Genomic DNA, 57,213 nt, shown 5'->3' with positions numbered 1-57,213 from the left:
ACTGGCCCGACGGAAACGGCGGCTGGGAATCGCGATCATATGGAGGTACCCCTTAATGCAGAATCGGGTGGAGGCGTACTACCGCAAGGAGCACGCCGGGAATCGCCCCGTACTTGGTAGCGTTGAGGATATTGATGCGCTTATCAGGTCCCTTCTTGCCGCTCCGGCATTCCATAATATGGCAGAACTGCATTCATTGAATCGGCCACTTCTGCCTTCGGGCTTTCCCGACCATGAACTCTTGGTAGGAGTGGACAAAGATCGTCAAGTTGGCGTTCTGGAATTTATGGATGCCGAAGGCAATGTGGTGTCGCTAGGTGCACCGAATGGGCGAGGTGAGGTTTCCTATTTCATTGTGGGGAACCCGACCGAATTTCCGGATCGCTCGGAAATTCCCGTCGAACTCGTGTGTGAAGCGGTCAAGGAGTTTCTGACTTCTGAGGGGCGGCGCCCGAAGTGTGTTGAGTGGCAGGTGCCGGAATTCTGGTGAATTCTCCAAGTGGTTCAATGTGCGCCACGACATGTTGGACAAGGTCAGGGAAACATTTCGGTTGATCGATGGGTCATGACTGAGCTTCTTATCTTCCGAACACTTCAATGGGTTACGCAGTGCCCGGTGAACTCGCTTGATGAACGGGCAATAGAGTAGGCGCTTAGAAGGCGCTTGGCCGCGGTCCGCTCGCGGAGCTTCTGACCTGCATCGATGAGTAGATCTGTGGGGCTGGCAGATGTATTTCCCGCATTCTCGGGAAACGGATCGTAGGGAGCTCTCACGGACGGTGAACGCGGGGTGTCCGGCGTTGCTCCGACCGGTCATGGATTCGGGCTGCCCGGCCCGGCACCGATCCGTAGGGCGCCAGCAGAGGAGCGGCACCGTGGCTGCGTCCGCCGCCCACCCGGCCCGGGGTTCGGGCGCCCGCTACGAGTGCGGGGTGTTCGTGTTCGCAGGTGTCGTCGATGCCGTAGGTGTCCCAGGCGGGGAACGGGTCGACGGGAGGGAGGGTCTCGCCTTCGGCCATGAGGGAGTCGGTCAGTGCGGCGTGCAGTGTGTCCGGGCGCAGGTGCGTGCCGATGAAGACCAGTTCCTGGCCGTCGGGGCTGTCGGGGTTGCTAGCGGCGGAGGGTTCGAAGCGGGCGACGGAACCGGCCTGAGACCACAAGCCCGTCACCCGCGGCAGGCCCGCCAGGGTGAAGAAGCCCTTGGAGCGCAGGATCTGCCCGTATGCGCCGCTGTCGAGTTCCTCGGTCACGAACGTCCACAACCGGCCAGGGTGGAAGGGCAGTTCGGAACGGAAGACGGTCGAGGAGATGCCGTACTCCTCCGTCTCGGGGACGTGGTCGCCGTTGAGCTCCCGCACCCAGCCGGGGGCCTGTTGCGCGCGTTCCAGGTCGAAGAGTCCGGTGCCCAGTACGTCACCGACCTTCACGCGGCCGTGGACGGCCGGGACGATGCGCGCGGCAGGATTGAGGCGGGTGAGTGTCGCCCGCAGTCGGTCCGCCGACTCCTCGTCGACGAGGTCGAGTTTGTTGAGGACGATGACGTCGGCGAACTCGATCTGGTCCATGAGCAGGTCGCTGACGGTGCGTTCGTCGTCCTCGTACTGGTCCAGGCCGCGTTCGACGAGTTCGTCCCCACTGGTCAGTTCGGGCAGGAAGCCGGCGGCGTCGACGACCGTGACCATGGTGTCCAGGCGGGCGATCTCCCCGAGGGTGGCGCCGTCGTCGCGGGTGAAGGCGAAGGTCGCGGCCACCGGCATGGGTTCGGAGATGCCGGACGACTCGATGAGCAGGTAGTCGAAACGGCCCTCGCGGGCCAGCCGGTCGATCTCCTCCAGCAGGTCGTCGCGCAGGGTGCAGCAGATACAGCCGTTGGTCATCTCGACCAGGCGTTCCTCGGTGCGGGACAGGGCCGCCTCGCCGCCGCGCACGAGGGTGGCGTCGATGTTGACCTCGCTCATGTCGTTGACGATGACGGCGACGCGCAGTCCCTCGCGGTTGCCGAGGACGTGGTTGAGGAGGGTGGTCTTGCCCGCGCCGAGGAATCCGGACAGGACGGTGACGGGCAGTCGGTGGTGAGAGCCGTAGGGCATGGGCGGTCAGCCCTCGGGGCGCAGCAGCCCGCGCTCGTACGCCTTCGCCAGCCGCTGGGGCACCAGGTAGGGGACGCCGTCAATGGTGATCGGCACGAGCGTCGGCGTGGCCGCCTTCCACTGGGCACGTCGGTGACGGGTGTTGCTGCGGGACATCTTCCGCTTGGGAACGGCCATGGGGTCCTCCTGGACGACTGCGATGGATACCGGTGAGCTGCGGCAAAGCTACATGAAAATGAATCTCATTATGAAATTGCCCGGCACTGCGGGCAGAGGCCGGTGAGTTCGACGGTGTGCTCGACCTCCGCGAAGCCGGACGCGCGGGCGACGTGTTCGGCCCACGTCTCGACCGCCTCGGAGTCGACAGGGGCGCTCAACCCGCAGGCACGGCACAGCAGATAGTGGTGATGCTCGGGGAACGGGCGATGGCGGAAGAGGCGTTCACCACCCCGGTCGCGTACGACGTCGGCGCGGCCGGCGTCCACGAGGGCGGCCAGGGTGCGGTAGACGGTGTTGAGGCCCACGCGCGCGCCGCGAACCTTCAGCACGTCGTGCAGGGCGCGGGCGCCGACGAAGCCGCCGTGGTCGATCAACGCCGTGACGACGCTGGTGCGTTGGGCGGTACGGCGACCGATGAGGTCCAGGTCGTCGGCCGGTGCGCTCATCACGCCTCCGCGGGGCCGACGTGGGCGTGGGGTCGACGGACGGTGATGATGGCGGCGGCGTAGACGGTGGTGGCGACGGCCATGATGGCGAAGCTGGGCGGTAGTTGGGGGACGTAGTAGCTCAGGGCGAGTCCCGCCCACATCTCGGCCACCGCGAGTCCCGCGGACAGGGCCAGGGCGTGGTAGGGCCGGTCGGTGAGTCGCTGGGCCGCACCGGCGGGGGCGGCGAGCAGGCCGAGCAGCAGCAGTGAGCCGACCGCCTGGGTGGCCTCGGCCGCGCAGGCACCGACCAGGGTCAGGAAGGCGAGACCCAGCAGGCGTACGGGTACTCGGCGGGCCGCCGCCACGGCCTCGTCGACGGAGGCGAAGAGCAGGGGACGGGCGACCAGGAGCACGGCGAGGCAGATGATGCCCGCTACGACGGCCGCCAGTTCGGCCTGGCCTGTGGAGAGGCCGAAGATCGATCCGAAGAGGACGTTCACCCCGGCGGTGCCGTTCCCGGTGTTGCGGGATGTGGTGTAGAGGGTGAGGAAGAAGACGCCCAGACCCAGGATCCAGGAGAAGAGACTGCCGATGGCGACGTCGTCGGCGCGACTGCGTCGGCCCAGCAGGCCGAGCAGCACGGCGAACAGCACGGTCGCCGCGAACAGTCCCAGCCGCAGGTCGTAGCCGAGTGCGAGGGCGGCGAGCGCGCCGGTGAACGCCACGTGGCTGAGTGCGTCGCCGGTGAAGACCTGGGCGCGCAGCACCAGGAAGTACCCCACGAGACCGACTGCCAGGGCGATCGCGGTGCCGGCCAGCAGCGCGTGAACGAGGTAGGGGTGGGTGAAGGCGCTCATGCGAGGGCACCCGCTCCCACCATCCGGCGTCTGCCGACGGCCGCGGTGAGCGTGCGGCCGGTGCGGGCCAGGACGTAGACGGCGAAGGCGAAGGTCGTCACGTAGAAACCGATCGGGTACGGCGAGTAGTAGGCGGCGATCAGCCCGGTCCAGGTCACCGTGACCGCGATGAGCACCGACAGTGCCAGGCTCGCGGCGGGCCGCGCGGTGAGCTGTTGCGCGGACGCTGCGGGCATCACCAGCAGGGCGAACACCAGCAGCGTGCCGGTGATCTGACCGGCCTCGGCGGTCGCCGTCCCGAGGAGGACGAGGAAGACCACGGACAGGGCCCGCACCGGCACTCCGCGTCCGGTGGCGACGTTCTCGTCGACGGAGGCGAACAGCAACTGCCGCCCGATGACCGCCAGCACGCCGAGCGCGAGGGCCGCCACGATCGTCAGCACGACGACCTGGTCGGTGGTGATGCCCAGGAAGCTGCCGAACAGCAGGGAGTCGACCCCGCCGAGGAAGCCTTTGTAGAGGGCGACGAAGAGGAATCCGCAGGCCAGCAGGAACGCCTGGACGGTGCCGGTCAGCGCCGACTCCTGGCCACTGCCGCCACCCTGCCCGGCGCGTGGGATGGCAGCGATCACGAGGGCGCCGCCGATGCAGAACGCGAAGTAGCCGAAGCTCGCGCTGATGCCGAGGAGTGTCGCGCAGGCCGCGCCGGGAAAGCTGACGACGGACAGGGTGTGCCCGGCGAAGCTCTGCCGCCGCAGCACCATGAACCAACCCATCACGGCGGCCAGTACGGCCACGACGGTACCGGCTCTGAAGGCGTTGACCATGAAGGGGAACGCCCAGATCTGCTGGAGGTCGGTCACCGGGTTCCATGACCAACCGGCGCTCGCATCGGCCCAGTTCACGGCCTGCCTCCCTCGGCGTGCCGGTCGGCGTGGACGGCGGGTGCCTCGGGCTGGCCGACGACCACCAGCCGCCCGCCGCTGGTGCGCAGCACCTCCACCGGCACGCCGTACAGCCGCGACAGCGTCCCGGTGGTGATGACCTCCTGCGGGCGGCCCGCGACCGCACCGCCCTCGGCGATGTACACCACCCGGTCCAGCCAGGGCAGGATCGGGTTGACGTCGTGCGCGACCATGACGACGCTGACGCCGGCCTCCCGGCAGATCCGCCCGATCAACGCGGCGACCGCGCCCTGATGCGACAGGTCGAGACTGTCCAACGGCTCGTCCAGCAGCAGCAGTTCGGGGTCCCGCACGAGCGCCTGGGCGATCAGCAGCCGCTGCTGCTCGCCGCCGGAGCACTCGCCGATCGGCCGGTGTGCGTACGCGCTCGCGCCGACCAGGTCGACGACCTCGGCGATACGGTCCCGGGCCGCCCGCCGCCGGGCGCTGAACCGAGCCGGCACCGGCAAAGGTACGCCCCAGCGGTCGCCGTCCAGGCCGAGCCGCACGATGTCAGTGCCGCGGACGCGCAGGCTCGCGTCGAAGCTGCGGCGTTGCGGCAGGTAGCCGACGCGGTGGCCGGCTCTGCCGGGTGCTTCGCCCAGCACCCTGACCTCACCGGCCGCCGGAGGCAGGATGCCGAGCAGCATCTTGACCAGGGTCGACTTGCCGACCCCATTGGGACCGAGGACGGCCACGAACTCCCCGGCGCCGACCTCCAGATCGACCCCCGACCACAGGGTGCGGCCGCCGACGCGCACACCGGCGTCGCGCAGCGACACGGCGGGGGAGCGCGGCGGCTGTGGTGCGGCCGGTTGCGCGGGGACTCGGTGCCGGGCCGTGCCGCCCGGCCGGGTGGCCGGATTCACCGTGCTCACCTGCCCGTCGCCTGCCTCAGGGCCTTCTCGATGCCCTGCAACTGCCGTACCTGCCAGGCCTGGAAGGACGCCCCGGCCGGGGTGAGGGTCTCGGTCACGGTCGCGACCGGGATGCCCTCGGCCTTGGCGGCTTTCACCTGTGCCTGTACGTCCGGGGTGGCGTTCTGGCTGTTGTAGACGTAGACCTTGATCTGCTTCTCGCTGATCTGCCGGTCGATCGTCTGCTTGTCCTTGGCCGTCGGGTCGGTGCCCTCGCTGATGGCGTCCAGGAAGGACTCGGGCGTGAGCATCTTCAGCCCCAGCCCTTCGGCGAGCGGGGTCACGATGGACTCCGACGCGCCGACCGGGGTGTTGGCGTACCTGGCCTTGATGACGGCGATCAGCTTGTTGTAGGGCGCCAGGGTCTTCGTCTCGAAGGTCGTCTTCTGCGCGTCGAAGTAGGCGGCGTCGGCCGGGTCGAGCTTCTTGTAGTCGGCGGTGATCTTCTCGATGACCTGGTGGACGTTCTCCGGCGAGTACCAGCGGTGCGGATTGCCGCCCGGCTTGATGCCCACCAGGTCACCGACCTTGAGGTCCGTGCGGCCGCTCTCGGGGTTGGCGGACAGCAGTTTGTCCGCCCAGGCGTCGTAGCCGATGCCGTTGACGATCGTGTACCGGGCGCCGGCCACCAACCGGCCGTCGGCCGCGGTCGGTTCGTAGTCGTGCGGGTCGGCGTTCGGGTTGTTGATGATGCTCTGGACCTGCGCGTGGGTGCCGCCGAGCTGGGTGGCGATGCTGCCCCAGAAGTTCTCCGCCGCTACGACCTTGATGGTCTTGCTTCCTGTGGTCGACCCGGCGTCGGCGGTGTCGTCGGAAGAGGCGGTGGAGCAGCCGCTGATGGCGGTCAGCACCGCGAGGGCGGCCGAGCCCCCGATGGCGATGCGTGCGGGGCGGGATATGGAGGTGCCGGCAGTGCGCACGACGGAGTTCTCCTTGACGGGCTGAGGGACCTCACACGGGGGCAGGGCCTCGTGGAGCGGAACACCTCGGACCGTAGATGGAAACGATTGTCACCGCCATGGTCTGATTATCAATAATGAAAATCATTACCGATGCTTGACTCCGGCGTGCTGGGGTGCCCTGGGGGTCGGAGGGGGAGTCGTTGGGGCACCTCGGCGGCGAGCTCGCTCTGTCGGTGGTGCCGGCCCGGACCGCACGCGGGATCCGGCGCCAGGTGTCGTCCGCGGCTCAGTGCGGGTGACGTCCGTAGGCGGTCTTTCGGCTCACGGGGCGGTGGTCGTCACGTCGGCCGCCGTGTGGGCAGGGTGAAGGCGGATGCGGCTCCAGTCGCGCCACTCCGCCTTCGTCGGATCACCCCGTCCCATGTCGAGAATGACGAGCCGGCCGCTCGGCGGTCGCGTGATCCGCAGGGTGGAACCTGGCTCGCGAGGCGAAGTGCCCCCGGGCGGTGACTGCCTTCGGCGCCTGCCTGCCCAAGTGCTTGTCCGCCGTGCTGAACGGGGTGGTTCCCGGGGTGTGGGCGGGAGTTCTCTCTCTGGAAGCGGGCGAACGAATGCTGGTCGACGTCGGGCTCCCCGGCGGCGGTGACGCGTCGGAAGCGGGGTGCGTCGAGGCTCGCAGGCCTGCTGCTTCAGCTCCAGAAGCAGTCGGCCCAGTGGGGCCGGAGCCTTCATGTCGGGCCTGGCCTGTCTCGGGGCGAGGGTGCCTCAACTGCCTTATTTCATCCGAGAGTTGAGCATACGGGTAGCGGCGGACGGCGGTTCGTGTCGGTGCGGACGATCGGAATCGTGCGCGGCCGGCATGATCAACATCACAACAGGCGAGGGGGTTTTGGTCTCTTTTGCGGAAGATGTAAGGCGCCCCTGAAGCCTGTGACCCTCCTATGATCGGTCGGTCATTGCCAAGAATTGGCGATGACTTGACCATTTCAGGGGGGATAGTGCGAAGACGGTTTGCGGCGACGACAACCACGTCGCTGGCACTGTGCTTGGCGCTCGCAGTCCAGTCGGCAGCCGTGGCGTTGACCGGCGACGGAACGAACGGGGCTGACGGATCACGGTCGGCCGCCGGTACGGGCGATCCGATCACCGAGGCGGCGAACGAACAGGCGGCGAAGCTCGCCGCAGTCCTTCAGGGCCACCGGGTCGAGGTGCTGTCCGCACGTGCGGAGGACTCGACGACGTGGGCGAACCCGGACGGGACGATGACCACGGACCTCGCTTCGGGGCCGATCCGCGTCGAGGAGAACGGCCAATGGCGCAGGATCGACACCGATCTCGTCGACTCCGGCAGCAGGCTTGAGCCGAAGACGGCGGTCGCCGACGTGCGACTGTCCGACGGAGGCGCCGAGGACTTCGCCCAAGTCGCCGACGGGGAGCGGGCGTTCGGGCTGGACTGGGGAAGCAGCCTGCCGGCCCCGACGGTCGACGGAGACACCGCCGTCTACCGATCCGTGGTACCGAACGGCGACCTTCATGTCACCGCGCTGCCGCACGGATTCACGGAGTCACTGATCCTCAAGGAGCGTCCGGCCGAACCGGTGGAGCTCAGGCTCCCGGTGACGCTCAAGGGCATGACGCTGGAGAAGACCGCCGAGCGGCATCTACGACTTGAGGACGCCACCGGCACGCTCGTCGCCAGCGCCCCGGCACCCCGTATGTGGGGCACGGGCACGGATTCCCGCTCGGGTGATCCGGTCAAGAGCGCCGAGATAGCCACCACCGTCGAGGAGACGGCCGACGGCACGGTCCTGGTGCTCAAGCCGAGCCAGGAGTTCCTTGACGACCCGGCAGTGGCCTACCCGGTCACCATCGACCCGACCACCACACTCGCCGCCTCGACCGACACCTGGGTCGCCACCAACTACCCGGACTCGCAGCGGGGTTCGGCGGAACTGAAGGCCGGTACCTACGACGGGGGCACCACCAAGGCACGCTCCTACGTCAAGTTCGACGTGGCCAAGTACGCCGGCAAGCACATTCTCAGCGCGGAGCTGCGGCTGCACTCGTACTGGTCCTCCACCTGCGCCACGGATGGCTCCGGGGTCGAGGTGCGCCGGATCACGGGCAGTTGGGATCCGAGCGCGGTGACGTGGGGCGCGCAGCCCGCCACCACGACGACGGGCTCCGTCGTTTCCAAGGCCGCCTACGGATACAGCTCGGCCTGCCCGGCCAACTTCATGCGCTGGAACGTCAAGGACATCGCCCAGTCGTGGGCGAACGGCGAGTCCAACAACGGCCTGCAGATCCGGGCCGTCGACGAACAGGACTCGAAGAGCTGGCGCCGGTTCCGGTCGGCCAACTACGTCGACGGTTCCCAGGGTCCGACCGAGCCGGCCCTGTCGGTCACGTACAACACCAAGCCGGGCGCCGCGAGTGCGGTGAGCCCGGCTGCGGATGCCTTCACCGCCGACACCACGCCCACGCTCCAGGCCAAGGCCACGGACGCCGACGGCAACACCGTGCGCCTCGGCTTCGAGGTGTGGAACTGGGCCGGCACCACCAGGGTCGCCTCCGGCACCTCGGCCTACGTCGCCTCCGGCACCACCGGCAGCTGGACGGCCCCCACCCTGGCGTCCGGCACCTACAAGTGGCGGGCCAACGTGTACGCCGGCACGGACTGGAACAGCACCTGGTCCGCATGGCGCAACCTGACCGTGGACACCTCCGTCCCGGCCGCGCCCACGCTCACGTCGACGACGTATCCGGCGGACGGCCTGTGGCACGGAGACGCGGGCACCGCAGGAACGTTCACGCTCGCCGACCCCGCAGGCAAGGCGACTTCCGCCGAATATCGCCTCGACGAGGGCTCGGCGCAGACGACGACCCTGGCCTCAGGCAAGTCGACGCTCACGTTGACGCCCACGACGCGCGGCACGCACACGCTGACCGCGCGGGTCAAGAACGCCGCCGGCGTCTGGTCGGACCGGGCCGAGTACACCTTCCTGGCCGGCAACATCACCGGAACTCTGGCTGTTCCGTTCGTCAACGAGATCGCCGAGACCCACTTCGCGGACCTTCTGCACCCCGCCGACGGGCTGGAGGAGACCGACGAGCTGGACGAGGAGATCGCGGACGAGGACGACACCCCGGCCGGTTACGTCGAACAGGAGGACCCGGAGAAGACGGAGACCGAGGACTCCACGGTCGAGACGGCCACGACGGAGTTGCCGTCGTCCTCCGTCGGCACGCTGACGGGCAACAGCGCCGACGGAGCGGCCCAGACGCTGATCGACCTCCCGGTGGCCTCCTCGGCGACCGCCGAGCTGAGCGAAACCGGTCTGGTGATCTACGCCAACACCCAGACGGACGCCGACACCGTCGCCGTACGTGGCAGTGCCAGCCAGGTGGAACTCTTCCACCTGCTGCGCAGCGCCAACGCGCCGAAGACCTTCGTCTACAAGGTCAAGCTGCAGCCGGGCCAGGAGATCTCCGCCGTCTCCGACAACACACTGATGATCGCCGACGCCAACAGCGACCTGGCCACGTTCCTCAGTGCGCCGGTCGCCGTCGACGCCAAGGGCGCCACGGTGCCCGTCACGATGAAGGCGACCGGATCGGACGTAGAGGTCTCCCTCGCCCCCGCGGCCGGGCAGACCCTCGCGTACCCGGTGCTCCTCGACCCGAGTGGCTCCAGTTACACGGTGACGCCGACCGAGCGCAGCTACTGCTTCTGGAATCCGTACGACTGCGCCAAGGCACGGGAGATGGCGGGCACCGCCCTCAGGTACGCCCAAGACCTCTACCCGGACAGGACCCTCTTCCAGGGGACCGGCGACGCCTTCCGGCACTGCTACTGGAACGCGTTGATGGAAGTCTTCGTCGACCATGAGACGGCCTACGAGGTGGCCACCCGCCACGAATCGCAGTCCAGCGGCGTGGACAAGGAGATGGACCTCAAGAACAACAAGAAGGGCCGTGAGATCGGCCGATACTACAAAGCGCGCTACTCGAAGGCCGAGGCGTGGAAGAAGACCCGGAGCTCGTGCAAGAGCCATGTCTCGAAGGGCAAGTTGTGGATCATCAGGAGTGGCCGTCTCGTGAAGAGCAACGCATGACGACCATGTTCCACCGTCGGGTCGTACCTGTGCTCCTGCTCGCTCAGGTCGCGTATGTGGCCCTGCTTGAGTTCGCGTTCACATTCCTGGCGCTCGACACCGCGGAAATCGACCACACCGATCCCGATACCTCCGGCACCGTGCTGTACGCGGTGCTGGTCGTTGTCGCCGTCCTGGCGATGGCGGGTGGGGCCGCCCTGCTCGGCTCGGCGCGAGTCAGGGAGAGGGCGCCTCGCGCTCTGCGCGGCGGCTGGCTCGCCCTGCTCGGACTCGGTGAGGTCGCCATCGCCGTGATGTTCCTGAGAACGGTCGCCACCGGGGCCTCCGGCCCCGACACTCTGATCGGCGTGCTGGCAAGCGTGGCAAGCTGCGCGGTCGCACTGTCATGTCTGACCGAGACGAGCACCGTGCTCCGAGGCACCCCAGCCTGAGGCGCATCGGGCGGAGCCGCCACCGGCTCCGCCCGAACTGCTTGCCCATGGCGAACGACGGGCGGCGCAGTTGCAAGGCCGCCGGTCGACTCAGCTGCCAATGGGCGGCGACGGCGCTCATATCGGCACGGGAATCCGGCGCGTCCTGCGAGCACATCTCGCTGGAAGCGTTCTCCGGGCTCGCGGTGTTCTACAGCGCCACGGTCGGGGGCAGTGCCCGTTCGGCCCAGACGGTCTTGCCGGTCGCGGTGTGTCGGGTGCCCCGGCTGGTGATGAGCTGGGCGACCAGGAGCAGGCCCCGGCCACCTTCGTCGTAGATCCGGACCCGTCGCGGATGCGGTGAGGTGGAGTTGCCGTCGGAGACTTCACAGATGAGTGTGCGGTCGTGGATGAGGCGGAGCTGGATCGGGCCCACCGCCGTTCTCCGCGTCGCCGCCGAGCCGGAGGTCCAGGTCGTCGAGGTGGGCGAGGAGTTCGTCGGGCGGCAGGTCGACGCCGGCCAGTCTCTGTACGGCCGTACGCAGTCTGCCCATGGCGGCGGATGCCTGGATGCCGTGGCCGACCACGTCGCCGACGACGAGGCCGACCCGTGTCCCGGAGAGTTGGATGATGTCGGACCAGTCGCCGCCGATTCCGGCCCGCGAGCCGGTGGGCAGATAGCGGCAGGCGACATCCACCGCCGACTGCTGTGTCGGCCCGCGGGGGAGAAGGCTCTCCTGGAGGGCGGTGGTGCGTTCGCGGGTGTAGCGGCGGGCGTTGTCGACGCGCAGGCGGCACGGCTGGCCAGGTCCTTGGCCAGGGCGAAGTCGTCGTGGTTGAAGGCGTCGGGCCGGGTGCGTACCAGTACCGTGACGCCACGGGTGGCACCGCGGGCGATCAACGGCACCGCCATGAGCGCGATACCCACGTGACGGCTCAGCCTTTCGGCCCGTGCGGGGACGGTCGCGATCCAGCGGTCGAAGTCCTCGTCCCCGCTCCGACTGAGCACCGGCAGCCCGGAACTCAGTGCCCGGGCAGGAGGGGAGTAGGGCGGATACGTGTCGGTGGCGCCCAGGGCGATGATGGCCTCGGGGGCGCCGTGGTCCGTGGGCATGCATGCGAGCTGCCGGAGCCTGACGGACCCGTCGAGTTCGGCGTACGGCGGCTCGTCGCCGTGCATCACGGCTTCGAGCAGATCCACGCCGGCGAAGTCGGCGGACCTGGGCACAACCAGTTCGGCGAGTTTCTGGGCCGTTCGGTCGAGGCTGCTGCCGATCGTGACCGCCGAATCGTCGAGGATGGCCAGCCGCGCGGAACCTCCCTGCACCCGTGGCCATTTCGGCCGAGCAGGCAACGGCAAGGACATAGCCGATGCCGCGCTCCTCCAACCCCGCGCGCGCTCTCGGGTCGCCGCCATGGACTCGTCACCCGTGACCCAGCCGACGCGGTGTCCGGCATCCCAGAACCGTTCGATCATCCTGAGGGCCAGGTCCGGCTCGGTCGCGAAGACGGTGTCCTCGCCGAGCCCCGCCGTCCGGCAGCGATCCGGATCACTCGTCCAGGAACGCGGGATATACAACTCCCGGTCCACCGCCGTGTGTCCCCGGGCGCCGGCATGGACGAGGTAGACCGTGACCTGGGAATTCTCGATCCGTCCGGCTGTGCCGGTGTACTGACGCCGGACCCCGACGCTGTGCATGCCCTTCTTCACGTTGGCGGTCTCGTCCACGACGAGCACCGCGGCCTCGTCATGGAGGTGCTCGACGACGTCGTCGCGGACGTCGTCGCGGACGGCATCGGCATCCCGGACGGCTCGGCACAACAGATGCTGCCTGCCGTGAGGGCTGGCCTCCCCGGCCCACTCCGCGATCGTCCAGCAGTGCTTGCGGGGCAAGTCCGACAACAGTCCCAGCCGCCGCCGCCCGGCTCGCAGGCGGGATTCGTATCGGGAGGAGCGGCCCGCGATGCGGCCCATGGCCCCCGCGAACGCCTCCCGCCACCGGACGGGATCTATGCTGTGACCTGCGGCCACCATCTCATCGTCAGTCCACACAGCTCACGATGATCAACGGTGGCCGCACTCGTCCACTCACCGGACCGGGCCTACGAGCGTTCGGTGAGCAACTCCGCCAGGCGGTCGGCGAACTCGGTGAGCCAGTCCAGCCGTGGTCCACTGCGGGCTATACGAAAACCGTGATGGCGACCCCAGAACGCAGCCTGGACGGCATGGAACTGGGCCCACCGCTGGACGCGTTCACGGTCGAGTTCCGCGGCCTCTGCGAAGACGTCCAAGACGCGGTGGACGGCCTTGCGCAGGTCATCCGCTTCCAGGAGCGTCAGCGCGCGGGACTTCAATAGCGTGCCACCGTCGTAGGCGGGATCTCCCACGTACCCCTTGGGGTCGACAGCCAGCCACGGCTCTCGGTCGGCACGCAGGATGTTCCGGGCGTGCAGGTCGCCATGGATGAGGGTGTCCGGCTGGGCCCGACCCAGCTCCCGAACGGTCTCCACGGCGGCATCCAGCACCTGACGCGGCAGCGCATGCGGTAGCTCCTCGGCGTCCTTGAACAGCTGCTCCTCCCAGACATCGGCCTGCTGACGAAGCCGGGGCAGGCCGGGCGGTGCGGGGATGGCCAGGCGGCGATTGAGTCGCCCGGCGACGGTCACCACCTCGTCACCGTCCTCGACCTCCGCCAGGGTCGACGGCTGAACCCGCTCCAGCAGCATCGCGAACCGCTCGTCGTCGCGCTCATGCAGCAGGACGGCGCCGCACCCGCCCCACGCAACGAACGCATCCGGCTCATGGACGTTGCCGGGATGCGGAAACGACACCTTCAGCACGGCGCTCTCCTCAGCCAGCCGCCGTACCGGAACGATGACGCCAACACCTCCGTGCATGACCTCGCCATCCGGCACGCACCCCCAGCGCCCCAGCAACTCCTCCACGATCCCGGGCAGCTCGGCAAGCCATGCCGCCCCGGCCTCCCCCTCGCGGTCGACGGTGCTCTGTACGAACTCCTCTGGCATCGCGATCATCCCGGCACCCTACGCGCCAGCCCGCCGCAGCCACCAAGCCCAAGCCGGCCGCTGCCCCCGCCCGGAAGACCTCGCCCCACGAAGATCGCGATCGACAGCTGGAGTACTAAAAGGGGCCGTTCACGTTGTCGATCGAGCCGTATTTCGCGGCCGCGTAGTCGCAGGCCGCGGTGATCCCGTCGGGGGAGGCCTTGGGGTTGTCCCCGCAGGTTGCGGGAGCGTAAGGCGGCGGCAGTGAGTGGCCGCGGGCCTCGGCCTGAAGTGCAGCTGCGATTCAGCCTTGCCGAACTGCCGCTCATTGAGCTGTTTTCAACATGGCCGAGGGCGGGCTGAGTTGGTGGTGAGTTGAGTGCGGGAGGGGGTGAAGCTTCTGGTGGATGAGGTGTTGACAAGACCAACCTGTCCGCCCGGAGCTTCACGTGCCCGGAAGGGGGAGTGACGGGCCCGCATCACCGACAGCTCTCATATAACTGATGAAGCCCAGCCCCTTTCCCTTGCCTCGGCGATCCTTCAGCCGGTGCTGCCGTCCTCCAACTGCTCGACGACGCTGCGGGGTTCGCGGCCGAGCAGATTGGCCAGCAGAGGGTCGACCCCGGCGAAGCGGCCCTCGCGAGCGGCCTGGTATCTGGTGAGCATCCTCCGTGCCATCCCCTCCGCCATGCCATCCGCGACCTTGTCCGCGATCCACTCTTCGTCGTCCAGCACGACTCGCTTGACCTCGCGGCCGCTGATCTCGGAGGCCATCGCGGCGACGTCGGCGAGGGTCACGGCCTGCCGCGCGGTGAGGGTGACCGGCCCGTCGAACCTCCGGTCACCGGCCAGGATGACCGCTGCCGCTTCGGCGGAGTCGGCGCGGTCGGTCCAGGAGATCGGGCCATCGGCCGGAGCCGCGATCTCGCCGGTCTGCCGCCAGGGGCTGAGCAGCCAAAGGACGCTGTGGGCGTAGTAGCCGTTGCGCAGTGAGGTCCAGGCGACACCGGATTCGGCGAGGAGCACCTCGGTCGCGGCGTGATCGCGGGCCGGGGGAAAGTGGCTGTCGGCCCCGGCGCCCTGATGGCTGGTGTACAGGATGCGCCGGGCTCCCGCCGCGACGGCAGCCTCGATGCCAACGCGGTGCAAGCCGACATGGTCGGCATGCGGGTCATTGGAGGACACGAGCAGGACCTGCTCAGCACCCTCGAAGGAGTGGTGCAGCGCGGCCGGATCCGCGTAGGAGCCCTGACGCACCCGCACCCCGCGTTCGGCTAAGTGCCGCGCCTTGCCGATGTCGCGCACGCTTACGCCGATCTGCTCGGCAGGAACACGCTTGAGTAGGTGCTCAACGGTGGCGCCGTTCAACGCGCCCGTGGCCCCGGTGACAACGATCATGATGAATCCCCTTTTACTTGTCACACCCGCCGCACTCAGTACGTACAGAATTGGATTGCCTCAGCGGCCCTCAAGCAGCAACGGCAGAAGAATGTCGTCGACGAGGTGCTCGACAAAGCGTTCATCGCACGGCTCGCCCGCGACGACCACACGGTGCACGATGATCGCCGGAGCGATCTCGGCAAAGAGCTCGGCGGCCCGGGGAGTCAACCGCTCGCCGTCCCCGATCGCCTGGCGGAATGGCTCATCAGTCATCGCCGCCTCGTCCCGGCGCAGAATTCGACGCATCTCCTCGGCAAGCCGCGGGTCCCCACGCATCCCCGCGAACAGCGCCCCGAGCAGTCCGATCTCCTGCTCGGCAATCTGCCGGGCCAGCCACCCGGCAAGCGCGAGCAGGTTCTCCCGCAGGTCGACCGCGGCAGGCGAGGGCGGCGTGGCGTGCGAGCGATAGTCCACCGCCGCAGCAACCAGGGCGGCCTTGTCCCGGTAACGACGGTAAATCGTCGTCTTGGCGACCCCCGACCGCCCCGCAACCGCCTCGATCGACAACTGCTCGTACCCGAGCTCCGTCAGCAGCGACAACGTCGCCTCCAAGATCGCCACATCCCGACGAGCATCCCGCGGCCGACCCATGCCGGCCGCCGCGTCCGCCCCGCCGCCACGCAGCCCACTCGATGCCCCGGCCAAGAGTGACCGCCCCACTTTCGATACGCTACCGTTGCGTATCGAAAGTAGCCCCTGATCATCCCCGAAGCCACCCCGAACAGCGGGCGGACAGTGCTTTCCGGCCACCGACGCGGCGCCCTATTTCGGAGTCAGGCCTGGCGCGGCGGCGTGGCGCGACTGGGCCCCGGGCAGGATGACGACCGGAGTGCGCGGCCCGCCTGGGGCCGACGGGGAGTTGGTGACGATCGGGGAGCCGGTGGTGGGCCGGTCGGTCGGGAAGCCGGTGGGGGCGTTGAAGGCCAGGGCGGGCTGGTCGGCCAGAGCGCCGTTCACGACCTGCTGCCAGATCAGGGCGCAGATGTGCGGCATGGCGTCCGGCTCCCGTCGTTGGGTCGTGGCGACATCGTCGGGAAGGGCTCCGGGGGGGCAACAAGCCTTCCGTGTCACGGAAGGCTAGGCGGAAAGCGCCTGGTGAGAGGTGTGATATGAGGTGTGGTGTCGATGCCTGTCAGTAAGGAGGGCGGTAGTCACGCCTTGGACTTGGGTTGCCAGCCAGTGTTGGCTGTTGATCAATTATTTGCGAGGTATGACCTTATTGGTAAACTTCTGAAGACTTTTTCTCGGCGTACGGCTGGTACAGCGGCAGATTGCGTATAACTGCAGATCAAGGTTGGTCTTGTCGTGAGGAGAGGGTCTGGGGTCAAATCCGGGTCGAATTCGCCTTCCAGTCGCCATGTGCGGTGGATTGTTGCAGCTCAACAATTCGTTTTCGGCATCGACGAGAAGACCGCCATCCGCTACGCGGACTCAGCACGCGCGCTTCTGGGAGACGCCGCCGAGCAGGCATCGCAGTGAAACCCACTCGACCTGCTCAACCGACTGACGAGATCATGGACAGATGTCGTCGACCGAATCAACAGCCCGCGAGCTTCAGGACCGCGCCGTTCTCTGGAGTATGGGCGAGATCCGCGCAACCGACGTTGTCACTGCCGCCTGTGACGCACTCGTTGCCGGCCTCGACAGTCCAGCCCTGCGGATCCTGGCCGCGTGCACGCGCGCGGAGGCGGATTACGACGTCCCCGACCTCCTGCCCCCGGCACTCGACGAACTGGGGCTCACCTCTTACTCAGTGGGCAGCATTGCCGGACAGGAAGCCGCCGCACGAGCACTTGCCGCCCGGATGCTGGCCGGCGAACTGACGCCACGCGAGCTGGCCTTCAGGATCCATCAGCGCTTCGGGCACGAGCTGTCTCTGGCCGAGCGACTCGCCAACCTGGACGACGACTACGACGTCCTCGAATACGGCGACAGAACACAGGCGCAGGTCGACGCCGATGTCACGGCCGAAGCTCTTCGGCTTGCACAGCACTCTCGTGTTCCAACCGAACCCACGGATCCACCGACCTGAAGCAGACCGATGAACCCGTGGGTTCAGGCTGAAGGACCTTCGGTTTCCTTGAACCCACGGGGATCGGACTGTGGCGTAGGTGTGTCCGCGTTTGATCGCGAAGTCGTCGACGCCCAGCACCCGTGGGGTGTCGTACGACGGGTCGGCCATCGCCCGCACCCGGTCCAACAGCCCCACCCGCCCCGCGGTGATGCCCAGCGCCGCGGCCACAGGGCTCCGGCGCGGTCGGTCAGGGCCAGCCCGATGACGTTCAGCAGTGCCCCGAGCCGGTCGGTGCAGCGGGCGTGCGCGCTGGTGAGGCCCGGTATCTGTTCGGTGAACGTCCGTTGAGCACACTCCGTGTTCGTGCAGACGAACCGGTGGACCTGTTCGCCGCGTCACCCGGACACCGGTTCGAGCGCCGTGGCCGAGCAGGACCTGCTCGGCCACGGCCGCGTTCTCATGAAGACGGGCGACGTACCGGGTACCGGAAATCGGCGGGACGGCCGGTCGGTACCGCAACAGTGGGCCGGAGGGGGATCTGGCGCGGCGGGGAAGTGGAGTCGGTCGAACTGGATGCGGAGGTTTTTGGACGGCTTCGGTCTACGGTTCGGAGGTTCCCGTGCTGGGGGAGTGGTGCTTGCCGGGGGTGGTGGTGCGTATGCGGAAGGTGCCGTCGGGGGCGGTTTCGGAGCGATCCCGGATAGTCCCGGCGATTGTGCCGGGCCACTTGGTCGTACTGGACCAGACCGCCTCCGCGAAGTCGGCGCCGTCGGTGCGGGCTCCACTCAGGTCGGCCCCGGCCAGGTCCGCGCCGCGCAGCCGGGCTCCGACCAGCTGGGCCCCTCTGAGGCGCGCTCCGGTCAGGTCGGCTCCGGCCAGGTCCGCGTGGGTGAGGTCGGCGCCCGTCAGCTTCGCTTTGTACAGAAAGGCCAGAGTGAGCCTGGCCCTGATCATCTGGGCCTGGGAAAAGTCCGCGGCGAAGAGATGGGCGCAGGTCAGGTCGGCTTCCGTGAGGATGGCCTTGGTCAGGTCGGCCTCGCTCAGGTCAGCGGAGGTCAGCTGGGCCCGCAGGAGCTTCGCGCCGCGCAGGTCCGCCTTGTCCAGTGCGACATCGGTGAGGTCGGAGTCGGTCAGGTCGGCCCCGGTCAACTCAGTCCCCGAGAACAGGGCGCCGGTCAGGTTCGTACGGGTCAGGCGGGCACCGGACAGTGTTGCGCCCATCAGATAGACGTCGGCCAGGTTCGCGCCGGTAAGGATCGCCCCCGTCACGTCCGCGCTCACGGTGTTCGCTCCGGCCAGGTTCGCGCCTTTCAGGTTGGCTCCCGACAGGTTCGCCTGCGTCAGACGTGTCCGGGTCAGGTCGGTCCGGCTCAGGTCGGCGCCCGTCAGGATCGCTTTCGTGAGGTCGGCCCGGCTGAGGTCCGTTCCGGCGAGGCTCACGCCCACGAGATCGATACGGTGCAGCTGCGCGCCTGACAGGGAAACGGCCGTGCCGGACTTCAGCGCACTCCTGAGGCCGTCCCGCCCGACGGGTCTGGCGGGCCGGAAGGCCCGCGTCTCCTTGCCCTGGCCGACGTCACCGGCGCGGAGCGGCCGGAACGCCGGGGCGGCATCGCAGAAGGCGATCAACAGCCGTTGGAAGAAAGGAGGTTGACTCTTTTCCTTGGACTTGTAGGGCTCGGGCGACCAGCCGTGCACGCGGTACGCGTCATCGAAGAGCTGCTCCGAATCGTCCCGCATCCGGTCGGCCGGCCCGATGGGCCAGACGGTCTCCGAGGTCCACCGCGCCCCGGCCAGGTTCGCGCCCGTCAGCTCCGCGCCGCTCAGGTCGGCACCCGTCAGGTCGGCCCGTTCAAGACACGCCCCGGTCAGGTCGGCACTGGTGAGGTTCGCCCGGACGAGCACCGCCCCGCCCAGGTCCGCTCTGCGCAGCCGTGCTCCCGCGAGGTCCGCGTCCAGCAGGTTCGCGTGCGTCAGGTCCGCTCCGGTCAGGTCGGCCTCTGTCAGCCGTGCCCGCACCAGCCTCGCCGAGCCCAGCTCCGCGCGGTCCAGGCGAGCCCGCGTCAGGTCGGCGCCGATCAGATTCGCCACATAGAAGAAGCTCCGGGACAGGTTCGCCTCGCGAAGGCACACCCCCGGCAGCGTGCCCAGTTGCGCGTAGACCCAGGGCAGATCCACCCCGGTCAGGTCCGTCCCGTTGAGGTGGGCGCCTTTCAGGTTGACCGGCCGGGCCACCTCCTGCGCGCGGATGCGCCGGGCCAGGTTGTCGGCCCACGGGTACGGTCCGTCGGCGGCCACGGGAGGGTTGCCGGGCGGCGTGTACCAGTACCGGCGGTCGGTCAGCCGTATCTCCGTTCCCCCGTCCAGGGCATCGGGTATCAGGGTCCGGAGCGCGAGCCGGCCGGCCGGCTTGAACACGATCGGGGTGACGACCCCCAGGACCAGCGCGATCATGGACCTGACCGCATTCCCCGCCCCCGCCGTGCCGGCCAGAGTCGCCGCCGTACAGCCGACCGCCGCGCCCAGGAGCGCGTGCATGCACAGGCCTGCGACGAGTGCGCCGGCGCCGGGCCCGTCGGGGTAGTCCCACCGCCCGTACCGGTGTGTGAACGGGTCTTCGTCGCGCAGCAGAGCAGCCCGGATGATGAGACATCTGTACAGGGCGGCACCGATCAGCCCCCACACCGCATATGACCACATGAGGTAACGATATGGGTCGGGTGTCGATCACCAACAGGGCCATTCCACAGGCTGGTTGACGCCGCACCGGGGTGACGGACCGGGGTTGCTTGATGGCGCCCGGGCCGGCCGCGACGGGTCGGCCCCGATACCCCCACCGCGAGCGTTCATGTCGCGAAAGCTGGCGGCACCAGGTGATGGCCAGGTCAACAAGGCCCCGACCTCGGCTTGGTCGCAGCCACGCACGACAACCGCTTCGGCGCGGCCGTCGAAGCTGGATCCGTTCACGCTGCTGATCGACGAGCACTCCTCGTCCGAGGCGTTGCGTTGACCACTTGAACCCGCACCGATGAGAGGGTGCAAGCGTCCTGCGAGCAACCGCGCGGTCCGGCCAGGGACTGAGAGTCCGGTGTTCATACCTTGCTCGCGACCACCATGTAGTTCTCGGCCTCAAGATCGAACGTGCTCAGTTCCGTTTGGAGTCCGACCCGGTGCAGCTCGACTTCGAATTCCTCGTACCGGTAGGGGGCCAGCAGGACAGCAGTTCCGAGCGGACAAGAACCAACCCGGTCGCATCAACTTGCGCGATCGCAATCTCGATGTGGTGCTCCTCCTCCCAATGCGGCGCAATCTCCCAGCGGTAGACCACGACGGCATCGCGACCGTTCCGGCGGACGAGTCGGTCACTGATCTCCAGCCGGGAACCTCTGGCCCTCACGAGTTCCCAAGTGCGGGATGTGAGTACCAAGCGCCCGCCGGGGCGCAGAAGCCGTGACATCGACTCCAGAGCAGCACCCCTGCCTTTCGCGCCCGCGGAATGGTGAAGCGAGTTGCCAACGCAGAACACCACGTCGAACGTGTTGTCCTGGAAATGGTCGGGCAACTCTTCCCAGTTCGCCCGTACGACCCGGACGGATGCCCCGAACTCCTCAGACAACTCTGCAGTCCGACGAACCATCGCCTCGCTGGCGTCAGTTGCGACAACCTGCATGCCACGACCGGCGAGGCCAACCGCCAACTGTCCGGTTCCGCACGAACAGTCGAGGACGGGAGCGTTCGACGGCAGGAGATTGAGAACGTCGTCGAACGACGCGGCGAACTCGGCTGGAGGCAACTTTGCATCCGAGATGAGCCATTCGTACACCTCGGCAAGCACGTCATAGCCTGTCACAACCACTACCTCCGTCACGCGGCAGGCTCACCGTAGGACGTCAGTCCATCAGCGGAGCAAGCCGGGCACCAATGGCTTTCGCAAGGAATGGCTCTGACGGTGTTTGTGGGTTGTCAGTTGTCCGTCTGAGTGGGCTCTGGCACAGATGTTGAGGAGCGGTCACTGAGCGTTACCGCGGTGTTCGATTGTGGAGGGCTGCTTCCCTGCGAGACCGCGTGCGCCGTGCCTTCGAGCAACGGTTGCTGACGCTCCATCAAGTCGGTGCGGAGCCCTGCTCTTTGCAGCGGCAGCCAGTGACGGTGCTGGTCATGCAGACCGACGCACTGTTCTGGAAGATGCTCGTGTTCGACAGGGTCGACGAGATGGACGTCGAGAAGGTGACCATCGCCTTCGGGACGATCGACCTCGTGGCCAAGGGTCGCACGACGGGTGCGACCTGCCCTGACTGCGGCCGCCACTCAGAGCGCGTGCACGGCTCCTACCAGCGCAGACTGCGGGATCTGCCGCTCGGTGAGCGGGGCGTCGTGATCCTGCTGAAGGTCCGGCGCTTCGTCTGTGACGCAAGGACATGTCCGCGCCGCACGTTCGTCGAATCGTTCGCGTGGCTGACCTGCCCGTACTCGCGTTTCACCACCCGGCTCGGCCGTCTCCTGGAGCACATCGGGCTCGCATTGGCCGGACGGGCCGCGCCCGGATGGCGGCCCAACTGGGCCTCGCTGCCGGGCGGATGACGCTTCTGCTCCGGGTGATGGCCTTGCCGGATCCGCAGTTCAACACGCCGCGGGTGATCGGGGTCGACGATTTCGCCACCCGCCGCGGCCACTCGTAGGCCACCGTGACTCCGCCGTGAGTTCAGAGAAACTGAGGGGTGTTCAGCGGGAACCCGTGGGTCCGTCGGTGTGCTGATCGGTGGTGAGCCCGTGAGTTGGGGATGAAGAAATGGGTTCGGCTTCGGCGGATGACTCCAGAATCTGCCGGGCTGCTGTGGCATAGCGGATCGCCGTCATCTCGGCGATGCCGAAGACTTCGGCCAGGTGGAGGGGGTCGGGGCCATGAGTGAGAGCTTCTTCGAGCTGGCAGTCGACGCGGAGTCGCTCCAGCGTGGCGGCCTGGTGGCGGACGGGGCTGGTAAGCCAGAGCCTGCTGACGGGCTCGGTTCCCAGCGCGGTCTGCCGGTTGACCAGCAGATGCGGGTTGGCGGTGTTCGGCCATCGCCGACGACGGTAGGTGAGCCAATCTGTGATGGCCTGCCGCGTGAGGTCGTCCAGGTGACGAGCGTGTCCGGCGAGGCTGATCCGGCACTCGCCGAGATCGATGTCGTCCAGTCGAAGACGGGCGATGGTCTTCGACTGGGCTGCGTGAACGGCTGCCGGCAGGATGATGACGCGGGCCGTGGGGGTCGTCGCGGCGGGCCACGGCCCGGTGGATCTCATCGGTCTCGAGCGGAAGGATCACTCCGTAGTTGCGGCGTGCGCGGCGGATCCGGATGGTGGGGTCACGGAAGAGGGTCCTTTGCGGCGACGCCACCTTCAGTCTTGCCCGCGGCCACGGCTGATCTTCTGGAACGCGCCAGCAGAGGAAGGGGCGACCTGTATCCAGCATCGCCGGGTTGGCTGGGGGACCGGTAGACATCGACTTCGACAAGTCTGATGCGTCCGGCGGGCCACCGCGACCTGTTCGAGTGCTGGGCTGCCACTCCGCGTCGGTCCTGCGGGTGTCCGCCGTCAGTGCCGCCCACCCAGGATGATTTTCCAAACGCGCGTTGCCACCTGCAGATTGAGCCGGGTGTCCACATCCGTCAGGTCACGGTCGCTGATCTCACGGATGCGCTGCAGCCGGTAGCGCAGGGTGCTGCGGTGGACCGTCAGCGCGGCGGCCGCATCGTCGTAGTTGCCTCCGCAGTCGAAGTAGCGCGAGAGCGTCTCCACCAACTCCGTGTCGTGTTCCGCGTCGTAGTCGATCAGCTGTCCGAGCCACTCTCGCACGAAGCCTTCGAGCTCCCGGAGAGAGTTGCCGGGCCCCAGGATCCGGTACAGCCCGAGTTCGTCGAAGAACGTCGTCCCGCTGTGCTGGCGGGAGTGCTGCCGCACCTCCAGGGCCCGCAGCGCCTCCTGATAGCAGCGGGGCACGGCATCCGGGGAGTCGCAGGGGGTGCTCACCCCGATCGCTCCGTCGGGTGTCCCCAGTTCATGGGCCAGGGCCGCGTGCACGGCATCGGCGTTGGGCCTGGTTTCGGTCAGCAGGATCACCCGGTCGCCGCGACGGGTGATCAGCGGACGGGTCGCTGTGGCTGCCGCCGTTTGCTCGACGGCTCGGGTGAAGGAGTTGTCAGGGGCGTTGCCGGGCCAGTACACCACGACCACGTAATGGGTACGTTGCAGGTCGTGGCCCACGGCTTCGGCCCGGGCGTAGGCGCTCGTCTCGGCAGTGCCCTCCAACAGGTCGTCGATCAGCCGGCGGCGCAGCCGCTGTCCGACCTCGGCGAGTTCACGCATATGCATGAGCTCCTGGGCGAGCGACCGCTGGGCGTGATCCAAGGCGAACATGGTGTGTTCGTCGGCCTTCCCCTCGGGGTCCTCGAGGGCGAGTACGCCGAGGAGTTCGCCGCGCGGCCGGGCCAGGGCGATCAGCCGGTCCTTGACTTTGACCGGGCCCGCCTCGTGCGCGATCTGCCGCAGCATCTCGTCCTGGTGGGTCGAGGACCGCACCGGATAGGGGTCGGGCCGGTCGGGACCGGCCCAGGACCTCAGGTTGCCGAACCGGTCCTCGATGAGTGCCGACAGCCCGGTGAGCTCGTACAGCGCTTCGGTGATGGCGTCCTCGCCACCACCCCGGGCAGCGACAAGGGCGAGCGTCTCGTGCACGGTCTCCTGCAGATGCAGCTCGGAGCGCATCGTGTCCAACTGCCGCAGCGCGGTGTCCCGTTCGGTGCGGAGCCGACTCGGTTCGCCGGCGTTGTCATGGTGCGCGGGGCGTGTGCCCGCCATCGACAGAGCCGCCGATGTGAGCCCCACGAGGGTCGAGAGGAGGAAGTGCCCCTCCTCATCGGGCTCGGAGGCGGAGGAGACCACGATGTAGCCGAGCAGACAGCCGGCCCCGCGCAGGCCGAACGCCCAGTTCCAGGACCGCTCCGGAAGGGATACGGAGCCGTCAGCCGCGCCCAGCGCTTTCATCCGTGCGTCGTCGACCGTCGGCGCTCCCGCGTCGGGGCCGGGGACGCGGGACAAACCGTCGCCCGTTGCGAGGTACCCGGCCTCGGCGTGGTAAGGACCAAGGGCACTGACGTGCCGCATGGCCAACCGCACGATCTCACTGTGCTCCGCGCAGGTGAACAGGGCGTGGGACAGCACCAGCAGCCCGTGTGGGTCCAGCGCCGCGAGCGGACGGGGAGCGTGCCGTTCGGTGCCCGCGGTGTCGCTCGGGTGGTGGGTCACTTCCAGAGCGGAGACCTGGGAGGACAGCCTCCGTGACGGATGGCGGTCCATTGATCACTCCGTTCTCTTCCGGTCATCGGAGGCGATCGAGCGAATCGTGGGATCCGTGCCTGGGCGAACCCCGCGTACCCAGCCTAGGCACGGACATCGGACTTGTCCGAATTTGGGCCTTGTTCTCGTGGACCGACCGACTGCGTCGATTTCCGACCTGCCGGGGTCAGGCGGGGCAGGCTGCTCACTTGTCACTCTGGACTTGTCAGGGATCGCCGGGCGCACCGGTGGCCGTGGCGGAGAGTTCTGGCTGATGAACGAACAGGCCCCCAGGGGCACCGTCTCGTACACGACCCATCAGAGGGCGGAACGCGCCGTCGATCACCTTTCCGATCAGGGCTTTTCTGTCGAGAGGGCGGCCGTCACGGGCGGGGCGTGAGCCTGGTCGAGCAGGTGACCGGCCGCACAGGACGTGGCGGGGCCGCGTTGCGCTGTACTGCGCGGTCGGCGGGATATTCGGGCCGGTGAACTGGCCGGCCTCCATGCAACCCAGCAGGCCGGCCGAGCTGCCCGGCGGGACCGGCCCCAGCACAGGCGGCGCGGCTCGGAAGAGCAGCCGCCCGCAGAGCGGTCCCGCAGCCGCCTGAGCGAGTGCGTAGGACCGGGCGCGACTCCGAGGGCGAAGGGGGGCGCCCGTCGCGGAAGGAGTTCCTCATGGCCAAGGCAGTAGGCATCGACCTGGGTACCACGAACTCGGTGATCGCCGTCTGGGAGGGCGGCGAATCGACGGTCGTACCCAACAACGAGGGCAACCGCACGACACCGTCCGTGGTGGCCTTCACCGATACCGGCGAGCGTCTGGTGGGCCAGCTGGCTCGCCGCCAGGCGATCCTCAACCCCAAGGGCACCATCTACTCGGCCAAGCGGTTCATCGGCCGGCACTTCGACGAGATCTCCGAAGAGGCCAAGGCCGTCGCGTACGACGTGGTCGAGGGAGACGGCGGCGCCGCCCGCTTCAAGGTGCGCGACAAGCTGTACGCGCCCGAGGAGATCAGCGCGCAGGTGCTGCGCAAGCTCGCCGACGACGCCTCCAAGCAACTGGGCGAGCGGGTCACGGAGGCGGTCATCACGGTGCCCGCCTACTTCAACGACGCCCAGCGCACCGCTACCAAGGACGCCGGACGGATCGCCGGCCTGGAAGTGCTGCGGATCATCAACGAGCCGACCGCGGCCGCTCTCGCCTACGGCATGGACAAGAAGGAGCACGAGACCGTGCTCGTCTTCGACCTGGGCGGCGGCACCTTCGACGTCAGCGTCCTCGACGTCGGCGACGGCGTGGTGGAGGTGCGGTCCACGGCGGGCGACACCCATCTGGGCGGCGACGACTTCGACCGCCGGCTGGTCGACCAGCTCGCCGACGGCTTCCAGAAGGAGAACGGCATCGACCTGCGCAAGGACCCGCAGGCGCTGCAACGCCTCTTCGAGGCCTCCGAGAAGGCCAAGACCGAGCTCAGCTCGGTGACCCAGACGCAGATCAGCCTGCCGTTCATCACCGCCGACGCCTCCGGGCCCAAGCATCTGACCACGACGATCATGCGGTCCACGTTCGAGCAGATCACCGGCGACCTGGTGGAGCGCTGTCTGGGCCCGGTGCGGCAGGCCATGGACGACGCCAAGGTCAGTGACAGTGACATCGACGAGGTCATCCTCGTCGGCGGCTCGACCCGCATTCCCGCGGTCCAGGCCCTGGTGCGGAGGCTGACCGGCGGCAAGGACCCCAACATGAGCGTCAACCCCGACGAGGTCGTGGCGTTGGGTGCCGCGATCCAGGCCGGGGTCCTCAAGGGCGAGGTCAAGGATGTCCTGCTGCTCGATGTCACCCCGTTGTCGCTGGGCGTGGAGACGCGCGGGGGCGTGATGACGAAGATCATCGAGCGGAACACCACCATCCCGGTGCGCCGCACCGAGACCTTCTCCACCGCCGAGGACAACCAGCCCGCCGTCGACGTCGTCGTTCTGCAGGGGGAGCGGGAGAGGGCCGCCGACAACCGGGTCCTGGGTCGCTTCCAGCTCACCGACATCCGCCCCGCGCCGCGCGGCGAGGCGCAGGTCGACGTCACCTTCGACGTCGATGCCAACGGCATCCTCAACGTCACCGCGCGGGACAAGGACACCGGCAAGGAGCAGAGCATCACCATCAGCGAGAGCTCCAACCTCGACCGCGGCGAGGTCGAGCGGATGGTCCAGGAGGCCGACACCAACCGCGACCAGGACCAGGCCCTGCGCGAGGCGGTCGACGCCCGCAACGAACTGGACGCCATCGCCTACCAGGTCGAAAAGCGCCTGGGCGAGCTCGGCGACGCCGCGCCCGCACATGAGAAGGCCCGCGCCGAGATGTTGGTGGCCGAGGCCCGCGAGGCGGTCAAGGACGAGGCTGGGGTGGACAAGGTCCGGCCGCTGACATCCGAACTCCAGCAGGTCTTCGCGGGGCTCGCGGCCCACCAGACCGGATCCGCCGCGGGAGGTCCGGCAGGCTCCGGCTCACCGGACGGATCCGGTACCGGCGGGGCCGCGCCGGGCGGCGCCGGGGGCGACGACGATGTGATCGACGCCGAGTTCGACAAGGGCTGAGGTGCCCGCCATGCCCATCCCACCGCAGGGCCCAGAGCCCCACCCGCCGCCGGAAGGCGCCGTACAGCCGCCACGCGGAGATCTTGCGCAGCCCGGACAGCCGACCGAGGAGGCCGAGCCGGGGCCCGACGCCGCAACCGGCGCCGCCGCACCTGACGACGCATACGCGGCCGCGTTGGCAGAGGTCGAGGACCGCTGGCGCCGCGCCCTGGCCGACCTCGACAACCTGCGCAAACGCCATGTCAGGGAGCTGGAGCGGGAGGGTGCGGCCGAACGCGCCCGTACGGCCGCGGCCTTCCTGCCCGTCATCGACAACCTGGAACTCGCCCTGAGCCACGCGGCCGCCGACCCCGGCGCCATTGTCGAAGGCGTCCGCGCTGTGCGTGATCAGGCCGTGAACGTCCTGGAGCGGCTGGGCTACCCGCGCCACGCGGAGAGCGGCGTGCCGTTCGACCCGGCCCGGCACGAGGTGGTCGGCGTGGTCCAGGATCCCGACGCCGATCCGAACACCGTGGTCAAGGTGCTGCGACCCGGTTACGGGGAGGCCGAGCGGCAACTGCGGCCTGCCGCTGTGATCGTCGCCAAGCGGGAGTGAGCGGCCATGGCACGCGACTTCTACGAGGTGCTCGGCGTCTCGCGCACCGCCGACCGGGACGAGATCCAGCGGGCCTATCGCACCCTGGCCCGCAAGCACCACCCCGACGTCAACAAGGACCCCCAGGCGGAGGAGCGGTTCAAGGAGATCAACGAGGCCTTCAGCGTCCTGTCCGATCCGGAGCAGCGAGCCCGGTACGACCGCTTCGGCGAGGACTTCCGGCAGGTCCCGGACGACTGGGAGGAGCGCGTGGCCGCCGGTGCCGGAGCCGGCAACGGCGCCCGTCGGACCACCGGCGGCGGTCCCCGGGTGCGGTACTCCACGGCAGGCTTCGAGGGCGAGGGGGTCGACGTCGAGGACCTGTTCGGCTCGCTGTTCGGCGGCGCCGGGCGAATGCGCGTGCCCGGCGCCGACCAGGAGGCCGAACTGCCGCTCACCGTCGAGGAGGCCTATCGGGGCGGCCGCCGTACGGTCACCCTCGCGGGGCCGAGCGGGCAGCGGCGGTACCAGGTCGACGTGCCGCCCGGAACCACCGACGGGCAGCGCATCCGGCTGGCCGGGGAGGGCGGGCGCGGAAGCGCCGACGACGCTCCCGCCGGGGACCTCTACCTGAGGGTGCGGATCAAGCCGCACCTCGAGTTCCGCCTCGACGGCCGGGACGTCCACGTGCGGCTTCCGGTCACCCCGTGGGAGGCGGCGCTGGGAGCGACCGTGCCGGTGCACACGCCGAGCGGTGACACGGCGAAGGTGACCGTGCCCGCCGGGTCCTCCAGCGGACGGCGCCTGCGGCTGCGCGGCGAGGGCATGCCGGGCCCGCGCGGCGCGAACGGAGACCTGTACGCGGAGCTGCGGATCATGGTGCCGCCCCGGCTGAGCGACCGGGAGCGGGAGCTGCTGGAGGAACTTGCCGCTGTCTCCTCGTTCGACCCCAGGAGGACCTGATGACCGACCGACCGGCCGAGGCCCGCGCATCCCACGCACGCACGACCGAGGTGGGCGTGCAGTACGCGATCGTGCCCGTGCCCATGCTCTCCCTGGAGACCGTGGCCCGCCGGTCAGGTCTCCATCCCGACCTGATCCGTCGGTTCGTCGCCCTCGGACTGGTGGACGCCGGCCGTGACGCCTCCGGACGGCTGGTGTTCGCCCCCATGGCCCCGGCCGCCCTGGCCCGCGTCCAACGTCTGCGCACCGGGCTGTGCCTGAACTACGCATCCCTCGGTCTGGTGCTCGATCTGCTCGACCGCATCAGCCTGCTCGAAGCCGCGCTGCGGCGTGCAGGCATGAGGAGTGATCTACCACCATGGACATGAACCGCCTGACCCAGAAGTCACAGGAAGCCCTGCAGGAGGCCCAGAGCGCCGCCGGCCGCCTGGGCCATACCGAGGTCGACGGCGAACATCTGCTGCTCGCCCTCGTCGACCAGGAGGAGGGCCTGATCCCGCGGCTGCTGCAGCAGGCGGGCACCGAGCCCAAGGAGCTGCGCGCGGCCGTGCGCGAGGAGCTCTCCCGCCGGCCCAAGGTGACCGGTCCGGGCGCGGCGCCGGGCCAGGTCTTCGTCACCCAGCGCCTGGCCCGGCTGCTGGACTCGGCGGAGCGGGAGGCCAAACGCCTCAAGGACGAGTACGTGTCCGTGGAACACCTGCTGCTGGCGCTGACCGCGGAGGGCTCGGCGACCGCCGCCGGGCGCCTCTTGAAGGAGCACGGCGTGACCCAGGACTCCTTCCTCGGCGCGCTCACCCAGGTCCGCGGCAACCAGCGCGTGACCTCCGCCAACCCCGAGGTGGCCTACGAGGCCCTGGAGAAGTACGGCCGTGACCTGGTCCTCGAGGCCCGGTCCGGGCGGCTGGACCCGGTCATCGGCCGGGACGCCGAGATCCGCCGCGTCACCCAGATCCTCAGCCGCAAGACCAAGAACAACCCCGTCCTGATCGGTGACCCCGGCGTCGGCAAGACCGCCATCGTGGAGGGCCTTGCCCAGCGCATCGTCCGCGGCGACGTGCCCGAAGGACTCCGCGACAAGATCGTGTTCGCCCTCGACATGGGCTCCCTGGTCGCCGGCGCCAAGTACCGCGGCGAGTTCGAGGAACGCCTCAAGGCCGTACTGTCCGAGGTGAAGGCCGCCCAGGGGGGCATCCTGCTCTTCGTCGATGAACTGCACACCGTCGTCGGCGCGGGCGCCGCCGAAGGGGCGATGGACGCGGGCAACATGCTCAAGCCCATGCTCGCCCGCGGCGAACTGCACATGATCGGCGCCACCACCCTCGACGAGTACCGCAAGCACATCGAGAAGGACGCCGCTCTCGAACGCCGCTTCCAGCAGGTCGTGGTCGACGAACCGAGCGTGGAGGACACCGTCTCCATCCTGCGCGGACTGCGCGAACGCCTCGAGGTCTTCCATGGCGTCAAGATCCAGGACACCTCGCTGGTCGCGGCAGCGACGCTCTCCCACCGCTACATCACCGACCGTTTCCTGCCCGACAAGGCCATCGACCTCGTCGACGAGGCCTGTGCCCGGCTGCGTACGGAGATCGACTCCATGCCTGCCGAACTCGACGAGATCACCCGCCGGGTGACCCGCCTGGAGATCGAGGACGCGGCCCTGTCCAAGGAGACCGACCCCGCCAGCAGGGCCCGACTGGAGGAACTGCGCAGGGAACTGGCCGACCTGCGCGGCGAGGCCGACGCCAAACGCGCCCAGTGGGAGGCCGAACGGCAGGCGATCCGCCGCGTACAGGAGCTGCGCCAGGAACTGGAGCAGGTCCGCCACGAGGCGGAGGAGGCCGAACGCGCCTACGACCTCAACCGCGCGGCCGAACTCCGCTACGGCCGACTCCAGGACCTGGAACGCCGGCTCGCCGCGGAGGAGGAGCAACTGGCAGCCAAACAAGGGCAGAACCGGCTGCTGCGTGAGGTCGTCACCGAGGAGGAGATCGCCGAGATCGTCGCCGCCTGGACCGGCATCCCCGTCTCCCGCCTCCAGGAGGGCGAACGCGAGAAGCTGCTGCGCCTCGACGACATCCTGCGCGAGCGCGTCATCGGCCAGGACGAGGCCGTCAAGCTCGTCACCGACGCGATCATCCGTGCCCGCTCCGGCATCCGTGACCCTCGCCGCCCCATCGGCTCGTTCATCTTCCTCGGCCCCACCGGCGTCGGGAAGACCGAGCTGGCCAAGACCCTCGCCCGGACCCTGTTCGATTCCGAGGAGAACATGGTCCGCCTCGACATGAGTGAGTACCAGGAGCGGCACACCGTCAGCCGGCTGATGGGCGCACCGCCCGGATACGTCGGCTACGAGGAAGGCGGCCAGCTCACCGAGGCCGTACGCCGCAAGCCTTACTCGGTCGTGCTGTTCGACGAGATCGAGAAGGCGCACACCGATGTCTTCAACACCCTGCTGCAGATCCTCGACGACGGCCGCATCACCGATGCCCAGGGCCGCACGGTCGACTTCCGCAACACGGTGATCATCATGACGTCCAACATCGGCTCCGAGCACCTCCTCGACGGCGCCACCGCCGAGGGCGAGATCAAGCCCGACGCCCGCGCCCTGGTGATGGGCGAGCTCCGCGGCCACTTCCGCCCGGAGTTCCTCAACCGTGTCGACGACATCGTGCTGTTCAAGCCGCTCGGTGAGCGGCAGATCGAGCGGATCGTGGAGCTTCAGTTCGACGAGCTGCGGCAGCGGCTCGCCCAACGCCGCATCACCGTCGAACTCACCGATGCGGCAAGGGAGTTGATCGCCCACCAGGGCTACGACCCGGTGTACGGGGCCCGGCCGCTGCGGCGTTACATCTCCCACGAGGTCGAGACACTGGTCGGACGCGCCCTGCTGCGCGGCGACGTCCAGGACGGCGCGACGGTGCGCGTCGACGCCGAGCACGGCGAACTGGTGGTCACCTACGACCAGCCCGAGGACGAGAAGGGAGCGAGGGCGGCATGAGCACCGTACAAGCCACCAACGTCACCTGCCCGCACTGCGGGCGCACCAACCGGGTACCCGTGGCCGCCGAGGGCCGCCCCAGGTGCGGCAACTGCAAGCAGCCGCTGCCGTGGATGGCCGACGCGGGCGACGACGACTTCACCGAGGTCGTCGAGCAGGCCACCGTGCCCGTCGTCGTCGACCTGTGGGCCACCTGGTGCGGCCCCTGCCGCATGGTGAGCCCCGCGTTGGAGAAGGTCGCCACCGATCTCGCGGGAAAGATCAAGCTGGTCAAGGTCGACATCGACAAGAACCCGCTTCTGGCGCGGCGGTTCGAGGTGCAGGCGGTACCGACCCTGCTCGTCCTCGACAGGGGGAGGACCATCGCCCGGCAGGCGGGGGCGGCACCCGCTCCCGCTCTGCGCCAGTGGGTGGAACAGTCGATCACGGCCCGGAAAGAGTGATCCGGATGACCCTGCACGCAGACCCCCACCTCGCGCTTGTCCGGCCGGTCCAGCCGCTGACCCCAGAAGGGTGTCAGGAGTGTCTGCTGCTCGGCTCCCCGTGGGTCCACCTCAGGCTCTGCCTGACCTGCGGCCACGTCGGCTGCTGCGACTCCTCGCCGAACCGGCACGCCCGGCGACACGCCGCCGCCGACGGCCATCCGATCGTGGCGTCGCTGGAGCCCGGCGAGGACTGGCGCTGGTGCTACGTCCACGAGGCGTTCGTGTGATGCCCGGCGACGAGACGCGGACGGACGCAGCGCCTGTGCCGGAGGAGAGCGTCCCCTTCGAGACCCCCGACATCTACGGCGCCTATCCACGCCTGCCGGACGACACGATGGACCGGCTGGCCCAGCACGGCCGCAGGCGCCCGGTCGACGCCGGTGACGTGCTGATCCGGGAGGGCGAGCGGTGCGACACGTTCTACGTCGTCCTCAGCGGCGCGGTCGCCATCCTCGAGGACTACGGCACGCCCGGCGAACACCTGCTGCGTGTGCACGGCCCTGGCCGCTTCATCGGCGAACTCGGCCTCCTGAACGGACAGGTGGCCTTCTACACCGCCGTGGTCAGAGACCCCGGCGAGATCCTCGCCCTGTCCATGGACCAGCTGCGTGACCTGGTGGCCCGGGACTCCACCCTTGGTGATGTGGTGCTGCGCGCCTGCCTGGGCCGGCGCGCTCTGCTCGTCGGGCAGGGCGCCGGTTTCCGCATCATCGGCTCGCGCTATTCGCCCGACACCCGGCGGCTGCGCGAGTTCGCCGCCCGCAACCGGCTGCCACACCGCTGGATCGATCTGGAGACGGACGAGGAGGCCGAGGCGCTGCTGCGCCGCTTCGCGGTCGGTCCGGAGCAGACGCCGCTGGTGATCTGGCGGCACACGACCCTGCTGCGCAATCCGAGCAACGCCGAACTGGCCCGGTTCATCGGCCTGCCGCCCCTGCCGTCGGGCAACGGCCGCGGCGACCTCCTGATCGTCGGCTCCGGTCCGGCGGGTCTCGCCGCCGCGGTGAACGCCGCTTCCGAGGGCCTCGACACGACCGTGGTCGAGGCGCTGGCCACCGGCGGCCAGGCCGGGACGTCCTCCCGCATCGAGAACTGCTTCGGCTTCCCCTCCGGCATCTCCGGCGCCGAACTCACCGAGCGCGGAGTGCTCCAGGCGGGCAAGTTCGGTGCCCGGATCAGTGTCCCGGTGGAGGCGGCCCGGCTCGAACGGCGGGACGGCCACTACGCCGTCGGGTTCGCCGACGGCAGCGAGATCACCGCCCGTACCGTCGTCCTGGCCACCGGCGCCCGCTACCGCCGCCTCCACGTGCCCGGCACCGAGCAGTTGGAGGGCACGAGCGTCCACTACTCGGCGACCGTCTACGAGGCCCAGCAGTGCCGTACCGACCCGGTGGCGGTGGTCGGCGGTGGGAACTCCGCGGGCCAGGCCGTGCTCTTCCTGGCCGCGTACGCAGCGCAGGTGTATCTGCTCGTCCGCGGGCCGAGCCTCGAAGCCCACATGTCCCGCTACCTGATCGATCAGGTCGAACGCCACCCGCGGGTGCGCGTGCTGCTGCACACCGAGGTGACGGAGGCACTCGGCGACAAGGCGCTGGAGGCGGTCACCGTGGTCGACCACCGTACGGGCGAGCAGCGCCCCCTCGCGGTGCGGGCCCTGTTCGTCTTCACCGGTGCGGACCCGCACACCGAGTGGCTGTCCGGCGCGCTCGCCCTCGACGCACGCGGCTACGTGCTCACCGGCGCGGAGGCGCAGGCCTGTTCCGTTCCCGAACTGTGGCAGAGCCAGGGGCGCGACTGCCTGATGTTGGAGACCAGCCTGCCCGGCGTCTTCGCTGTCGGCGACGTCCGCAGCGGCTCGGTGAAGCGTGTGGCCTCCGCGGTAGGCGAAGGCGCGATGAGCATCCACTTCGTGCACCGCTACCTGGGCCACACGCTTGCGCCCGGCGGCACCGACAGCTCCCCGCACACCCGTCCGAAGGAGTCCGCCTGGCTCGCATGACCCCCAGCGGGCGACGCGATCACGCCAAGGAGAGGCAGGCGATGGGAATGACCACGCCCGTCCGGCAGGACAGGCCCCTGGGCTGGGCACGCAATCCGCTGACGGAGGCGGGCGGCCGCGGTTGCACCAGCGCAGTACACCGGTGGGCATGTGCAATTGGGTGAGGACACCCGTGCAGAACTGCTCCGGAAGCCGCTTCGCCACGCCGGGTCGTGCCCCATGCAGTCAAGGATCGTGGCGTGCAGAACGTCCCCGGTGAACGCATGGTCGAAAGCGTCGCCGCCCAGTTCCTACGCAGGCTCCAGAACCGCCGTCGAGACGACCCGCCCGGTGCCGATCGACCAGGGCGGGAGAAAGGCCTCCGCCCGGTCTGCTCCAGCAGCGGGGTGGCCGCCGCGGATCAGCAGGATCACTGCGGCAGCCGAGGAAGCAGATCGCACTGACGCTGTGCGGCCGTGGCCTGCATTGCCTGGTCCGGTCGCCACTCACAGCAGGAGGTCGAAGACTGCTCGGGCCTCGTCCCAGTGCCGGGTCTGGGGGTTCTTCAGGTCGGGGTGGAGGATCTTGAAGCACTGGGCAAGGGCCAGGCTGAGTCCGCCGATGATGTCCGGATAGGCCGCCTCGGTCTCCTCGTCGGGCGTGCGGTCCAGAGCGGGGTGGATGGCGAGCTGTTCCAGGATCGGCTTGAGTTCCACCTCCTGGTCGATCTTCCGGAAGTGGTGAATGCTCTCCTGCAGGCCTTTCGTGATCGGTAGGTCACAGGTCCGGATGATGTCGCGCCCGTTGGCCTTGGCGGTGGCCTGGGCGACGGTCAGCAGATCGTAGAGCTTGGCGTCGACGAAGTTGCTGTAGCGCTTGAGATCGTTCTTGTCGACGTCCAGTCCCGCGGCCGCGCGGAAGAACCTCTCGAACCTGGCGATGGACATCACGGTCATGACGGCAACCTCCGGCTGCGGACGCCGGGGTGGTTCCCGGCCTCCTGGGCTTTCCAGTCAGCCTGGCCGACGGGAGCGCGCGAACGCATGCGCATGTCGGGCCCAATCGGCCTCCGTGTATTGCCCTGCCAGGCCCAGGCGTGCGGATCGACAACAGAGTGAACACCGCATCGATGCGCGGGTCCACGTTGGGATGATCCGCCGGATGTCGCTGCCGATGAGGCAGAACGCCGCGGACCAGTAGCCTCAACCGCCTTGCAAACGCTGGGCAGCCGGCGGGCAACGCGCATCGGGTCAAGCATGGGTAGCGACAGCAGCACGATGTGCTCCGGCGGGCTGATCATCGCAGTGGGGTAGGTGTGGCTCCCCGCAGGGCAGCTCCGTAACCCTTCCTCAGCCGCTGGGGCTGAACAGATGGCGCTGGGCATGTGGTCATTGCTCGCCCCCCCTGCTGAGCGGGTGCCGGCTTGTGGGTGCGGGTCGGCCAGGGCCGCGCGTCCGCCGAGCGCGGTGCTGTCAGGAGGTGGCGGCGCGGCCGGCGCGACCCGGCAGGGCGTTCCGACTAGGCTCACCTCGTGACGTGGCTGCGGGCCTTCCGGGAGGTCGTGCGATCCGGGCTCACGATCGAGGAGACGCGGCTTGAGCCCCTGCTCGCGCTGCGCACAGCTGCGGGGATGGCGATCGTCATCGGGCCGGCGCTGTGGCTGGCCTCCCCTGCGTACGCCGCGTCCGCCGCCCTCGGTGCCTACTCCGCGGGTGGGGCCACCTTCCAGCGCACCTGGCGTCCACGTAAGGTGATCGCGCTCGGCGCGGGCGCGGGTCTGGCGCTCAGCACCTTCGTGGGCTATCTGGCGGCGGGGCGACTCGTGACGTTCCTCCCACTACTGACTGTATGGGCCTTTGCCGCCGGGATGGCGTGGGCCGCCGGATCGACCGCCGGGATCGTCGCAGGGACGACGGTCGGCAGCATGCTGGTGACCGTCACACTGCCCACGAGCGTCGGGCGAGCCCTGGAGCACGCCGGGATCATCGCGCTCGGGGGAGTGGCGCAGGCCGTGCTGATCCTGCTGTTCCCGATCCGCCGTTGGGGGGCGCATCGTGACGCACTCGCCGACGCCCTGGCCGCCGTCGCGGACTACGCCCGCCGGCTGCGGCAGGACCCGACCGCCCCGTTCGACCCGGAACCGTTGATGACGGCCCGGTACGCGGCCGCCGTGACGCCAGCACAGGCCCGCACCCGTCCCCCCGCCCTCCACGGCCCCCGGGGTCTGGCCGAGCGCATTCGGCCGATCGTCGCCGCGCTCGCCGACCCGGGCGTCGGCGCCCCGGCGGAGGGGCCCGGGCGTGACCGCGCACGGGAGTTGCTCGACACGGCCGCCGACGTCCTGGACGCGGCCGCCCGTTCGATCCGCCGCGGCACTCCCGCCGAGGTGCCGCCCGGGAGCACGGACGTCCTGCGTGTCGACGAGGAGCACGAGGTTCTGGAGGGCCCCGCGCGACAGGCCGCCGAGCGGCTCGTGGAACTGCTCGGCGAGGCGTTGGAGATCGCCGGGTGCGGCGGCGCACGTGGGAAGACGCCCACGCCGCCCGGCCCCGCGGGCGCCCAGTTCCTGGTGCGCCCGACAGTGTTCCAGCTGGTCCCTGTCGTCGTCCGGGCGGTCCGTCGTGAGCTCCGCCGGGACTCGCCCGTGTTCCGGCACGCCGTCCGCCTGGCGGCGGTGGCCACGCTCGGCTACCTGATCGCCGCCCGGCTGCCCCTGGGCCACGGCTACTGGGCGCCCATCGCCTCGGTGATGGTGATGCGGCCGGACTTCCACCGGACGTACGCGCGTGCGGTGGCCCGTCTCGCGGGGACTCTGGCTGGGGTCGCACTCGCCACCGGGATGGTGCGGGCCCTGGGCCCGGACGCCCATGTGTTCGGCGCCCTGGCGGTGGTCTCGGCGGGCCTGTCGTACATGCTGAACCGCACCGGCTACGCCTACTCCCAGTGCTTCACCGCCGCGTACGTCGTCTTCCTGCTCGGCATGGGCGGTCAGGCATGGGAGCAGACGGTCCCGGAGCGGGTGGTGCTCACCCTGCTCGGCGGGGCCCTGGCCATGCTGGCGTACGTGGTGTTCCCCGCATGGGAGACGCCCAAGCTGGCGGGCCGCCTTGCGGACTGGCTCGCCGCCAACGGCCGCTACGCAGCCGCCGTGCTCCGCAGCTACGCCGACCCGACCCGGGAGCATCGCGCCGACATGCGCAGGGCGCTGCTGGCGAGCAGGGAGGCACGTGCTGCCTGGCAGGAGGCCTACGACCGGGCAAAGCGTGAACCGGTCCGCCCCAGGGGGCTGACGTCGCGCGAGGCGGAAGAGGCGCAGGAGGCACTCAAGGGGTTCGGCCGGGCGGCGATGCTGATGGAGAGCCACGTCCCGCGGGAGGACAGCCGTTTCGTCCCCGAGGCGGAGCAGTTCGCCGAGGCCCTGGAGGCGGACACCGCGCAGGCGGCAGCCGATGTGCGCGAACACAGGAATCCGGACTGGGGGCGTGTGGAGAAGGCGTTCCACGCATGGGAGGGCGCCGCCGGGGACCGGAGCCCGGTAGTGCGGCACGAGGCGGAACTGCAGAAGCGGGCCCTGGAGGACCTCTCGACGGCCGTGAGCCGCACACCCCTGGAACGGGACGTCGGCTCTGCTCGCGAGGAGCAGCGGGTGCGGGCGGCCGTGGCGGCGGAAGGTGACGGATCAGGATCCGCCCATCAGGGCGGGTGACGGCTCCGGCGACGGGGAGCGCCGCGCCTCCTGGAGCCGGAGGCCAGTCTCCCGGCCGCGTCGAGCGCCGCCACACGCACACCGCTGCCGACATCACGGGGCCCGGTGGATCACTGCCGAATGGTGGACCTCTTCCGTCTTTGTGGTGACTGCGAACCCGAGACCGTCCGAGGACCGGACGCGGGGTTCTGCCTCATCGGTGTGCCCTCGGTAAGGTCCGGGCCGGCGCCGACCCCGGCCCGGACCTTCTCCGGTGTCGAGCAGCCCACAGAGGCGGAGTTCAGGCCGCATGTGCGCTGCCGACCCACCCGCGGCTGTTTTTGGGGCGCCGACGGGCGGTGACCGGCCCGAAGGGGTGGAGAAGGGCCGGCCGGTGTCCGCGCGGCGGACCGAAGAGGCGGACGCGCGAACACCAGAAATCTACGGCGTGGCAGCCGCCGTGCACGATCCACTGAGCGCGGCTCTTGTCCGCACAGCGCGGCGCGATGGCGTGGGCCGTGGTCACCCCGAACGCAGTGTCTGCGAGGGCAGTTCGCCGAAGCGCGCTCGGTAGCGGGACGCGAAGCGGCCCAGGTGATCGAAGCTCCAACGATGGGCGACCTCGCTCACGTTCACTTCGCCCGGTGTGCCGCGGCGCAGCTCGTCGTGGGCGCGGGTGAGGCGGACATCGGTGAGGTAGGCCAGCGGGGTCATACCGACGTACTGCTGGAAAGCTTCTTGGAGTCGCCGCACGCTCACCCCGGCGAGCACGGCCAACTCTCCTACCGTGAACGGGTGTTGCGGCATGCTGTGCATCGCCTCGACAGCACGCTTGACGGGGCCCGGGCGCAGGGCGGGTTTTGGTCGGTCGAGCTCGTCGCGGTACCGGTGGCCGGTGGCGAGGAGGAGCCCGGTCAGCAGGGACTCCTGGAGCGGGCGGGCGACCATCGGCCGGGTGAGCAGCCCGCCGGCCCGCATCTCGTCGAACACCCCGCGGATCATCCGTACCCAGCTCAGGCCCGCGCCGTGCGCGACGTCGAGTTCGGGCGCAAGGACGACGGGGGTGCGCAGCGGTCGGCCGAGAAGGTGTTCGAGTTGATCGTTGAGGGCCTGGGGGTCGATCTTCACGGCCAGCATGGAGCAGTCGGTGCTCACGCGGTCCAGGGCCGTGTCGCCGTGCGGCTGGAAGACGGCGGCGTTCGCGGTGGTCGCCACCGCGTTGGTGTGCCTTCCCTGACGCCAGGTCAGGTGGCCGCCCAGGGGGATGTCCACGTGGTAGAAGCCGAGTTCCCCGAACCGTATGCGTACCTCTGAGCCGAAAGAGAGTCGTCCAAGTGTGAGCGGACCGAGCGCGGCGATGTCGTACCGGGCCATGAACTCAGCGCTGCCGTCGGGCACGTCGATGAAGTTGGCGTAGAAGCGTTCTTGGATGACCTGCCGAGCCTCGTCCACATCCGTCGTCCGGAACTTCAGCACATCCTGGCCCTGGTCGGGCGAGTGGTGCATTCGGCAGCCTCCTGCGCCTTTGGACCGTACGAGGGATGGTGCACCTTATCGTCACCCGTTGCCCGCCAGAGGGCCGCTGTTTTCCCGTCTCACGGCGGATCTGGCCGGAACGAGACGACGCCTCACCGGGCGTTTGGTCCGGTCGCACCGGCGAAGCCACCCTGAACCGGCGCGGAACCTGCCCCGCGACCCAACACGAATCACCGGACCAAACGCTCGGTTAGGCGTGGTCCGCAACGGCCAGGAGATCATCCCGAACCGCCGAGCCGTCGAATTCCTCCAGGAGTTGGCCAACACCGACGAGGCGATCTGAAAACCGGCCGGAGCGCTACGCGCCGGTACTTCTTCGGCAGTTGGGCCAGGGCGAGTTGGGCGGTGGCGGTGTGGTCGGCGGCGGTGTTGCTGCCCGCGGTGCCCGGTCGCAGCAGGCCCGCGGCCGGCTCCCCGCAGCCGCCCCCTGCATGGTGGGCCTGGCCGTAGTCGCCGACCTGCGTTGCGTTCGTGTCGTCTATGTCTGAAACCACTGGTGTGCCGGTGCTCGCGATCCCGACGGCGATGCACAGTCCCTCGTCGGTGATTTCCGCCGCGAATCCGGTGAGTCCGCCGCCATGGTGAAACGTGTTGGTCACCTGTCGGTCAATAGAGAGGGCCCGTCTCGGCCTCATCCGGTGCGAATTCCGGGCGAGCTCCCCGGCTGGGTACCCGGCGTTTCGTCTCCATCACCTTGGTCGTCTGCCCTCCGGGTCGTCGCCCGCACCGCAAGTGGCTGGGAAGCCGTCGGCTCCAAGGCGTCGGCGGCGCGATCTACGGCACCGTTGACGTGTGGATGGGGTGCCACAACCGCGCCCGCTGTGTCAGACGTCGCGCCAGCGGGCGTTGGCCCAGGAGAAGACCCCGAAGGCGATGAGGCCGATCGCTATCACCGTCAGCAGCCAGGGGCCCGCCGGAGTGCCGGCGAACGTACGCAGGGTGTCGTCCATGCCCTTGGCCTTGCCCGGCTTGTGCTGGGCGGCCGCGGCGATGGCGAAGCCGCCCGCGGTGGCGAAGACGACGCCGCGGGCCGTACCGCCGAACACGCCCAGGAAGGTGACTACTTGACGCGTCTTGTGGGACATCTCCGCCATCTTGAGGTGTTTCTCGAACTTGCGCAGAAAGGCCCGGACAGCGATCCACAGGCCGGCGGCGGTCACCGCGGCACCGGCGATGCCGACGATCCACTGCCCGCCGGGCCAGTCCAGCGCCTTCGCCGTGACGTCCTGGGAGTTCTTGTCGGAACTGCCGCTGCCGCTGCCCTTGTCCCCGGCCGCATAGGAGAGCACGGAGTACGACACGAAGCCGTAGAAGACGAAACGGCCGGCCGACAGCGCCCTCTTGCCCGGCTTGCCGCCGTCCGGGCCCGCCTGGCCGAAGGCGGCCTCGGACAGCCGCCACAGGGACATCCCGGCCAGCGCGATCCCGAGCAGCCACAGCAGTACGGTGCCGAAGGGCTTCTGGGCGATCTCCGCGATCGCGCCACCCCGGTCGGCCTGCTCACCGCCGCCGAAGAAGGCGATCCGCAAGGACAGCACGCCGATGAGCACGTAGATGACCCCGCGGGCGACGAAGCCCGCACGGGCCGCCGACGCCACCGCCTTGCTGTTCGCCGCACGTTGGGCCTGGCCGCGTCCGCGTGCCGTTGCCGATCCAGTAGCCATGCCGTACCGAATGCCCCCGAAGGGCGGACCCATCCCGTCACCGGTCCTCCTTTGTCTTTCCGCCAGTTGTCCATAAAGGTGCAGCCATGGCACACACGCAGAATGCACCCGACGGATCCACCGAGACGGCCGGAAACGTCGGATCCCGGAAGACCGGAGGCACGGAGGGAACCGGCGGGCTCCTCGACGACCGGGCCCGGCGCACCAGACGCCGGCTGGAACGGCTCATAGGAATCGCGGCCACGGAAGGCAACGCGCTGCTCCCGTTGCGCAACGGAGACGAGATCTTCGGCGCCATGCTGGGCGGGATCCGTTCCGCCCGGCACACGGTGGACATGATGACGTTCGTGTACTGGAAGGGGGAGATCGCCCGGCAGTTCGCCGACGCGCTCGCCGAGCGGGCACGCGAGGGCGTGCGAGTACGGCTGCTGCTGGACGGCTTCGGGAGCCGGCTCATCGAGAAGGACCAGTTGGAGGCGATGGAGCGGGCCGGCGTGCAGGTGGCCTGGTTCCGCAAGCCGCTGTATCTGTCTCCGTTGAAGCAGAACCACCGCTGTCACCGCAAGGTCCTTGTCGTCGACGAGGAGACGGCCTTCACCGGCGGCGTCGGCATCGCCGAGGAATGGTGCGGCGACGCCCGCAACCCGGACGAATGGCGCGACACCCACGTACAGGTGAGCGGGCCCGCCGTGGACGGGCTGGCCGCCGCCTTCGCCCAGAACTGGGCCGAGTGCCACGACGAACTCTTCGACGACCGCGACCGGTTCACCGACCACACCCCGCAGGGCGACGCCGTGGTGCAGGTGGTGCGGGGCTCGGCCAGTTTCGGCTGGCAGGACATGCAGACCCTGTTCCGCGTGGTGATCGAGACGGCGGAGGAAAGGATCCGGCTGGCCACCGCCTACTTCGCGCCCGACGCGTTCTTCATCGAGTTGCTGTGCGCCGCGGCCCGCCGGGGGGTCGAGGTGGAGATCCTGCTGCCGGGCCCGCACACCGACAAAAGGGTGTGCCAACTCGCGGGCCAGCACTACTACGAGGAGCTCACCGCCTGCGGGGTGAAGATCTTTCAGTATCAGCCGACCATGCTCCACACCAAGGTCGTCACCGTCGACAGGGCCACGGCACTCATCGGCTCGACGAACTTCAACCGCCGCTCCCTGGACCACGACGAAGAGGTCATGCTCGCCGTTCTGGACCCCGCGTTCACCGCGACGCTGGACCGCCACTTCACGGAAGACCTGGAGCACAGCGAACTCATCCATGCCGGACGGTGGAAGCGACGCGCGCTGCTCCAGCGCGTCAGGGAGACGGCCGTCCTGCCGATACGACGCTTCCTCTGACCTGCCCATCGGCCTCGGTGCGCGCACGCCCCCTGCCGGCCAGGCCCAGTGAGGAATCCAGGATACGGGGAACCCAGGACCGTGGCGTTGTCGAGTGAGCAATAGTCGCCGAGTTCCCAGCCTCGTCCACGGCCGAGCGGTGCCCGGAGAGTGCCTGCACCAGGGCCTGTTCCCTCGTCCGGGTGACTGCGGTCTGTTCTGACCCGACCTCGCCCGGAATGCGCAAGCCTCATTGCTGTCGGGTTTTCTTCAGTCTGGGTGAAGTTGAGGAGGCGTGGGTTGGCTCTGGCCGTGGTGCGCGATCTGCGCGAGTACCGGACCCCGGTGAGCGAGGAAGACCTCGCCAGTTCGAGACCGACGTGCTGGCGGGGTTCGTACTCGCGCGAGCCTCAGCTGGCTTGGTCGACAGCACGATCCGCAACGACACCAACTACCTGGAGCTGATCCGGGACTGGTTCGGCCGCCCGCTGTGGGAGATGCAGCCGGCGGACGCCGACGTCTATTTCGGCAAGGTGCTCCGCGATGCCAAGCCCTCGACCCGGACCGGCCTGGCGGGTGCACTGGTGGTGTTCCTCCAGTTCCTTGAGCTTCGGCACAAGGCCGAACTGCATAGCCTCACTGGCCGCGTGATCGAGTGCCCGCTGGACGAGATGAACCGACCACGGGCCTCGGTGGAACCGTAGCTACGCGTCCCGCCCGGCGAAGCCGAGATCGAGAAGCTGTTCGCCGGATGGCGCGAGGAACTCATCTCCTGTCGCAAGTTCGGCCCGACCGCACGCAACTATGCCGTCGCCCGGCTGGCGGCCGACGTGGGGCTGCGGATCAACGAGGCCCGGATGCTCGACCTGGACGACGTCCGGTGGGAGCTGGGCCGGTTCGGCAAGCTCAACGTCCGCCATGGCAAGTGCTCCCGGCGACGGGGACCGAAGCCGCGACTGGTGCCGCTGATCAATGGCGCCGACCGCAACCTGCGGTGGTTCGTCGAGGACGTCTGGGGCCACTTCGACGCCGACCACACCCGGCCCGGTGCCCCGCTGTTTCCCTCCGAGCGCAAGAATCAGGACGGCTCCTGCTCACGAGCGACCGCCGACGTCTACCGCCGGTCGCCGGCCGACGCCGCCGCCCAGCACCTCCCGACCTGGGCCGGGAAACTCACCCCGCACGTGCTGCGGCACTTCTGCGCGTCCCAGCTCTACCTCGCCGGTATGACTCTGTTCGCCATCCAGGAACTACTCGGGCATACCTGGACCGGCACCACGGCCCGGTATATCCACGTCTATGGCATGCACGTCGAAGACGCCTGGGTCGCCGGCCAGCAGTCTGCCGCCGACCGATGGAAAGGACTGGCCCGATGAAGTGGAACCTTCGTCTGGCGGCCGCCAACCGCGGCATTTGGAAGGCCAGCGAACTCCAGCGGATGCTCGCCGAACGCGGCGTGGTGATCAGCGCGGGGAAGATGTCGGGCCTGTGGTCCGGCCAGCCGAACGCCGTCAAGCTCGACGAGTTGGACGTCATCTGCGTGGTGCTCGGCTGCGGCGTCGAAGAGCTGCTGCTGCCCGAGCCGGAGAGGGTGGCGGATTCGACGCCAGCGGCCGATGGGCAGACCGTCGCCGTGGGCCAGCCCCGCGCGGTCACCCCGCGTCCTCGCACGGGCAGGTCTCTGCCGCCCCGATGAGCTGCGTGCACTGCGGAAAACCGCTGCCCGAGGGATCGCGGCGAGACCGGGCCCACTGCGACAACAAATGTCGCGGCCTGGCCTCCTATTACCGGCGCAAGGCCGGTGTCCCGCCCTCGCCGCGCCGGCAGCATCCTGCCCTGACCTCGGACAATCCCGCGCTCCGGTCGGCCGCAGCCCACGCCAAGCAACTCGGCGAGACCAACGGCTGGTCACCGTCCCTCGTCCTGTGCGCGATAGACGGCCTGACGACCGTGCTGGAGGACCGCCCGCCCGGCGAGCCCGTGAGGGTCACCGACGTCCGTACGCGAATACCGCGACATGCTTCCAGCTACCGGGTCGCCGAGGTACTCGCCGATCTGGACCTGCTGGCCGACGACAGCGCCTTGGCGATCCGTTCCTGGGCCGACCACCGCACCAGCGAACTGCCCGTCGGCTTCGCCGGTGACGTCCGTGCCTGGCTGCTGGGCCTGCTCGACGGTGACAGCCGCGCCAGGCCCCGGTCACACACCTGCCTCTACGTGTACTTCGGGTGCGGCAGACCCCTGCTGGAGAACTGGGCGGCCACTCGCGGGTACCTGCGTGAGATAACCGTCGCCGACGTCACCACCGCTTTGGTTACGTTGCGCGGATGGCAGCGGCGCAACGCCATCGCTGGACTGCGCTCGCTGTTCCGCTTTGCCAAGAAGCGCGGCCTGATCTTCGCCAATCCCACTACCCGGCTCAAGGCCGAAGAGATCGAGCGCAACCTGCTGCCGATGACCGACGCCGAAGTGCTCGCCGTCGAACGGATCGCCGTCACCCCGGCGCAACGGCTGATCGTCGCGTTGGCCGCCGTCCACGCCGCCCGCGCCACGGCCATCCGACACCTCACCCTGGACGACCTCGACCTGCCTGACCGCCGCATCTCCATCGCCGGACACGCTCAACGACTCGGCGAACTACCCCACCAGACCCTGCTGTCCTGGCTCGACGAACGTCGCACCATCTGGCCGAAGACCCCCAACCGGCACGTACTCATCAACGCGAAGTCCGCCCTGGGGACCGGGCCCGTCGGTGCCGAATACCTCAAGCGGCACCTCCTGCACCAGGGCGTCTACCTTGAACGCATCCGCGGCGACCGGGTACTGCACGAAGCCCTGCCGATCGGCGCCGACCCGCTGCACCTCGCCCTGGTCTTCAGCCTGTCCCACACCACCACGAGCCGCTACGCGACCATCGCCCGGAACCTACTCGACGGCCAGATCGAACAAGCCGCAGGCAGCGAATGAGTAGCCGACGCTACCGCTCTCGCCGAAGCGGGCCCCAGTGAGCGTTGCCCGGTGGCAGGCCCAGTCCGCCGACTAGGTCAGCGGGGTGCCGTCGTGCCTGGCCGACGTCCCTGTGCGGTGCGCCCACACGAAGTCTTGGATCCCCCGTGATCGTGTGACCCTTCGCATCACGGGTGGAAAGCAAACGAGTGCCTGCGCGGGAGGAATGATCTCCGGCCGCTCAAGCAGGTAGTCGCGGCCCTTGGTCCGGAGGGTGAATCCGCCGGTCGCCATGGCGTTGCGGACCCACTGTGACTGGGTGCCGTAGAGGACCGGGATGACGAACCCGTCTCCGAGGGGATAAGCCGAGACGGGATTGCGGTACTCACGGCCGGAGGTGCGGCCCACGTGCCGCACGATGGAGTAGGCGCGGACGCGCTTCCCCGAGATCGTGAGGAAGATCCGGTTCGCAAGGCTGCGTACGGGGTCCCGCTTTGATCCTTCTGGCATGTTCCTGATCTCCTTGGTTGCCGTCGCGATCGGCTTGCTTCGTCCGTAGTCGCTCGCCGGTGTCTCAGACGTCGCCGATACCGAGGTCGGCACGGTCGGCGTCAGCGAGGCGGGCGAATAGGTCGATGACTTGCGTGGCGATGGTCTTCGCAGCCGCTGGTGGCACGCGGTGCCCGGCCTCGAATGCGCGCTGGACGGTGACCGCGAGCAGTTCCGACCTGTCATGGATCCCTGGTCCTTGCCGATCGTCGGCCGTCGCCTCGGCTTGGATGAAACCCTCCAGCGTCGCCAGGAAGGCATAGGTGACCTGCTCCGTGCTCAGGCCACCGTGCAGCACACCATGCTCGGCCAGCAGTTCGAAGTAGGACTGGGACACCAGGCGATGCCTGTCCTCGCGGACACCGCTTTCGGGCCTGGCGAGTTTGCCGAGCAGTTCGGAGTCGGCAAGGAAGACCGCCCTGAGAAGAGGCCGGCTCATGATGGCGAGAAAGTAGGAGCGCGCCAAGCGGTGCGGCATCCAGGCTTCCGCATCCTGGCGCAGGGCACGCAGCAGGTTCTCGACCGCTTCGAACGTCTCCCGCTCGAGAACCGCTCTGAAGAGGTCATCGCGGGTCTTCCAATGCAGGTAGACAGTGCCCTTGCCGATGTCGGCGAGGCGCGCGACGTCGTCGACCGTGACTCGCCGGTAGCCGTGGCGGAGCAGGAGCTCGGCCGTGGCGTCAAGGATCCGTACAGCACGCACCTCACGGTCGTGGGGATCTCGGAGTCGGTCTCTAGCCATGCCTACAAGTTACTGTATGACGAACTTCGAAATTTAGTCATGTGTCATTCCTGGCGACCGCGCGTGCGGTTACACGGACAGTGCTCGGGACGGACGGCTTCCAACTCCGCGGCCCCCGGGCCGAGAACTCCACGAAGGCGCGTCGTCAAGCCCGGCGAGCGTTCATGGTCAGCTCACTACAGTTGACAAACCCACCGCGATTTTCAGCACTGACTGTGGAGGGAGCCGTAGGTTCCTGATGAAGGTCCCTCGGTCTCACTGAACCCACGGCGGACGTGCCGGTAAGAATGCTGTCACCAGCCGCGAACGGCGGTGATCAGTTCTCGGACCTGGTGGGTTGGGGCAGTTCCGGCGTGCTCGTCGCCTCAGCGAGTGCGAGGCGACCGCCCTTCAGTTCGGGCACGTAGTTGTAGATCGTGTTCCTGGAGACGCCGAGGAGCTTCGCGATCGAGGTGACGGTGCGCTCCGGGCGGGCGAACAGGTCGCGGGCGTGACGTACCTGTTCCTCCGCCATCGCCGGCGGACGGCCGAGTCGGGCGCCGCGGGTGCGGGCGGCGTCCAGGCCCTCGTTGGTGCCCCGCACGATGAGTTCGCGGATGAACTCCGCGAGCGCCGCGAACACGTGGGAGACCAGGCGCCCGCCGGGCGTGGTGGTGTCGAGCGCCTCGTGCGGCGAGGTGAAGCCGATGCCGCGCTTGCACAGGCCGGAGACGATCGCGATGAGGTCCTGGATGGAGCGGCCGAGCCGGTCCGGTGACGGGACGACGAGGGTGTTGCCCTCGCGCAGGTGGTCGAGGGCCTTCCACAGTTCCTCGCGTTCGGCGTTCTTGCCGGACTTCTTGCCGGAGAAGATCCGAATGCACCCTGTCTCGGTGAGTGCGTGGATCTGCCGGTCGAGCAACTGCCCCTTGGTGGACACGCGAGCGTATCCCTCGAGGCCGCCGGTCCGTATGGCCGGAACGCGGGCAGGGAGATCGGTGGCGTCGTCGTCCTGGGGTGGCTGCACCCGCCGGGTCATACAGAAAAGGGTGCTGCTCAAGTTCTTGAGCGCTCGTGAACTCGGCCTCACTGCGCCACCGGGCAAGTTCACGCAGAGTTCTGAGCGTGTCAGAGGCTTCGGGACCGAGTACGCGTTCCTGGTCACGAGCCAGCAAGGTGAGAGTTTCCGCAGCCCCACTAGACGAGTAGTTCCGAAGGCCTGTCGGGTTGCTGGTTTTGGCGCAGGATGATGGGAGGGTGTCGAGGTCTTCCCCGGCCGAGGCGCGGCGGCGTCAGCCAAAAGCAGGGCTCGTGAGGTCAAGCATCAGCCGGTTTCCCCAGTCGTTGGTGAAGACGGCGCTCATGCCCTCGTAACGCACGCTGAGGAATGGGTTGGACTGGAACATCACGGCGACCCACTGCAACGAGCAGTCGGCGTGGAGGCGGGCGAGGTAGCCGATGTTGCCCACCCCGCCGCCCCCGCCGGACATCCACCCTGATCCGTCCGGTAGCGGGCTCTCGAAATAGGTGTCCACTCCGTCGATACCGTGCTTCTCAATGGCCTGGGCCACATCGAACGGTTCTCCGATACGGAAGGGAATCGGCTGGCCAGCATCCGGGTGCTACGCCCCCGGACCGTCAACATGCAGCTCCAAGCCAGAGACGTCTGGCCGGTACAGCCCGTCACGGAGCGGTATCTCCCCGGCCTTCCAGAGTCCCTCGACGATCCTCATAGCGAGTCCCCCCGTGAACTACTACGAGTCAGTTCCGAAGACTGGCTGCGCACAAATACAGAAGGTGTCCAAGATCCGGTTGTGATGACCGATCTGAACACCCTCTTGACCGCACTGTACGTGAAGATCGACGACGAGATCAGATGAACGCGGTGGATGGGACGCCCACCTCTGCTCAGCAACTCTGAACTCGTCTGCCTCGCGGTGGCGCAGGCGCTCCTCGGCTACTACTCCGAGGCCCGCCGGCTGCGCTACGCCCGCCAGCAACTGTGAGCCCTGGCGGGCTGGGCCGGCTATGGCTACTGCGCGTCCCACTCCCGCTTCTTCCGGGGATCGCGTATCCACTGGGGAGCCGTGTGCGTGCCTGCCGGGTACATCATCTCGATCCCGGAGCGGATCAGCCCGGGCGAGGAGGATCGGGCGACACCCTGCCCTTCCGCCACGGTGGCACTGGACACGATGACGAACTCGGGGCATCTGAGCCCCGAGACCAGGTTTCTCAGCGGCCTGCTACTGCCGGGAAGGGAGCGGCGCACACGCTGTCTCCAGCGGGCGGACAAGGGATCGCTGTCCTTGCGGTACAGCATCATCAGAGCCGCGTTCAGCTCGTACAGCGGCGCGGGATGCGGTGCGAACCGGATACGGGCCAGATCGTCGGTCGACAAGTGGATTCGCAGCACTGGTGGACCCCCGGTGATACCGCCAGGCAAGCACTTCGGGCAGGCCCGAAACCATCGCCTGTGCTGCCACCCGACAGCAGCATTGGTCATGTCCGTTTCATTCACGCAAGCCGCCGGCACAGGCACAAGAGGGCGTGTGGCAAAGGGCTTTCCGATGTCGCGTCGGCCGATGGAGCGGCGGGGGGACTGCCCGGTCGGCGGTCCGGTCTGCTGGGCAGAAACATGCGTTGCAGGAGAGTCCCGGGAGCAGCCCGGAACGAGTAACGGCTACTCATGACCTGACACATCGGCGCGGGCACTCTGGGGCGACGCGTTCCACACCCTGCGAACCCGGACGACGAGGAGGGCGCAGCGGGAGCCGGCGGCGACCTGCAAGGTGCGCGCAACCAGGTTCGAGTACACAACCGAGTTCGAGTACACAACCGAGAGGAAGCCGATGAAGAGAAAAGCGTTGGTCCGGTTCGTGGCGGGCGCAGCGATGGCGGGTTCTGCGGTGGCCCTGGCCGGGGCACCCGGCATGGCTGCGCCGGCCGCTGCCCGGGACGCGAGCATCCAGGCGCTCAACGAGCTCTCCGGCAGCGGTCACGGCACGGTGACCCGGAGCGTCAGCGCGTCCGGCGTACCGTTACTCGCCCGCTTCTCATATCTGTTCACCGACAGCGACCACCACATCCGCCAGATCGAGGCGATGCCCCTGGCGCAGCAGTCAGCGGTCGAGATCGCCTTCGCCGACTTGAACGGCGACGACAACTACAACTACCGCGTCTCCCACGAGTGGGTCGATCCGACCGGCATCGTGCAGGCGACGTTCCACGGGAACTGCGCGGGGGAATGCACCCGGACGCTTCTCACCCGGCCGGCCGGGGACTTCGTTTTCGTGCTCACCGGGTTCCGCTTCACCTACGACAGCGAGGATCACCACCTGGGCAAGATCGCGGTGTCGGAGAACAACAGCCAGCTGACCACGGCGTTCGAGGACCTCAACGGCGACGACGCCTACAGCTACGACATCAGTTACGCCTGGGTGCCCCGGTCCAGGCTGGGCACGGTGAGCAGCGTCCAGAACACGGTGCACGCCACCGATGTCTCCACGAACGCCGCCGCCGCGGGGGAGAAGGTCATCCGGGGATTCTCCATCGACAACCTGGGCACCGGCACGGCGGGTGACAACCACATCCGCGATCTGGGCGTGGTGGCCAACGCGAACTCCATCGATGCCATCTTCGGCGACAGCAATCCCGCGGACTCCGCCGACTGGGGCTTGCTGGTCCAGTACGCGACCCTGCTCTGACCGACTTCGAGCTTGGCGGAGCGGTCGCTCGGCAGGGTGACCGCCCGGACATCGCGACGGCCTTCTCCGTGGCCCTCGACTCCGCGACGAGAAGCGGGTGTTCACGAAGAAGGCCGTGCGTATCGAGCTCGAGCCGAGCAGCGAGTCCGCGCATGCGTAGCGCCACCGGGCGAAAGGGAACGGCGACTCGGCCAGGAACTGGTCGCCCGCCCCGTCGAAGTGGAACACCGCCGGTAGACCGTCAAGATGCAGCCGCAAGGCCCGTGCGGCTGCCCGCAGACGCACGGTCGCGGGCAGCCCGCTCATCCCCGCCCCTGTCTGTCGTCCGCTCTCTCCATTGTGACGGTGCCCGACACAAGTGACGGAACGTCACCGTGCCCTGGCCCTGGCCGTGTACGTCGTGACGGCATCGGAGGTCGTACGGCTCGGGTCCGGCCCTCGCACGGGTGTATCCGCCTCCGGTTCCCGGCCGCTCCTTGCTGTTTCACCACCGATCGTGCACGGCGGCGCGACGCTGCCAGGTGTCCAAGGCTGGATGAGCCGGTGCGCACGTGGGGCACTGAGGGTCGCGGGCAAGGAGACTGGCGACGTTGACGCGGGCTGTGGGCCTGAGGAACTGGAAGGTCACGTTGTTGTGCGAGGGTTTCGTCTCCCATCGCGGAGGTGAGTTCCACCGCGAAGCGGGCCTGAACGGGCTCGGCCTGTCGGCGCAGAGTTGAGGTGGTCGTGGTGCGCGTTCGGCTCTGAGGGCGACCGGGGATGGGCGTCGCCTCAGGTGTCGGGTGGTGGGTCGGGTGTCGCACCGGTAGCGGGTGCGGGCTTCCCGGATGAGTGCGCGGACGGTGACGAAGGCGGCGGGAAGGTTGAGGTGGAAGTCGATGACTTGGCCGTCGCGGTCGCTGCAGCGGCGAGTTCTGCCGTCGTCGTTCGTCCAGGACTGTGATCGTTCGACGACCCGGCGCTTGCCGACTTGGGTCGGGGCGGGCATGCCTTTGGCGGCGATCCGCCCGGCCAGGCCGGGCTCGTCGAGAACGTTGGCGCACGGCCTGCCGTTGTAGGCGGTGTCCAGGTGGATGCGGGCGTCTGTGGGCAGCGTTCCGAGTTGCTGTTCGGCTGCTACCAGGGTTGGTCCGAGCGGTTTGGAGTCGTGGCGGTCGGTGCCGTCGGAGGCGATGCCCGGTGGTACGCCTCGGGCCTCGACCAGGGTTGAGCGTTTCAGGCCCTGTTTGCCGCGGTGGACCGGGGGACAGGTCGGTTTTCTCGCCTTTGGCCGGGGCCTTGGTGTGGCAGTCGGCGGCGGACAGGTCGTCGAGCTCCAGGCCGGTCATTGCGTTGTAGGCGGCCAGGGCCAGTCGGTGCGGTTCATGGGCTGGGCCCGGGTGCGCCCTGGTCTTGAGCCGGTTGCGGATCGTCCGGTCCGGGCAGCCCTCGACGACCAGACGGAACACGGTCTTGTCCGGTATGCGTCGGCGATGGCAGCCATGCGGGTGGCTCGGGTCGAACTCGGGACGCTCGGGCAGCAGCAACGAGACCTGGTCCCAACGGGGGGCGAACAGGAATGGTGGAACGGCGGGCGCGGATCCTCCGATGGTGGCGAAGCGTAGAGAATTCCGAAACCATCAGGTTCGCGCCCGCCTGCCAAATCCCTGAACTGCCTGCAGGGTCCGCGTCCCTGCGCCACACGCCGTCATCGTGACCTGCGACGATGCTCCGGTCCGCGGTGAACGTCTCCTTGACCGATCCGGATCTCGTGTCATTTCCTTGGGGTGAGCACCCGGCTGCGCGCGCTGAGCGGGGCGGCAACGCACGGATCTGTGGCGGTCGCCGGGGCGTGCCGGTCGTTCAGCGTTCGTCTGTGGCGACGGGCTGGGGCATCAGCGCGTTCCACAGAGGTGTGGTTTCGCCGCGGTTGCGGGCGCTGAATTCCTGCCAGTACCAGTCCTGGCCCAGCAGTTGCTTGACGCGCGGGATGGCCTCGCCGTCGGGGCCGCTGTAGTAGCGGACCTTGACGGTGTCGCCGTCGGTCACCATGCGGAACATCACGTCGGCGGTGATCTGCGGGTCGGAGCGGACCGCGTTCATCGAGGAGAACCGCTCCATGGAGGCCAGGTAGTCCTGGGGGACGTCCTGGGCGCGGTCGACCTTGCTGAAGATGCGGGTCGCCATGTTGCCGGGGAACAGTGCCTTGACCGTGACGCCGAACTCCGCGAGCTCGGCGTGCAGCCCTTCGCTGAGCGCGGCGACCGCCGCCTTGGATGCCTCGTAGACCGAGGTGTAGGGGAAGCCGGCGTCGGCGCTGATAGAGCTGACGTTGACGATGACGCCCGAGCGCTGCTGCCGGAAGATCGGGACGAACGCCTTGTTGAGGGCCATCAGGCCGAAGACGTTGGTCTGGAACTGCCGGTGGGCCTGGTCCATCGTGGTCGCCTCCAGTGGCCCGGACTGGAAGTACCCGGCGTTGTTGATCAAGGCGTCGACTCGGCCGAACTGGGACTTCGCGAGTTCGCCGAAGGCCAGGCCGGCCTCCTCGTCGTCGACGTCGAGCAGGAGCGTCCTGACGTTCTCCAGACCGGCGTGCGCGTCCAGGTCGGTCTTCTTGCGCACAGTGGCGACGACGTTCCAGCCGGCTTCGGCGAACTGCCGCACGCTCAGCTGGCCGAAGCCGCTGGCGGTGCCGGTGATGACGATGGTCTTGGCGGTCATGGGATGCCTGCTTTCGCTGGGATGGGCGGTGGCACGAACAACGCCCGTCGGCGACGACGGGCCGTCGCTCGGCCGTGCCGGCTTCGCTTCCTAGTGAAACACGGTTGCGTTAATACTGCAACGCGGTTGCAGTATGCTGTGCGGGTGACTACACCGCAGTTCGAACGCGCCCGGAGCGCCGAAGCCAAGCACGCCCGCGAGACGGCGATCCTGGACGCTGCCGCACACCTGGCCGCGCAGCGCGGCATCCGCGCGGTGACCCTCACGGACATCGCCGCGACGGTCGGCATGCACAAGTCGGCGATGCTGCGCTACTTCGAGACCAGGGAGGAGATCTTCCTGCGGCTGGCCGCCGACGAGTGGACGCAGTGGTCACGGGACGTGCGGACCCGCCTCGGCGAGCTGGGCGACGGACCCCCGGCAGAACCCGAGACGCCGATCGCCGCTGTTGTCGCGGGCATCCTCGCCGACTCGCTCGTCGCCAGGCCGCTGTTCTGCGACCTGCTCGCCCACACGCCGCTGAATCTGGAACGCGGCGTGTCTTTCGCCGCCGTCCGGTCCTTCAAGCTGATCGCCATCGCCGAGGCCGGGGCAGTCGGCGCAGCTCTCCGCGGCATCCTGCATCTGACGGAAGAGCAGGGCGGCAACGTCGTCGCGACCGCCACCGCCATGGCCGGCGCACTGTGGCAGATGGCAGCGCCGGGAACCGAACTGCGCCGCTTCTACCAGGACACTCCCGAACTGGCCCACGCCCTGATCGATGTCGCGCCGCGGCTTGCCGACATTCTGGCCGCACTGCTGACGGGCTACCGGCGCCGGCAATGATGCATCGGTCTGACATGACGGTCGAGGTGACGTCAGTAGCGCGACCACAAACCCACTCAACCGAGTGATGGTCCTGACCTGCAGGTTCGCAATCCATGCCACATTCGACATTCATTTGACATCAGGGCATGGATTTTCACATCGGAACGCGGACCCTACACTCCCGCCCACCAAGCGAAGGCCTATCCTCGGTCGCTCTTAAGGCCCGTCCCTCGTTCAGGCGCCGAGGACGTTCCGCAGCTCCCATACGGCGAGTCTGCGGTGGTGTTCGGAGGGGATCGCTTCGTGCAAGTCCAGAACGCGGCGGTGGACCAGGCCGGTGCGGCCGCAGCCGCTGAGCAGTGTTGAGGTCTCAGTCGTCGGCTGGCAGGTCATGTCGCGCCAGCCGGTTCGGATCGTCCAGATCCTCGAGAGCCTGCTCCGACAGCCGGGCGAGTCCTGCACCACGCCCCCGGGCGAAGCATGCGTGAGCCTCGCACCTGGCGTGTTCCTTGGCGGCAGCCCGAGCGGCAGCCTCGCTGTCGTACCGCGTCACGTTGTGCCGCTCGTAGCCCTCCTGCGAGTCGGCGGAAGCCTGCCCGGCTGCAAGGGCCCTGCACCCCTCCCAGCCGTGGTACTTGTCGCCCTGTTCGCTCACCCAGAAATCCGGCATGCCGGGGAGTCTGCCATGGAGGGAGGGCTGCCTCTCAACTCCCGCTTGCCACAAGCCCTGTTGAGCCTGTCGCGCGCGGAACTGGCTGTCCCGGTGTTCGGGCTGTGGGCATCAGTCCCATGTTCTCCGACTGGCACCGGGGACTTCCGCCCGCCGTGCCGGAGTTTGTCCACAGGGAGATCGTTGTAGCGTCCTGGTCGGGTGCAGGTTTCTGGGGATGAGGTCGGCGGCTGGGCCGCTGAGTCACCCCGGTGGCCGACCTCCTCGCGGACGGCTGGAGCACCACCGCGACGGACACCGCAGCTACGACGTCGTCGGCGAACCCGTCCCGGCCGGCGGTCGTCGACGACCAGGCGGTGGGACTGCGCGAGGCCCACGGACACCGCCTGCCGGAGATAACTCTGGTCGCCCTGCGCTACGCCCGTGCCCACGACCCCGCCTTCCCCGCCCCGGCGGACAAACGCGGCGCCGAACTCCTCTACCGCGGCGGTGACTTGAAGCGCTGGGCGTGCAACCGGCCCCACGCCGCTGTCGGCACGAGCGATCTGGACCGGATCGCCACGTCCAGGGCGGGTATCGGGTTGTGATCAGTTTGCGGGTTTCGGCCTCGTGGTCGTGCCTGATCCGGCAGATCTTGGTGTGTGACGCGAGTACAACTGGCAGACGCCTAGTGGGAGTTCATTGAGCCGTACCTGCCGATCGGTGGATACGGCCCCTACCCCGAGCGGCTGCGCCGGCGGTTCGAGGGCGTGATCTGGCGGTTTCGGACGGGCGGCCAGTGGCGGGAGATGCCGCAGGAGTTCGGCGCCTGGTCGACTGTCCACAACCGCTTCCGACAGTGGAGGGATGCCGGCGTTTTCGGGGCCCTGCTGGAGGGCGTGATTACGGAAGCCGCGAAGCGTGGTGAGGTGGACTTGTCGCTGGTCAGCCTGGATTCCACCACCGTTCGGGCCCACCACGACGCCGCTGGGATGCACCTCGACTCCGACACGCTTGCCGACCTGGAGCAGGCCGCCGGGGAGGCGGAGAAGGCCCGGCAAAGGGGGGCGGCTCGGAGGAACAAAACAAGCAGGACGCCGAACACGACTCGGAACGGGACGAGCGACGACGTGTCCGGCGCAGACGCAAGCTCCGCCTGAAGGCCGCCCTGCTCGGGCTTTCCAGGGGCGGTCAGACCAGCGAGGTCCACGTTGCCGGCGAGCGCAAGTGCCGCCCGCCGGCGCTCGTGTTGACCGAAGGGCAGGCCGCTGACAGCCCTCAGTTCATCCCCGTCCTGAAGAAGGTGCGGGTCCGTGGGCCGGTCGGCCGTCCCCGTACTCGCCCCGACGCGGTCGCCGGGGACCAGGCTTACTCGTCCCGCGGCCACCGCGCTCACCTGCGCACACGTGGCATCAAGGCAGTCATCCCGGAAAAGAAGGACTAGGCCGCCAACCGGAAGAAGAGAGGCTCCACGGGTGGCCGGCCCGTCCGCCACGACATCGAGCTCTACAAGGAACGGAACACCGTCGAGCGCCTGATCAACAAGCTGAAAGCCTGGCGGGGCATCGCCACTCGCTACGACAAGACCCTTCCGAGCTACCTCGCCGGCCTCCACCTCCGCGGCGCGATGTTCTGGATCAAGGACCTGGCCAAGTGTGCCGAGGCTCGGTAGTTGTCACCGACGACACCGCATAGGCTGCGCAGAAACCAGGCCGAAGCAGCCGGACTGTCACCAGAGAGGCGCTGGAGTTGTCACGCATAGCCGATCACTGGTCTTCCTGTCGGGTCATGTCCCGCGGGGTGGTGTAGTCACGGCAGCTGTTTCGGTTCCGCTTGTGTGGTGATCTGCGGTTCGGGTTCGGTTGGCTTGGTGGTGAGGAGTTCGGCCATGGAGGCTTCGGAGAGGTAGCGGCGGTCGAAGACCTGCCATTCGTCGTGGAGTTCGGCCAGCACTGCGGCGGCGAGCCGGTCCAGGGCGGCGGGGTTGGGGAAGACCTGGACGACGTCGGCCCGCCGTTTGATCTCCCGGTTCAGCCGCTCCAGCGGGTTGGTCGACCAGATCTTCTTCCAGTGCGCCGACGGGAAGTCGGCGAACGCGGTGATGTCGGTTGCGGCGTCCAGCAGCATCGTCTTGACCCTTGGGAACTGCCGTCCGAGCATGTCGGCGACCACGTTCAGCTGGGTGCGCACCTGCTCGCCGGTGGTCTGCGCGAAGATCGTGCGGATGGTGGCGGCGACCATCTCTCCGGAACCCCTCTCGATCACCGAGAACACGTCCCGGACGAAGTGAACCCGGCAGCGTTGCCAGGCCGCGCCGAGGAAAACGGTGCGGATCGCGGCCACCAGACCACTGTGGCTGTCGGAGATGACCAGCTGGACGTTGTCCAGGCCTCGGGCCCGAAGCGAGCGCAGGAACTTCGTCCAGAACGGCTTCGACTCGCTGTCGCCGACCATCAGGCCGAGGATCTCGCGGTGCCCGGTGGCGGAAATGCCGGTCGCGATGACCACGGCCTGCGAGGCGATCCGGTGATTCACCCTCGCCTTGCAGTAGGTGGCATCCAAGAAGACGTAGGGGAAGACGGTGTGATCCAGTGGCCGTTCCTTGAACGCGGTCAGTTCCTCGTCCAGTTCGCCGCAGATCCGCGAGACCTCGGACTTGGAGATCCCGCTGTCCGCACCCAGTG

At 68.6% G+C, this 57,213-nt stretch carries 49 protein-coding genes and 7 pseudogenes (2 of these 56 only partly in view); 25 read left to right on the top strand and 31 right to left on the bottom strand.

All coding sequences use genetic code 11. The features are described from left to right. On the top strand, positions 1-56 hold the 3' end of the coding sequence (locus OG504_RS01700) for an RHS repeat-associated core domain-containing protein (protein WP_405988031.1). Its footprint begins 6,715 nt before the window's first position; 56 of the gene's 6,771 nt are visible here — the last part of the coding sequence; the start codon falls outside the window, past its left edge; the stop codon is at positions 54-56. Further along, complete coding sequence (locus OG504_RS01695; protein WP_405988030.1) at positions 56-490, top strand: Imm1 family immunity protein; 435 nt, start codon at positions 56-58, stop codon at positions 488-490. The genes OG504_RS01700 and OG504_RS01695 overlap by 1 nt, the downstream gene beginning before the upstream one ends. A gap of 280 nt (positions 491-770) precedes the next feature. Here the strand turns inward: OG504_RS01695 and OG504_RS01690 are convergent, their stop codons facing one another. From OG504_RS01690 to OG504_RS01660, 7 genes are all read right to left on the bottom strand, one after another. Next, positions 771-2,090 carry a GTP-binding protein gene (locus OG504_RS01690; RefSeq protein ID WP_405988029.1) on the bottom strand — a complete coding sequence of 440 codons (1,320 nt, stop codon included), beginning with the start codon at positions 2,088-2,090 and terminating at the stop codon, positions 771-773. A 6-nt stretch (positions 2,091-2,096) separates the two neighbouring features. After that, the gene (rpmF, locus tag OG504_RS01685) at positions 2,097-2,267 is read right to left on the bottom strand and encodes a 50S ribosomal protein L32 (RefSeq protein ID WP_019065309.1); all 171 of its coding nucleotides are present in this window, start codon (positions 2,265-2,267) and stop codon (positions 2,097-2,099) included. Between the two features lie 68 nt (positions 2,268-2,335). Beyond that, on the bottom strand, positions 2,336-2,755 hold the full coding sequence (locus OG504_RS01680) for a Fur family transcriptional regulator (RefSeq protein ID WP_405988028.1): 420 nt from the start codon (positions 2,753-2,755) through the stop codon (positions 2,336-2,338). Next, positions 2,755-3,594, bottom strand: a complete 840-nt coding sequence (locus OG504_RS01675) for a metal ABC transporter permease (protein WP_405988027.1) — start codon at positions 3,592-3,594, stop codon at positions 2,755-2,757. Before OG504_RS01675 ends, OG504_RS01680 begins: the two co-directional genes overlap by 1 nt. Next, positions 3,591-4,499 carry a metal ABC transporter permease gene (locus tag OG504_RS01670; protein WP_405988026.1) on the bottom strand — a complete coding sequence of 303 codons (909 nt, stop codon included), beginning with the start codon at positions 4,497-4,499 and terminating at the stop codon, positions 3,591-3,593. The genes OG504_RS01675 and OG504_RS01670 overlap by 4 nt, the downstream gene beginning before the upstream one ends. Continuing rightward, positions 4,496-5,416, bottom strand: a complete 921-nt coding sequence (locus OG504_RS01665) for a metal ABC transporter ATP-binding protein (RefSeq protein WP_405988025.1) — start codon at positions 5,414-5,416, stop codon at positions 4,496-4,498. The genes OG504_RS01670 and OG504_RS01665 overlap by 4 nt, the downstream gene beginning before the upstream one ends. Beyond that, positions 5,413-6,375: a metal ABC transporter solute-binding protein, Zn/Mn family gene (locus OG504_RS01660; RefSeq protein ID WP_405988024.1), complete on the bottom strand. Its 963-nt coding sequence runs from the start codon at positions 6,373-6,375 to the stop codon at positions 5,413-5,415. The genes OG504_RS01665 and OG504_RS01660 overlap by 4 nt, the downstream gene beginning before the upstream one ends. A 1,028-nt stretch (positions 6,376-7,403) precedes the next feature. On the opposite strand from OG504_RS01660, the gene OG504_RS01655 reads away from it, so the two are divergent. Continuing rightward, positions 7,404-10,472, top strand: coding sequence for a DNRLRE domain-containing protein (locus OG504_RS01655; protein WP_405988023.1), 3,069 nt, complete (start codon positions 7,404-7,406; stop codon positions 10,470-10,472). Next, positions 10,469-10,903 carry a hypothetical protein gene (locus OG504_RS01650; protein ID WP_405988022.1) on the top strand — a complete coding sequence of 145 codons (435 nt, stop codon included), beginning with the start codon at positions 10,469-10,471 and terminating at the stop codon, positions 10,901-10,903. The genes OG504_RS01655 and OG504_RS01650 overlap by 4 nt, the downstream gene beginning before the upstream one ends. Before the next feature lie 190 nt (positions 10,904-11,093). Here OG504_RS01650 and OG504_RS01645 read toward each other — a convergent pair. The 6 genes and pseudogenes from OG504_RS01645 to OG504_RS01620 form a co-directional block, all read right to left on the bottom strand. Further along, a pseudogene (locus OG504_RS01645) lies at positions 11,094-12,191 on the bottom strand (SpoIIE family protein phosphatase); the annotation flags it as partial. Next, positions 12,190-12,857: pseudogene (locus OG504_RS01640) on the bottom strand (IS701 family transposase); the annotation flags it as partial. The pseudogenes OG504_RS01645 and OG504_RS01640, both read right to left, overlap by 2 nt. 128 nt (positions 12,858-12,985) lie before the next feature. Further along, positions 12,986-13,918, bottom strand: coding sequence for an aminoglycoside phosphotransferase family protein (locus tag OG504_RS01635; protein ID WP_405988021.1), 933 nt, complete (start codon positions 13,916-13,918; stop codon positions 12,986-12,988). Positions 13,919-14,428: 510 nt separating this feature from the next. Continuing rightward, the gene (locus tag OG504_RS01630) at positions 14,429-15,286 is read right to left on the bottom strand and encodes an SDR family oxidoreductase (protein WP_405988020.1); all 858 of its coding nucleotides are present in this window, start codon (positions 15,284-15,286) and stop codon (positions 14,429-14,431) included. A gap of 60 nt (positions 15,287-15,346) precedes the next feature. Further along, complete coding sequence (locus OG504_RS01625) at positions 15,347-15,889, bottom strand: TetR/AcrR family transcriptional regulator (RefSeq protein WP_405988019.1); 543 nt, start codon at positions 15,887-15,889, stop codon at positions 15,347-15,349. Between the two features lie 201 nt (positions 15,890-16,090). After that, on the bottom strand, positions 16,091-16,321 hold the full coding sequence (locus OG504_RS01620) for a hypothetical protein (protein WP_405988018.1): 231 nt from the start codon (positions 16,319-16,321) through the stop codon (positions 16,091-16,093). Between the two features lie 529 nt (positions 16,322-16,850). Here OG504_RS01620 and OG504_RS01615 point away from each other — a divergent pair. Next, positions 16,851-17,360, top strand: coding sequence for a hypothetical protein (locus OG504_RS01615; RefSeq protein WP_405988017.1), 510 nt, complete (start codon positions 16,851-16,853; stop codon positions 17,358-17,360). A gap of 582 nt (positions 17,361-17,942) precedes the next feature. Here the strand turns inward: OG504_RS01615 and OG504_RS01610 are convergent. Beyond that, on the bottom strand, positions 17,943-20,042 hold the full coding sequence (locus OG504_RS01610) for a pentapeptide repeat-containing protein (RefSeq protein WP_405988016.1): 2,100 nt from the start codon (positions 20,040-20,042) through the stop codon (positions 17,943-17,945). 148 nt (positions 20,043-20,190) lie between these two features. Between OG504_RS01610 and OG504_RS01605 the strand changes: the two genes are divergently transcribed. Further along, entirely contained in the window at positions 20,191-20,352 is a 162-nt protein-coding gene (locus OG504_RS01605; RefSeq protein ID WP_405988015.1) for a hypothetical protein, read from the top strand. Between the two features lie 82 nt (positions 20,353-20,434). Here the strand turns inward: OG504_RS01605 and OG504_RS01600 are convergent. Further along, a pseudogene (locus OG504_RS01600) lies at positions 20,435-21,192 on the bottom strand (class I SAM-dependent methyltransferase). Between the two features lie 308 nt (positions 21,193-21,500). On the opposite strand from OG504_RS01600, the gene OG504_RS01595 reads away from it, so the two are divergent. Beyond that, complete coding sequence (locus tag OG504_RS01595; RefSeq protein ID WP_405988014.1) at positions 21,501-21,923, top strand: transposase family protein; 423 nt, start codon at positions 21,501-21,503, stop codon at positions 21,921-21,923. 141 nt (positions 21,924-22,064) lie between these two features. On the opposite strand, the gene OG504_RS01590 is transcribed toward OG504_RS01595, so the two are convergent. After that, entirely contained in the window at positions 22,065-22,625 is a 561-nt protein-coding gene (locus OG504_RS01590; protein WP_405988013.1) for a hypothetical protein, read from the bottom strand. A 291-nt stretch (positions 22,626-22,916) separates the two neighbouring features. After that, positions 22,917-24,677: a PucR family transcriptional regulator gene (locus OG504_RS01585; protein ID WP_405988012.1), complete on the bottom strand. Its 1,761-nt coding sequence runs from the start codon at positions 24,675-24,677 to the stop codon at positions 22,917-22,919. 654 nt (positions 24,678-25,331) lie between these two features. On the opposite strand from OG504_RS01585, the gene dnaK reads away from it, so the two are divergent. Genes dnaK through OG504_RS01545 form a run of 8 tightly spaced genes read left to right on the top strand, consistent with a single transcriptional unit; the run spans position 25,332 to position 34,267 of the window. Then, complete coding sequence (dnaK, locus tag OG504_RS01580) at positions 25,332-27,248, top strand: molecular chaperone DnaK (RefSeq protein ID WP_405988011.1); 1,917 nt, start codon at positions 25,332-25,334, stop codon at positions 27,246-27,248. A gap of 10 nt (positions 27,249-27,258) precedes the next feature. After that, positions 27,259-27,843, top strand: a complete 585-nt coding sequence (locus OG504_RS01575; protein ID WP_405988010.1) for a nucleotide exchange factor GrpE — start codon at positions 27,259-27,261, stop codon at positions 27,841-27,843. Positions 27,844-27,849: 6 nt separating this feature from the next. Then, a complete protein-coding gene (locus OG504_RS01570; RefSeq protein ID WP_405988009.1) occupies positions 27,850-28,785 on the top strand; it encodes a DnaJ C-terminal domain-containing protein in 936 nt (311 codons plus the stop codon). Continuing rightward, the gene (locus OG504_RS01565; RefSeq protein WP_405988008.1) at positions 28,785-29,153 is read left to right on the top strand and encodes a chaperone modulator CbpM; all 369 of its coding nucleotides are present in this window, start codon (positions 28,785-28,787) and stop codon (positions 29,151-29,153) included. Before OG504_RS01570 ends, OG504_RS01565 begins: the two co-directional genes overlap by 1 nt. Further along, positions 29,144-31,783: an ATP-dependent chaperone ClpB gene (clpB, locus tag OG504_RS01560; RefSeq protein ID WP_405988007.1), complete on the top strand. Its 2,640-nt coding sequence runs from the start codon at positions 29,144-29,146 to the stop codon at positions 31,781-31,783. The genes OG504_RS01565 and clpB overlap by 10 nt, the downstream gene beginning before the upstream one ends. Further along, positions 31,780-32,226: a thioredoxin gene (gene trxA, locus OG504_RS01555; RefSeq protein WP_405988006.1), complete on the top strand. Its 447-nt coding sequence runs from the start codon at positions 31,780-31,782 to the stop codon at positions 32,224-32,226. The genes clpB and trxA overlap by 4 nt, the downstream gene beginning before the upstream one ends. Positions 32,227-32,231: 5 nt before the next feature. Next, positions 32,232-32,495 (top strand): UBP-type zinc finger domain-containing protein, encoded by a 264-nt coding sequence (locus OG504_RS01550; protein WP_037568790.1) that lies wholly within the window; start codon positions 32,232-32,234, stop codon positions 32,493-32,495. Continuing rightward, positions 32,495-34,267: an FAD-dependent oxidoreductase gene (locus OG504_RS01545; protein ID WP_405988005.1), complete on the top strand. Its 1,773-nt coding sequence runs from the start codon at positions 32,495-32,497 to the stop codon at positions 34,265-34,267. Before OG504_RS01550 ends, OG504_RS01545 begins: the two co-directional genes overlap by 1 nt. A 102-nt stretch (positions 34,268-34,369) precedes the next feature. Here the strand turns inward: OG504_RS01545 and OG504_RS01540 are convergent. Continuing rightward, positions 34,370-34,638: pseudogene (locus tag OG504_RS01540) on the bottom strand (serine/threonine protein phosphatase); the annotation flags it as partial. Between the two features lie 114 nt (positions 34,639-34,752). Further along, positions 34,753-35,202: a DUF1931 family protein gene (locus OG504_RS01535; RefSeq protein ID WP_405988004.1), complete on the bottom strand. Its 450-nt coding sequence runs from the start codon at positions 35,200-35,202 to the stop codon at positions 34,753-34,755. Between the two features lie 575 nt (positions 35,203-35,777). On the opposite strand from OG504_RS01535, the gene OG504_RS01530 reads away from it, so the two are divergent. Further along, positions 35,778-37,952 carry an FUSC family protein gene (locus tag OG504_RS01530; RefSeq protein WP_405988003.1) on the top strand — a complete coding sequence of 725 codons (2,175 nt, stop codon included), beginning with the start codon at positions 35,778-35,780 and terminating at the stop codon, positions 37,950-37,952. Positions 37,953-38,453: 501 nt separating this feature from the next. On the opposite strand, the gene OG504_RS01525 is transcribed toward OG504_RS01530, so the two are convergent. The 3 genes and pseudogenes from OG504_RS01525 to OG504_RS01515 all read right to left on the bottom strand — a co-directional run bounded on the left by OG504_RS01525 (position 38,454) and on the right by OG504_RS01515 (position 41,131). Then, positions 38,454-39,437, bottom strand: a complete 984-nt coding sequence (locus tag OG504_RS01525) for an AraC family transcriptional regulator (RefSeq protein ID WP_405988002.1) — start codon at positions 39,435-39,437, stop codon at positions 38,454-38,456. A gap of 332 nt (positions 39,438-39,769) precedes the next feature. Beyond that, positions 39,770-39,919 (bottom strand): annotated as a pseudogene (locus tag OG504_RS01520) (IS1380 family transposase); the annotation flags it as partial. Between the two features lie 372 nt (positions 39,920-40,291). Continuing rightward, entirely contained in the window at positions 40,292-41,131 is an 840-nt protein-coding gene (locus tag OG504_RS01515; RefSeq protein ID WP_405988001.1) for a DUF1206 domain-containing protein, read from the bottom strand. 86 nt (positions 41,132-41,217) lie between these two features. Between OG504_RS01515 and OG504_RS01510 the strand changes: the two genes are divergently transcribed. From OG504_RS01510 to OG504_RS01490, 5 genes are all read left to right on the top strand, one after another. Continuing rightward, complete coding sequence (locus tag OG504_RS01510) at positions 41,218-42,471, top strand: phospholipase D-like domain-containing protein (RefSeq protein ID WP_405988000.1); 1,254 nt, start codon at positions 41,218-41,220, stop codon at positions 42,469-42,471. Between the two features lie 398 nt (positions 42,472-42,869). Further along, the gene (locus OG504_RS01505) at positions 42,870-43,154 is read left to right on the top strand and encodes a hypothetical protein (RefSeq protein WP_405987999.1); all 285 of its coding nucleotides are present in this window, start codon (positions 42,870-42,872) and stop codon (positions 43,152-43,154) included. A 126-nt stretch (positions 43,155-43,280) separates the two neighbouring features. Beyond that, positions 43,281-43,826, top strand: a complete 546-nt coding sequence (locus OG504_RS01500) for a site-specific integrase (protein ID WP_405987998.1) — start codon at positions 43,281-43,283, stop codon at positions 43,824-43,826. Beyond that, complete coding sequence (locus OG504_RS01495; protein WP_405987997.1) at positions 43,823-44,146, top strand: helix-turn-helix domain-containing protein; 324 nt, start codon at positions 43,823-43,825, stop codon at positions 44,144-44,146. Before OG504_RS01500 ends, OG504_RS01495 begins: the two co-directional genes overlap by 4 nt. After that, entirely contained in the window at positions 44,143-45,417 is a 1,275-nt protein-coding gene (locus OG504_RS01490) for a hypothetical protein (RefSeq protein ID WP_405987996.1), read from the top strand. Before OG504_RS01495 ends, OG504_RS01490 begins: the two co-directional genes overlap by 4 nt. A 72-nt stretch (positions 45,418-45,489) precedes the next feature. Here OG504_RS01490 and OG504_RS01485 read toward each other — a convergent pair whose 3' ends face one another. The 5 genes from OG504_RS01485 to OG504_RS01465 all read right to left on the bottom strand — a co-directional run bounded on the left by OG504_RS01485 (position 45,490) and on the right by OG504_RS01465 (position 49,079). Beyond that, positions 45,490-45,906 (bottom strand): hypothetical protein, encoded by a 417-nt coding sequence (locus OG504_RS01485; protein ID WP_405987995.1) that lies wholly within the window; start codon positions 45,904-45,906, stop codon positions 45,490-45,492. Between the two features lie 64 nt (positions 45,907-45,970). Beyond that, positions 45,971-46,648, bottom strand: coding sequence for a TetR/AcrR family transcriptional regulator (locus tag OG504_RS01480; protein ID WP_405987994.1), 678 nt, complete (start codon positions 46,646-46,648; stop codon positions 45,971-45,973). Between the two features lie 355 nt (positions 46,649-47,003). After that, positions 47,004-47,705 (bottom strand): recombinase family protein, encoded by a 702-nt coding sequence (locus OG504_RS01475; protein WP_405987993.1) that lies wholly within the window; start codon positions 47,703-47,705, stop codon positions 47,004-47,006. A gap of 253 nt (positions 47,706-47,958) precedes the next feature. After that, complete coding sequence (locus OG504_RS01470) at positions 47,959-48,237, bottom strand: hypothetical protein (protein ID WP_405987992.1); 279 nt, start codon at positions 48,235-48,237, stop codon at positions 47,959-47,961. 461 nt (positions 48,238-48,698) lie between these two features. Beyond that, positions 48,699-49,079 carry a regulator gene (locus tag OG504_RS01465; RefSeq protein WP_405987991.1) on the bottom strand — a complete coding sequence of 127 codons (381 nt, stop codon included), beginning with the start codon at positions 49,077-49,079 and terminating at the stop codon, positions 48,699-48,701. Between the two features lie 436 nt (positions 49,080-49,515). On the opposite strand from OG504_RS01465, the gene OG504_RS01460 reads away from it, so the two are divergent. Continuing rightward, on the top strand, positions 49,516-50,370 hold the full coding sequence (locus tag OG504_RS01460; RefSeq protein ID WP_405987990.1) for a hypothetical protein: 855 nt from the start codon (positions 49,516-49,518) through the stop codon (positions 50,368-50,370). A 769-nt stretch (positions 50,371-51,139) separates the two neighbouring features. Here the strand turns inward: OG504_RS01460 and OG504_RS01455 are convergent. After that, positions 51,140-51,959, bottom strand: a pseudogene (locus OG504_RS01455) (IS5/IS1182 family transposase); the annotation flags it as partial. Between the two features lie 253 nt (positions 51,960-52,212). Beyond that, entirely contained in the window at positions 52,213-53,073 is an 861-nt protein-coding gene (locus OG504_RS01450; RefSeq protein WP_405987989.1) for an SDR family oxidoreductase, read from the bottom strand. Positions 53,074-53,217: 144 nt separating this feature from the next. On the opposite strand from OG504_RS01450, the gene OG504_RS01445 reads away from it, so the two are divergent. After that, on the top strand, positions 53,218-53,898 hold the full coding sequence (locus OG504_RS01445; protein WP_405987988.1) for a TetR/AcrR family transcriptional regulator: 681 nt from the start codon (positions 53,218-53,220) through the stop codon (positions 53,896-53,898). Positions 53,899-54,250: 352 nt separating this feature from the next. Here the strand turns inward: OG504_RS01445 and OG504_RS01440 are convergent, their stop codons facing one another. Beyond that, positions 54,251-54,550, bottom strand: coding sequence for a hypothetical protein (locus tag OG504_RS01440; RefSeq protein WP_405987987.1), 300 nt, complete (start codon positions 54,548-54,550; stop codon positions 54,251-54,253). Between the two features lie 251 nt (positions 54,551-54,801). Here OG504_RS01440 and OG504_RS01435 point away from each other — a divergent pair, with 251 nt between their 5' ends. Both OG504_RS01435 and OG504_RS01430 read left to right on the top strand, forming a co-directional pair. Continuing rightward, positions 54,802-55,137 carry a hypothetical protein gene (locus OG504_RS01435; RefSeq protein ID WP_405987986.1) on the top strand — a complete coding sequence of 112 codons (336 nt, stop codon included), beginning with the start codon at positions 54,802-54,804 and terminating at the stop codon, positions 55,135-55,137. A 93-nt stretch (positions 55,138-55,230) separates the two neighbouring features. Then, positions 55,231-56,201: pseudogene (locus OG504_RS01430) on the top strand (IS5 family transposase). A gap of 137 nt (positions 56,202-56,338) precedes the next feature. Here OG504_RS01430 and OG504_RS01425 read toward each other — a convergent pair. Then, positions 56,339-57,213: the 3' portion of an IS256 family transposase gene (locus tag OG504_RS01425; protein WP_405987985.1), read on the bottom strand. It continues 370 nt past the right edge of the window; 875 of the gene's 1,245 nt are visible here — the last part of the coding sequence; its start codon lies off the right edge, out of view; it ends in the stop codon at positions 56,339-56,341.

The organism is Streptomyces sp. NBC_00986 (assembly GCF_045162565.1).
Taxonomy (GTDB): domain Bacteria; phylum Actinomycetota; class Actinomycetes; order Streptomycetales; family Streptomycetaceae; genus Streptomyces.
The sequence above is the reverse complement of the archived record's forward strand: the minus strand, read 5'-3'. Positions and strand labels throughout refer to the sequence as shown.

Coding starts and splice junctions, on each gene's coding strand:
- OG504_RS01680 (WP_405988028.1), bottom strand. CDS start 2,755: ATGAGCGCACCGGCCGACGACCTGGACCTCATCGGTCGCCGTACCGCC.
- OG504_RS01495 (WP_405987997.1), top strand. CDS start 43,823: ATGAAGTGGAACCTTCGTCTGGCGGCCGCCAACCGCGGCATTTGGAAG.
- rpmF (WP_019065309.1), bottom strand. CDS start 2,267: ATGGCCGTTCCCAAGCGGAAGATGTCCCGCAGCAACACCCGTCACCGA.
- OG504_RS01620 (WP_405988018.1), bottom strand. CDS start 16,321: ATGCCGCACATCTGCGCCCTGATCTGGCAGCAGGTCGTGAACGGCGCT.
- OG504_RS01650 (WP_405988022.1), top strand. CDS start 10,469: ATGACGACCATGTTCCACCGTCGGGTCGTACCTGTGCTCCTGCTCGCT.
- OG504_RS01675 (WP_405988027.1), bottom strand. CDS start 3,594: ATGAGCGCCTTCACCCACCCCTACCTCGTTCACGCGCTGCTGGCCGGC.
- trxA (WP_405988006.1), top strand. CDS start 31,780: ATGAGCACCGTACAAGCCACCAACGTCACCTGCCCGCACTGCGGGCGC.
- OG504_RS01610 (WP_405988016.1), bottom strand. CDS start 20,042: ATGTGGTCATATGCGGTGTGGGGGCTGATCGGTGCCGCCCTGTACAGA.
- OG504_RS01450 (WP_405987989.1), bottom strand. CDS start 53,073: ATGACCGCCAAGACCATCGTCATCACCGGCACCGCCAGCGGCTTCGGC.
- OG504_RS01525 (WP_405988002.1), bottom strand. CDS start 39,437: ATGCACCACTCGCCCGACCAGGGCCAGGATGTGCTGAAGTTCCGGACG.
- OG504_RS01565 (WP_405988008.1), top strand. CDS start 28,785: ATGACCGACCGACCGGCCGAGGCCCGCGCATCCCACGCACGCACGACC.
- OG504_RS01490 (WP_405987996.1), top strand. CDS start 44,143: ATGAGCTGCGTGCACTGCGGAAAACCGCTGCCCGAGGGATCGCGGCGA.
- OG504_RS01545 (WP_405988005.1), top strand. CDS start 32,495: ATGCCCGGCGACGAGACGCGGACGGACGCAGCGCCTGTGCCGGAGGAG.
- OG504_RS01635 (WP_405988021.1), bottom strand. CDS start 13,918: ATGATCGCGATGCCAGAGGAGTTCGTACAGAGCACCGTCGACCGCGAG.
- OG504_RS01585 (WP_405988012.1), bottom strand. CDS start 24,677: ATGGACCGCCATCCGTCACGGAGGCTGTCCTCCCAGGTCTCCGCTCTG.
- OG504_RS01440 (WP_405987987.1), bottom strand. CDS start 54,550: ATGCCGGATTTCTGGGTGAGCGAACAGGGCGACAAGTACCACGGCTGG.
- OG504_RS01460 (WP_405987990.1), top strand. CDS start 49,516: ATGAAGAGAAAAGCGTTGGTCCGGTTCGTGGCGGGCGCAGCGATGGCG.
- OG504_RS01485 (WP_405987995.1), bottom strand. CDS start 45,906: ATGCCAGAAGGATCAAAGCGGGACCCCGTACGCAGCCTTGCGAACCGG.
- OG504_RS01630 (WP_405988020.1), bottom strand. CDS start 15,286: ATGATCGTTGTCACCGGGGCCACGGGCGCGTTGAACGGCGCCACCGTT.
- dnaK (WP_405988011.1), top strand. CDS start 25,332: ATGGCCAAGGCAGTAGGCATCGACCTGGGTACCACGAACTCGGTGATC.
- OG504_RS01535 (WP_405988004.1), bottom strand. CDS start 35,202: ATGACCGTGATGTCCATCGCCAGGTTCGAGAGGTTCTTCCGCGCGGCC.
- OG504_RS01510 (WP_405988000.1), top strand. CDS start 41,218: ATGGCACACACGCAGAATGCACCCGACGGATCCACCGAGACGGCCGGA.
- clpB (WP_405988007.1), top strand. CDS start 29,144: ATGGACATGAACCGCCTGACCCAGAAGTCACAGGAAGCCCTGCAGGAG.
- OG504_RS01550 (WP_037568790.1), top strand. CDS start 32,232: ATGACCCTGCACGCAGACCCCCACCTCGCGCTTGTCCGGCCGGTCCAG.
- OG504_RS01475 (WP_405987993.1), bottom strand. CDS start 47,705: ATGACCCGGCGGGTGCAGCCACCCCAGGACGACGACGCCACCGATCTC.
- OG504_RS01515 (WP_405988001.1), bottom strand. CDS start 41,131: ATGGCTACTGGATCGGCAACGGCACGCGGACGCGGCCAGGCCCAACGT.
- OG504_RS01690 (WP_405988029.1), bottom strand. CDS start 2,090: ATGCCCTACGGCTCTCACCACCGACTGCCCGTCACCGTCCTGTCCGGA.
- OG504_RS01595 (WP_405988014.1), top strand. CDS start 21,501: ATGCAGACCGACGCACTGTTCTGGAAGATGCTCGTGTTCGACAGGGTC.
- OG504_RS01605 (WP_405988015.1), top strand. CDS start 20,191: ATGTCGCGAAAGCTGGCGGCACCAGGTGATGGCCAGGTCAACAAGGCC.
- OG504_RS01570 (WP_405988009.1), top strand. CDS start 27,850: ATGGCACGCGACTTCTACGAGGTGCTCGGCGTCTCGCGCACCGCCGAC.
- OG504_RS01590 (WP_405988013.1), bottom strand. CDS start 22,625: ATGAGATCCACCGGGCCGTGGCCCGCCGCGACGACCCCCACGGCCCGC.
- OG504_RS01575 (WP_405988010.1), top strand. CDS start 27,259: ATGCCCATCCCACCGCAGGGCCCAGAGCCCCACCCGCCGCCGGAAGGC.
- OG504_RS01695 (WP_405988030.1), top strand. CDS start 56: ATGCAGAATCGGGTGGAGGCGTACTACCGCAAGGAGCACGCCGGGAAT.
- OG504_RS01615 (WP_405988017.1), top strand. CDS start 16,851: ATGTCGTCGACCGAATCAACAGCCCGCGAGCTTCAGGACCGCGCCGTT.